Source organism: Agromyces albus, from assembly GCF_004134825.1.
GTDB lineage: Bacteria > Actinomycetota > Actinomycetes > Actinomycetales > Microbacteriaceae > Agromyces > Agromyces albus.
The window spans coordinates 1-57,671 of the sequence record NZ_SDPN01000017.1 but is presented as its reverse complement, the minus strand read 5'-3'; the positions used below and the strand labels follow the sequence as shown (position 1 = coordinate 57,671).

Sequence of the window (57,671 nt, the reverse complement as noted above, 5' to 3'; positions counted from 1 at the left end):
CTCGGCGGCCTTCCGGCGGCGCTGCGCCTCGGCGCGGAACTCGGCGAATCGCGCGCGGCGCGTGCGGACGAACGAGCCGATGCCGAAGCTCGCGGCGAGCGCGAGCGTCACCAGGGCGATGCGGAACGGATGCCACGTCTCACCGAGCACTGCGCCGAGCGAGAGCGCGGCCGCCCACGCGATCACGACCGACACTGCTGCCCAGACGATGGCACCGCGGGCGACGGCGAGGACGATCGCGAACACGAGCGCCACGTAGGGCGGACCGAGGTCGGGCCCGATCAACAGGTCGGCGAGCGCCGCGGCCGCGACGACGGCGACGGTCGGCCCCGGGAAGCGGACCGACGCGAGGAGCGCGATCGGGCCGAGTGCAGCGAGCACGACGTGCAGTGCTCCCGCGAGCCAGCCCGCGTGGGTCCAGGCCGCGATGACGATGGCCGCCGGCACCTGCACGAGGAGGCTGACGATGACGGGCGCGAACAGCACGAAGCCGGGCGGCGGCCGGAATCGCTCGGGGCGTCCGTCCCACTGGGGCACGGGCATTCCTCGATCGTAGCCCGGTGCCCGCTTGCGCGGATCGGCCCGCCGGATGCTCATCCCCTACTCCCTCGGGAGTAACGCATCAGGAGCATCAACAGCACGTCAGAACAGCACGACCGGCTTCACGATGTCGGCGTAGATGAGGAGCGCGCTCATGCCGCCGAGGATCACGACGACCGCGAGCGTGAGCGGCATGAGCTTGGCCATGTCGACGGGCCCGGGATCGGGTCGGCGGAAGAGCTTGGCGAACGAACGACGGATGCCCTCCCACAGGGCGCCGGCGACGTGCCCGCCGTCGAGCGGGAGCAGCGGGATGAGGTTGAAGACGAAGAGCGCGATGTTGAGCGAGCCGAGGATGCCCACGAGGCCGGCGGCCTTCGACGCGAGCGGAATCTCGTCGAGGCTCGCGATCTCGCCGGCGACCCGGCCGACGCCGACGACGCTCATCGGCCCGTTCGGGTCGCGCTCCTCGGGCCCGAACGCCGCATTCGCGACGTCGACCATGCGTTGCGGCAGGTTCAGGATGATGCCGGCGACGCCGGCCACGTTCTCGCCGACGGCCGGGAGCACGGCGGTCACCGGCTGCTGCACGGTCTCGGTCGCCGCCCCGATGCCGACGAAGCCCGCTTGCACGGTGACCGGATCGCCCGCGGCATCCGTCACGACACGGCCCCGCTCATCGGTGGCGTAACGCTCGCTCAGCATCGGTGTGACGGTGAGGGCGACCTCGGAGCCGTCGCGTTCGACGACGAGCTCGATGGGCTCGTCGGGGTGGTCGCGGATGATCGCCGTCGACTGCACCCAACTGTCGATGGGCGTGCCGTCGACCGAGACGATGCGGTCGCCCGGTTCGATGCCGGCGGCGGCACCGGGAGCCGCCGGGTCGCCGGGCTCGCAGGTCTGCCGCTCGCTCGTGGCGGGCAGTGCGCACGCCGACACGGATCCGACGGTGGTCGAGGCCTGGGCGACGCCGAACCCCATGAGCAGCACCGCGAAGAGCAGCACGGCGAGCACGAGGTTCATGAACGGGCCGCCGAGCATGACGATGATGCGCTTCCACACGGGAAGCAGGTAGAAGGCGCGGTGCTCGTCGCCCGCCGTGATCGACTCGGCGCTCGAGTCACGGGCGTCCTGCACGAGGGCGCGGAAGAACCCCGTGCTGCCGGAGCCCGCGCGCTCGCCCTTCGCGGGCGGGAACATGCCGATCATCGCGATGTAGCCGCCGAGCGGGATGGCCTTCACGCCGTACTCGGTCTCGCCCTTGCGCTTGGACCAGAGCGTCGGCCCGAAGCCGATCATGTACTGCGTCACCTTCACGCCGAAGAGCTTCGCGGGTACGAGGTGCCCGATCTCGTGCAGGCCGATCGACACGGCGAGGCCGATCACGATGATGACGACGCCGATCACGAACGCGAGTACGGAATCCACCCAGCCAGCGTAGTGCCGGAGCCTCCGCGTGCGCTGTCCGCCGGCTGTGAACGACGGATGCCGCGCTCAGCGCGTGACGCGGCCGATCCGCTCGTTCGCGACCCGGCGGGCGTGCAGCTCGGCGTCGGCGAGTGAGGCGACCGAGAGCTCCGATCCGGATGCCTCGTGCGACTCGACGACCGCACGCACCGTGTCGACGATGTCGAGGAACCCGATGCGACCGGCGTGGAACGCCGTGACCGCCTCCTCGTTCGCCGCGTTGAACACCGCGGGGTACTCGCCGCCGGCGCGGCCGACCTGCTTGGCGAGCGCCACGGCCGGGAAGGCGTCGACGTCGAGCGGCTCGAACGTCCAGCTCGTCGCGGTCGTCCAGTCGAGCGGCTTGCCGGCGGCCGCGACGCGGTGCGGCCAGTCGAGCCCGAGCGAGATGGGCAGGCGCATGTCAGGCGGCGACGCCTGCGCGATCGTCGACCCGTCGACGAACTCGACCATCGAGTGCACGATCGACTGCGGGTGCACCACGACGTCGATGCGGTCGTACTCGACGTCGAAGAGCAAGTGCGCCTCGATCACCTCGAGTCCCTTGTTCACGAGCGTCGCCGAGTTCGTCGTGACGACGAGGCCCATGTCCCACGTCGGATGGGCGAGCGCCTCGGCAGGCGTCACGTCGGAGAGCTCGGCGCGGGTGCGGCCGCGGAATGGGCCGCCGGAGGCCGTGAGCACGAGCCGGCGCACCTCGTCGTCGGTTCCGGACCGCAGTGCCTGCGCGATCGCGGAGTGCTCGGAGTCGACGGGCACGATCTGCCCCGGCTGCGCGAGTCGGGTCACGAGGTCGCCGCCGACGATGAGCGACTCCTTATTCGCGAGCGCCAGCGTGGCACCCCGCTCGAGGGCCGCGATCGTGGGCGCGAGCCCCACCGACCCCGTGATGCCGTTCAGCACCACGTCGGCGTGCACGTCGCGCACGAGCTGCACGGCTTCGTCGACGCCGACCGCGGTGTGCTCGACGTGGAACTCCGCGGCTTGCGCCTCGAGCAAGGCCCGGTTCGAGCCGACCGCGAGTCCGACGACGTCGAATCGGCGCGGGTTCGCCCTGATGACCTCGAGAGCCTGGGTGCCGATCGAGCCTGACGAGCCGAGGATGATGACGCTGCGCACGCCTCCACTGTAGGCCGGTGGCCGAAGAAGCGTGTCAGCCGAGGGTCGCGACGGATGCCGCGCGGTTGCCGGGCACCGGCACATCGTGGAACCGCACCTCGCGCCATCCCTCGCCGAACTCGGGCACGCTGCGCACGATGCGGCCGACGCCGCCGTCGGCGCCGGGGATCGAGAGCTCGAGCCGCGACGGCTCGATGAACTCGGTGTGGCCGACCGCGCGGAGCAGTGCGGTCTTGCGGGCCCACAGCGCGGCCCGCACGAGCGGCCGGCGCGCGGGATCGAGCTCATCGAGCGCCTCGCGCTCGTTCGCGTGGAATGCCGCCTCGTCGATGACGGCACCGGCGTCGAGCGCCGCCGTCTCGATGCCGACGCCGAGCGGATGCCTGGTCGCCGCCGCTGCGACGACCGCGTCGCCCGCGATCGCGACATCGGCGAACCACTGCGCGCCCGACGGCGTCGCCGGATACGCCACGTGCGGGCGGCCATGCCGCGCCCCGCACTCCACGCACGCGTGCACGAGTTCGACGTCGTCGGCGGGAACACCCGCCGATCTCGCGAGGAGACCGCGAAGCACTCCATCGGCGCCCGGCGTGCGGCGGCCCCCGGCGAGCACGAGTACGTGCGCACCGGAGCCCTCGAGCTCGAGGAGCTCGCCGTCGACCGTGGCATCCATGGTCCCTATCCTCGCGCACTCGCGCATTCGCGGCGCAGAAGTGCTCATGTGAGCAGCACTGGGGCCTACCACCCTACGAGCGCGCGGCGAACGGCATATTCCGTTCGGCGCATCCCTTCGCCCCTAGGGTCGGAAGGTGACTGAGATCGAAGCCGAGGCCGTCCCCGCCGCGCCCGCGGTCCAGCAGGGACCGCTCTATCGCGTCGTTCGCGGAGTGCTCCGGCCCGTCGTCCGCACCGTCTACCGGCCCACGATCACCGGGGCCGAGCACGTGCCGATGCACGGGCCCGTCATCCTCGCGAGCAACCACCTCTCGTTCGTCGACAGCATCGTGATCCCGCTGGCATCGCCCCGGCCGGTGCAGTTCCTCGCGAAGTCGCACTACTTCACCGGCACCGGGGTGAAGGGAGCGATCTCGCGCACCTTCTTCGGGGCCATCGGCGCCGTGAGCGTCGAGCGCGGCGCCGGCGCCCAGGCACAGGAGGCGCTCGACCAGGGGCGGCGCATCCTCGACGCCGGCAACGCGTTCGCCATCTACCCGGAAGGCACTCGCTCGCTCGACGGCCGTCTCTACAGGGGTCGCACGGGCGTGGCCTGGCTCGCGCTCACGACCGGCGCGATCGTCGTGCCTGTCGGCCTCGTGGGCACCGAGGAGATCCAGCCCGTCGGGTCCAAGCTTCCGCGAGTGCGTCCCGTCACAGTGCGCTTCGGTGAACCGCTCGACCTGAGCCGGCACGGCACCGCGACCTCCGGTCGTGCCCGCCGCGCCGCCACCGACGAGGTCATGGCCGCGATCCACGCCCTCAGCGGGCAGGAGCTCGCCGGACGCTACAACGAGACGCCGCCGCAGGGGACGTTCGCGAAGATCGCCGATCGCGTGGTGCCGCGCGAGCGCATCTGACGTGATTCCCAGCCTCGACTCGAAGTGGGCGGGTATCGTCGCTTCGATGAGCATCGCGAAGGCCGCAGCCCGCGTCGCCGCCGCATCGCTCGTGGTGGTCGCGCTGGCTGCGTGCACCTCGCCGGCAGAGGCACCACGGGTCGCGACCTCGTCGCCGAGCGCAAGCGTGGTCGACCTGCCGGTGCCGCCGGCATCGCGGTTCGACCCCGGGTACATCGTGAGCGACGACGCGTTCTACGACAGCGGCGCGCTGAGTGAACGCGAGATCCAGTCGTTCCTCGAGGGGGTCTCATGCCGGCCGGAGCCCGGGGTGAAATGCCTCGCCGACTTCTCGCAGAGCACGGAGACGAAGCCGCCCGCCGGACCCGGGCACTGCACCGAGTACCGCGGCGGCATCCGTGAGCGCGCGAGCCGCATCATCTCGAAGGTCGCCGAAGCGTGCGGCGTGAGCCCGCGCATGCTGCTCGTGCTGCTGCAGAAGGAGCAGTCGCTGCTCACCCGGCCGACAGCCTCGGGATATCTGCGGGCCACGGGGTACGGCTGCCCCGACACCGCCGATTGCGATGCGAAGTACTTCGGCTTCTTCAACCAGGTGTACAACGCGGCGTGGCAGTTCCGGCAGTACACGGAGGAGCCCGACCGCAAGTTCCACGTCGGCACGGTCGACGTGCAGTTCCATCCCGATGCCGGGTGCGGCGCATCATCGGTGACCATCCGCAACCAGGCCACCGCGAACCTCTACAACTACACGCCGTATCAGCCCAACGACGCGACGATCGACGACCCGCGAGCCGGCGACGCGTGCTCGGCGTTCGGCAACCTCAACTTCTGGCGCATCTGGCATCGGTGGTTCGGCGATCCCGAGTCCGAGCGCTTCCCGGCGTTCTTCCCGCCCTGCACGAGGCTCGTGGGCGGCCACGCGTGTCCTGGGCCGGTGCCCACGCTGCCGGCGGTCGACAGCAGGCCTGCAGTCGAGCGCCGCTGACTCGCCTGCTCAGGCGATCACCGGCGTGACGACCGCAACTGGCTCGTGGTGCACCGGGAACGCCACGGAAGCCGCGATGAAGCACTTCTCGGCGGCCTCGGCGTGAATCCGCTGGGCCGTCTCGACCATCGATTCGTCGGCCACGATGACGCGCGGGTGCAGGGTCACCTCGGTGAACATCCCGCCACCGAGCCCGTCTTCGACCATCGTGCCGCTCGCGGCATCCGTGTACCCGTGCACGATCACGCCGTGCTGGGTCGCGACGTGGAGGTACGAGAGCATGTGGCACTGGCTGAGCGCCGCGATCAGCAGTTCCTCGGGATTCCAGCGCTCCCGGTCGCCGTGGAACACCCGGTCGCTCGATCCGTCGATGTCGTGGGACTTTCCAGCCGCCCGTACGAGGTGCTGGCGGCCATAGGCGCGGTATCCCGAGGTTCCCTCGCCGCGATCGCCCTGCCATTCGACCTCGATCGAGTAGTGGTGTTCGCCGAGCATGTGGCCTCCGATCGATGGCGAGTGAGCTGCATCCGATTCTGCCCCCTTGGACGGCCGCGGCGCAGCACGAGCGGCAGCGATAGGGTGGGAGAACCATGACTGACACCCAGATTTCCGCGCAGACCGAGCCCGCGCCGGTGAATTCCGTGCCGCAGGAGCGCAAGGTCGTGACCGCGATTCCCGGTCCCAAGTCCGAGCAGCTGCACGCGAGGCGCGCGAAGGTCGTCTCGGCCGGCGTCTCCTCTGCCCTGCCCGTCTACATCGAGCGCGCGAACGGCTCGATCCTCGTCGATGTCGACGGCAACCGGTTCGTCGACTTCGGCGCCGGCATCGGCGTGACGACCGTCGGACACACCGAGCAACGTGTCGTGGCGGCGGCGGCGAGCCAGCTCCAAGACGTGATCCACACCCTCTTCACGATCACCCCCTACGAGGAGTACGTGCGCGTCGCCGAACTCCTCGCCGAGCACACGCCCGGCACGTGGGAGAAGAAGTCGGTGCTCGTCAACTCCGGCGCCGAGGCGGTCGAGAACGGCGTGAAGATCGCCCGCAAGTTCACCGGACGGCGAGCCGTCGCCGTGCTCGACCACGCGTACCACGGTCGCACGAACCTCACGATGGCGATGAACTACAAGGCGCACCCGTATGCGACCGGGTACGGCCCGCTCGCCGGCGACGTGTATCACGCTCCGAGTTCCTATCCCTATCGCGACGGATTGAGCGGTGCGGATGCCGCGGCGCACACGATCGCCTACCTCGAGAAGGTCGTCGGCGCGGCCGACCTCGCCTGCCTCGTGGTCGAGCCGATCCAGGGCGAGGGCGGCTTCATGGTGCCGGCCGAGGGCTACCTTCCGATCCTGCAGCGGTGGTGCACCGAGCACGGCGTCGTGATGATCGCCGATGAGATCCAGAGCGGCATGGCCCGCACCGGTCACTACTACGCGAGCGAGCACTTCGGCTGGGAGCCCGACCTCGTGCTCTCCGCGAAGGGCATCGCCGGCGGCCTCCCGCTCGCGGCGGTCACCGGCCGCGCCGAGATCATGGACGCCTCCCAGCCCGGCGGGCTCGGCGGCACCTTCGGCGGCAACCCCGTCGCATGCGCCGCGGCGATCGCCGTGTTCGAGGCGATCCAGGAGAACCACCTCCTCGAGGCCGCGACGCGCATCGAAGCCCGCTTGAAGGCCGGACTCGAGCGACTGCAGCAGCGCTACGACATCATCGGCGACATCCGTGGCAAGGGCGCGATGGTCGCCATCGAGCTCGTGCAGCCCGGCACCGCCGCGACCACGAAGACGCCGAACCCCGAAGCCGTCACCGCCCTCGTCGCCTATGCGGCGCAGCACGGCGTGCTGTTCCTGAACGCGGGCACGTGGGGCAATGTGCTGCGCTTCCTGCCGAGCCTCGCCGTGAGCGATGCCCTGATCGAAGACGGGCTCAGCGTGCTCGACGACGCCCTCGCCTCGCTCGGGTAGCGCGGTGACAGGCACGTTCAGCATCACTGACGCCGTCGAACTCGCCGTAGTCGAACGAGGTGGTTTCATCGAGTCCCGTCATGCCGGCTCGGCCGTCGTGCTCTCCCCCGACGGCGAGGTCGTGCGCGCGCTCGGCGACGTGCAGTCGCCGATCTTCCCACGTTCCTGCCTGAAGCCGTTCCAGGCCGTGGCCGTGATGACCTCCGGCGTCAACCTCCGGGGTGAAGACGCGGCCATCTCGACGGCGAGCCACTCGGGAACGGCGGCACATGTCGCCCTCGTGCGCGGGCTCCTCGACCGCGCATCGCTGCCCGTCTCGGCGCTCGGCTGCCCGCCGGCGGCGCCGTCCGACCAGGCCGCTCGCGACCAGCTCGTGCGTTCGGGCGGCGCACGCGAGCGCGTCTACATGAACTGCTCGGGCAAGCACGCCGCCATGCTCCTCGCGTGCGTCGCGAACGAGTGGCCGCTCGAGGGCTACCTCGACTCCGGGCATCCGCTCCAGAAGCGCGTCCTCGACGTTATCGAACGGTTCACGGGCGAGCGGCCCGCCGCCACCGCGGTCGACGGTTGCGGCGCACCAGTGCACGCCATCAGCCTGAACGCGCTGGCACGCGGCATCCAGAAGATCACCACCGCCGCGACGGCATCCCCGTTCGCGCTCTACCGCGAGGCGGCCGCGCTCACCGAGGCGGCTCGGGCCAATCCGTGGGCGGTCGGCGGCCCCGGTCAGCCCGACACCATCGCGATGGAACGTCTCGGCGTGTTCGCGAAGGTCGGGGCCGAAGGCATCATGGTCATGACGGCGCCGAACGGCACGACCACGGCGCTCAAGGTGCTCGACGGCTCGTCACGGGCTTCGACGATCATCGCGCTCCGTCTCCTCGCCGACGCCGGCGCGGTCGAGCATGACGCGGTCGACGCGGTGCAGACCGAGCTCGACCTGTGGGTCATGGGTGGCGAGCGCCGGGTCGGACAGATCCGGGCCAACTTCTGACACCGACTCGCGGATGCCGCCGCCCACTTGGGCGCGGCGGCATCCGTCGGGTCAACCGAGCTGTGCGAGCCGTTTCGCGCGAGCCGTGCGCGAGACCTGCGCCACGACCACGAGCGCGAGGGCGAACAGGAACACCGCCGACGCGATGACGTTGGCCTCGGCGGGGATGCCCCGCGACGCCGAGATGTACACGTACTTCGGGAACGTCGACACCGATCCGGAGTTGAAGTTCGTGATGATGAAGTCGTCGAAGCTCAACGCGAACGAGAGCAGCGCCGCGGCGAGGATGCCGGGGGTGAGGAGCGGGAACGTGACCCGCCAGAACACCTGCGCCGGCGAGCCGTAGAGGTCGCGACCCGCTTCCTCGAGCGCCGGGTCGAGACTCGAGATGCGCGCCTTGACCGTGACCACGACGAAGCTGATGCAGAACATCGTGTGCGCCAGGATGATCGTCGTCATGTCCTTCGGCACGCCGACGGCGAGGAACTGCGCGGCGAGCCCGGCGCCCAGCACGACCTCGGGCGTCGCCATCGGGAGGAACAGCAGCAGGCTGATCGCCGACCGCGCGCGGAAGCGATAGCGGACGAGCGCGAGGGCGATCATCGTGCCGAGCGTGGTCGCGATGACCGTCGCGGCGATGCCGATCACGATGCTGTTGCCGAACGCCTGGCAGACCGCGCCGCCCTCGACGTTGCAGACGTTCAGCCACTTGTCGAAGGTGAACCCTCGCCAGGAGATGTTGGACTTGAGCGAGTCGTTGAACGAGAACACGAACGTGTACACGATCGGGATCAGCAGGAACACGAACGCGATGATCGTGTAGGCCGGAAGCAGCCAGTCGCCGAGTCCGATGCGCCGCCGGCGCGGGGGGCGGCTCCCGGGGTCGCGGGCCTCGCTCCCGGCCAGATCACCGAGGACCGCCGCCGCCTGGACTTCGCCGCTCACAGGAGCTCCTCCGTTCCGGATCGCTTCACGTACACCCCGACGAGCACGAGGATCACCGCCATGAGGATGATCGAGAGCGCCGCGGCCGCCGGATAGTTCAGCAGCACGAGGAAGTTCGCCTCGATCACATTGCCCATCATCTGCGTCTCGGTGCCGCCGAGGAAGTCGCGGCTCGCATTGATGTAGTCGCCGGCGGCAGGGATGAAGGTGAGCAGGGTGCCGGCGACGATGCCGGGCATCGACAACGGGATCGTCACCTTGCGGAAGACCGTGAACGGACTCGCGTAGAGGTCGCTGCCGGCCTCGAGGTAGCGCGTGTCGAGCCGCTCGAGCGTCGTGTACAGCGGGAGCGTCATGAAGGGGATGAAGTTGTAGGTCAGGCCGAAGATGACGGCGAACGGGGTGCCCGTGAAGTGCGCGTCGGGCGCCATGAGCGACAGTGCCTTCAGCGAGGTGATCACGAACGACTCATCCGACAGGAGCTGCTTCCACGCAAGGGTGCGCAGCAGGAAGCTGATGAAGAACGGGGCGATCACGAGCACGAGCATGAGCCCCTGGAGCATCGGCCAGCGTCTCGCCTTCACGCCGATGAAGTACGCGAGCGGATAGCTGATGACGAGCGCGAGCAGCGTGGCCGCGAGGGCGTACCCGAAGGAACGCAGGATGTGCGGCAGGTAGCTCTCGACGACGGCCGTGTAGTTCTGCCAGTTGAACGCGTAGTCGAACTGGCCGATGTCGCCGAACTCTCGCGGCGCCTGCAGCGAGGTCAGCAGCAGCGAGATGAGCGGGGCGAGGAAGAAGAGCACGAGGTAGGCGATGCCGGGCAGGAGCAGGAAGAGCGCGATGCGGCTCTTCCGCTTCGGGGCCTGCGTCTGTGCCTCCGCGGTCGCGAATGCTGCGAAGGCCATGGTCAGTGCTCCTCGAGCTCCGCGACGAGCGCCTCACGACGGTGCACGGCGATCGACTCGGTGTCGTCGTCGGCAGCGAATCGCGGCGCCGAGTCGGCGTCGTCGTCGAGGCCGAATCCGTGCGCGACATCCCAGCTCACCCACACCTCGGCGCCCTCGGCCGCGACGGGACCCGAGCCGATGTTCTGGGCGAACACCGTGAGCGTGCCGACGCCCGGGACGGTCACGAGGTATTGCGTGCTCACCCCGGAGAACGAGACGTCGATCACATGACCGGGGCCGAGCACGTTGCGCTCGGCGGACTCGACAGGCGCCTCACGATGCAGGGCGACCTTCTCGGGTCGGACGCCGATCGTGACGCTGCCCTGGTGACGCCTCGCACGCGCGGTCGGCACCACGAGGCGTGCTCCGGCCGCATCGACCGTGATCGCCGTGCCCGTGGAGTCGACGACGTCGCCGGAGAACAGGTTGGACTGGCCGAGGAAGTTCGCCACGAACACCGTGCGCGGCGACTCGTAGAGCTCTGCCGGCGGGCCCATCTGCTCGATCGCGCCCTTGTTCATGACCGCGACGGTGTCGGCCATGGTCATGGCCTCCTCCTGGTCGTGGGTCACGTGCAGGAAGGTGAGGCCCACCTCTTCTTGAATCGTCTTCAGCTCGAGCTGCATCTGGCGGCGCAGCTTCAGGTCGAGCGCGCCGAGCGGCTCGTCGAGGAGCAGGAGAGCCGGGCGGTTCACGATCGCGCGAGCGAGCGCGACGCGCTGCTGCTGGCCGCCCGACAGTTGCTGGGGCCGGCGCTGCGCGAGGTGGTCGAGTTCGACGAGCCGGAGTGCCTCGTGGGCCCGCCCGGCGGCATCCGCGATGCGTCGCCGCTTGAGCCCGAACGAGACGTTCTCGATGATCGACATGTGCGGGAAGAGCGCATAGCTCTGGAACACGGTGTTGACGGGTCGCTCGTGCGCCTTCGTGTCGGTGACGTCGACACCGCCGATGAGGATCCGGCCTCGGGTGGGCTCCTCGAGGCCGGCGACGAGCCGGAGCGTCGTCGTCTTGCCGCAGCCGGATGGTCCGAGCAACGCGAAGAACGATCCGGCGGGGATCGTGAGGTCGAGCTCGTCGATCGCCGTGAAGCCCGGGAACCGCTTCTGGATGCCCACGAGCTCGAGGTCGGCGCCCCGTTCGGCGAACGCTCCTGCCGGCATGCTCACGAACCCAGCAGGATGCTCTGGAACTCGGCCTGGTACTTCTGCTCCTCTGCGCCGTCGAGCGCGCGGAACACGTAGGCGTTCGAGAGCGTCTCCTCGTTCGGGAAGATGAGCTGGTTCTCGGCCAGTTCGGGATCGATCGCGGCTGCGGCCTCCTGGGCGCCGACGACCGGCGTGATGAAGTTCACCCACGCGGCGACCTCGGCGGCGACCTCGGGCTCGTAGTAGTAGTTGATCAGCGCCTCGGCGTTGGCCTTGCGCGGCGAGCCGATCGGCACGAGGAAGTTGTCGTTCCAGAGCGTGCCGCCCGCGGTGGGGATGGCGAATTCCCACTTGTCGCCCGCCTCGGCGTTGATGACGGTGATGTCACCCGACCAGCAGATCGCCGCGAGGGTGTCTTCGCTCTTCAGGTCTTCCAGGTAGGAGTTGCCCTTGATGTTGCGGACCTGGCCGTCGGCGACCTGCTGGCGCAGGAGTTCGATCGCCTCGGAGTACTCATCGTCGCCCCACGAGCCCGAGATGTCGACGCCGTTCTCGAGCATGAGGAGCCCCATGGTGTCGCGCATCTCGGAGAGCACGCCGACGCGCCCCTTGAGGTCGGCGTGCCACAGGTCGGACACCGAGGCGAGACCGCCGGGCACGGCCTCCTTGTTCCAGCAGATGCCGGCGAAGCCGCCCTGCCACGGGAGCGACATCGTGCGGCCCGGATCGAAGTCGACGTCGCGAAGCGAAGGCGTGAGGTTCGCGACGTTCGGGATGTTGCCGTGGTCGAGCTCCTGGGCGTAGCCGAACCGGATCCACCGGGCGATCATCCAGTCGGTGAGGCAGACCAGGTCGGCGCCGATGTCCTGGCCGAGCGCGAGCTGGTCTTTGACCTTGCCGTAGTAGGTGTTGTTGTCATCGACGGCGACCTCGTAGTTGACCGCGATGCCGGTCTCCTCCTGGAAGGCCTCGAGCGTGGGGTAGTTGCCGTCGTCATCTTCGTCGATGTATGCGGCCCAGTTCGCCCAGTTGAGGGACTTGTCGGAGGCCGATTCGTCGGCCGCGGGCGTGGGCTTGGCCTGTGGGCCGCTCGTCGAGCACGCTGCGAGCGCGAGCGCCGACGCACCGGCACCAGCGCCGGTGAGGAGCGTGCGACGATTCAGTTGCGCCTGGCGCGCCTGGGTGATGATGGCGCGGATCATCGGGTCTTGGGGAAAGGGCCGTGTGGTCACGGAGACTCCTATCGGGTCGCAAGCTCATGCATGGTGGGAAGATACTGCCACACTGCACGACCAGTTACATCGGATCATGTCCGAATCGTTAAGAATTTCGAACATCCGGCACGGAATCAGTGCTCGAAGTAGGGTTTGAGCGTCGGTTTCAGTTGCCGAGCGCAACAGGCCACGTCGCCCTGACCGCAGGGCCTGCCGCGCCCGCCGGGCCCGCCGCGCTCGCCGCGCCGACGACCCAGCACTGCGGTGCGCCATCGTCGAGCAGCGGCGGCAGGGTGCGGTCACGCACGAGCGCGCGGTACTCGGCGGAACCGCCCTGTGCGACGATGACGGCCTCCTCGCGGATCGCCGACGCGAGGCTCCAGTTCATCGCCCACGCGTCGGCGTCGCCGATGAACACGGGTCGCCCGCCGTGAGGCGCGGCCGCGAGTGCGGCGTGGATCGCCGCTTCGCCACCCGGAGCCAGCACGATCACCGTGCTCGCGTGTGCGGCGAGCACCTCGGCAGCGGCCCGAGGTGTCGGCGTCACAACGGCATGCACGCGGGCCGGGTCGATCGTCAGCGGAGGAACGGGCTGCGGCACGGCCGGAGGCAGCCCGACGTCGTCGACGAGTTGCACGCGCCGGCCACGCCATTGGCCCGCGCCGGGCGGGTCGCCGGCGCGCCAGAGCTCCCCGGCTCCTCCGGCCTGCACGAGGTCGGAACGGCTCGGGTACCGGAGCCGAACCACTTCGCCGAAGCTCTCACGCACACCGGGACCGAGCGAATGCGGCTGCGCAGCGCTCGCGACGACCGCAAGTCCTCGCGAACGGCCCTCGCGGAGCACCGCGGCGACGGCTTCCGATGCCGCCTGCCGGTACTCGTCGGGCCACCCGCGGAATCGGGAGTCGAGATCGTCGATGACGAGGAGCCGGGGAGGCTCACCGCCGCGTCGCACGGCGACGAGCACCGCTTGGATCGTGTCCCACACGGCGCTGCGCGGACCCTCGAGTCTCACCACCGCCGCCGGGCCGTGCCGCTCGGTGATCGCCCGTGCCACGAGCGACAGCGCCGTGCTGCGCCCGCTTCCCGGCGCGCCGAGCACGAGGAGGTGGCCGTCGTCATCGGGCGTCCAGCTCGCGATGGCGCGTCGCTGGAGCTCGGGTTCGTCGACGAGGCCGAGCGCGACACAGCCCGACGAGCCACCGTGCGGCTCGCCGTGCGGCCTGCCGAGCATCTGATCCTGCGTCGACGCAGGTACGGGCTGCGAGAGCGTCACGAGCCGATCGAGCTCATCCGGTGCGATGCGGTGCGGCAGCGGATCGAGCCACGGTCGTCGAGCGCGCGGCATGGTTGCGGTCATGGCGCGAGTGGCCGCGAGCAGCGCGGGTTCGGCGACGGCAGAATGGAACGGCACGGGGCATCCGTCGCCCGGATCGATCACGCCGCGGCCCGGAGCATCGGGCGGGATCGAAGCGGCCGCGTCGGTGCCGACGACCGCGACGCTGTCGGAACGCTGCATGACGCGAAGTGAGACGCGGATCGCACAGTTCGCCGTCACCTGCTCACGGACCACGCCGTTCGGTCGCTGGGAGGCGAGCACGAGGTGCACGCCGAGCGAGCGGCCGCGAGCGGCGATGTCGCCGATCACCGCGCCGAGGCCGGGGAACCGCTCGATCATCGCCTGGAACTCGTCGACCACGATCACGAGGCGCGCGAGGGACACCTCGGGAGCGAGGTCGGCGATGTCGCGTGCACCTACCGCGGCGAGTACCGACTCGCGGTGCCGGAGCTCGGCGCGGAGGCTCAGCACGGCGCGTTCGGCTTCGGCTTCATCGAGATCGGTGACGATGCCCGCGACGTGCGGAAGGCTGCGAATCGGTTCGAATGCGGCGCCGCCCTTGAAGTCGACGAGGAGGAACGACACGCGGTCGGGCCGGTGGGCTCGCGCCAACGCCGTGAGCCATGCGAGCAGGAACTCGCTCTTGCCGCTCCCCGTCGTCCCGGCGACGAGCGCGTGGGGTCCGCCGCGCACGAGGTCGAGCTCGAGCGTTCCGAAGGACGTGACGCCGACCGCGACGGCGAGCGTGGCACGGTTGCCGGCCGGGGCTACCGGTGGCTCGAGGCTGTCGAGCGGCACGCGCCTCGGCAGCCCGTGCGCACCGCCGACCCCCGCCCGCTTCGCCGCTGTCGCGAGATCGCCGGCCCACGCGAGCGCCTCGGAGCTGCCGATGAGGCCGGGCACGATCGAGCGATCGGCGGCTGCGCCCGTGCGCCGGCGCACGATCGCGAGTCCCGGCCCCTCGATCGCGACGACCGTCTCGATGCCGGGAGGCAGGCTCGCGGCATCGGCACCCACGGCGATGATCGACACGGGAACGGATGCGCCCACGCCGACGCGCTCGGCCGTGACGTGTCGCGCATGCGGCGACGCCGCGTCGACGACCCGGACCCGCCACTGGCTCCCGCCGCCGTGGTGCGGGAGTCGCCGCGCCCAGGCCCAGTGCTCGCCGGCGGGCACCTCGATCGCGAGCGCGCCGGGCACACCGTGATGGGCGACCTGGAGGAGCGCCGCCCGGGCCGCTGCGCTGGCCAGGTGCAGTGTGCCGACGAACCCGATGCCCGCCTCGGGGTCGGCCGTCACGGGCGCATCGGCGAGGAGTGCCGCGTGCTCGAGGACGGCACGATCGACGTCGTCTGCCGGCGACCCGTCGATGCGCAGCGTGCTCGAGGCGCTCCCCCGCCCCAGCACCACCGGCCCGGGCCTGCCGTCGTTCCAGCTCGGCGCCGCGTCTCCGTCGACGAGGTGTCGCGGGGGCGGCGACCGCCGCCACGCCGCGTGGCGCTCGTACTCGTGCCGCTCGTCGATCGCAGCATGGAGCGCGTCGAGACGACGGGTGCGCTCCAACTCGGCTCGCCGCCGCTGTCGCCGTGCCTGTCGACGGGAGTCGAAGAGCGAGGCGATCGCGACGACCGGGCCGAGGGCGGCGAAGACGAGTGCGAACATCGATCCGGTGACGGCCCACAGCCCGAGTGCCCCGACGACGGGCGCGAGCGTGGCGAGGAGCGGGAACCCGGCTCGAGTCGCCTCTGGCGGCACGGGCGGGAGCGCGAGCGGAAGGTCGATCGGATGCGGCGAGGCGAGGTCGAGACGGTCCACTCAGCCATCCGAGCACCACCGGCGCCGCGCGGACGGGACGCCCGCGCAGACGCCCGTCATCCACGCGCCCGCCCGCCTGTCGAGGACGAGTCGATGCACGTGGCCGGGCACAGCGCGCCAGCCGGACACGCCCCGGCGCCCCGGCGCCGCGGCGACCCGATCAGTCGACCACGAAGAAGTGCTCGGCGAGCTCGACGCGGCTCCCGCGCGGCACGAGATAACGACGCCCGGGCTCGCAGCGCAGCGCCCCGTCATCTGGGCGTCGCACGATCGTGCCGTTGCCCGAGAAGCGATCGGCGATCCAGAGCACGCCGTCGTGCTCGCCGAATTCGAGGTGGGTCTTGGAGACCGAGAGGCCGGGGTCGGTGATCTGCACGAGGTGGTCGAACACCTCGCCCGGTTGCGGCAGCGGGCGCCGCCCGATGAGCCCGGTGCCGAACACCGTGCGGGTCTCACCGGTGCTGAACCGCAAGACGAACCGCGTGGCCGCCGGCGGCGCCACGGGGGCCGAGACGGGCGCCTCCACGAACGACGGGATCGCCGTTGCTGCACGGAAGCCCTCGAGCGGGATGCTGATCACTCCGCTGTTGCGGCGTGCCGGTCGCTCGATCGCCGTCGTGTCGCCCGGGCGCGGGTCGGGCTTTCGCCTCGACTCGGGTGTCGCGCTCGTCGAGCTGCCGCACTCGCCGCAGAACATCGCCCCTGGGGGAAGTTCGGCCCCGCAGATCCGACAGGTCACGACCGCGCTCCTCTCCGGGTGACAGCGTACCCGCCGAGGGAGGTGAGCGAGACCGCGGCCCTCCAGCGCTCGCGGCGAGTGCGCGGGGCCCCGAGGCGCTCCTGGAGCTCGTCGACCGACTCCCAGACCCGCCGGTCGTCGTCGTCGGACGGTCCGTCGGGAGCGAACACTGCGCGGTCCACCACGGATGCGAGCACGAGCGGCGCGAGTCCGCCCACCGTCGCGGCTTGCTCCGCACGGGTCGCGTTCGGGCGGATCGGGTAGCCGAAGTCGGATGCGGAGTCGGCGAACTCCTGCCACCCTCCCTCGATCCGCTCGACCACCGTCGCTGCACCGCGGCGCAGCCGGCGCCGTCTGAGCTTCGCCGCGATGATCGCGATGAACGGGCTCGCGATGAGCGCGAGCACGACGACCACGATGCCGGTCACCCCGAGCACGCCCAGCAGCACCTGCAACCAGGCGGCGGCGTCGTCGTCCTGATCGTCGGGCGAGAGGTCGGGATCTGGGTCGAGATCGTCGACCGGTGTGCGCTCCGCGGGCGGCGGCAACGCCGATTGCGGCCTCGACACGACCGTCGGCTGGTCGGGATGACGCTCAGGGATCTCGCGCACGTCGGGGTTCGGATCGATCGAAAGCCAGTCGCCTTCGGCCGTCTGCACCTCGATCCACGCCTGCAGGTCGGCGCTCTCGAACACCGTGACGTCGGATTCCGCCGGAGGCGTGGCATCCGTCTCGGACGGCTCTGCACCAGGCAGGTAGCCCACGACGACCCGCGCCGGGAAGCCGATCCGCCGCGCCATCAGGGCCGCTGCGACGGCGTACTGCTCGCCGTCGCCGACCATCGGGCTCTCGGTGGCGAGTTCGGCGAGCCGGTCGAGCGAATGCCCCGATCGACTCCGTCGCTCCTCGACCAGGCCGTGACTGACATACCCCTCGTCGTGGAAGCCCTTGATGAGCTGGGCGAGTCGTCGGCCGGGGTCACCGGTTGCCGGCGCCCATTCGTCGAGCAGTTGCGCGAGCTCGGCCGGCAGGTCGGGCGATGGCGGAAGCACGCTCGTTCCCGGGCGCAACCCCACGAGAGACCCCGGATCGGCCGGGGTCACCGAGAACGCGGTGTAGGAGTCGCCCGAGTCGAGCCCCTCCTGCACGGCGCCCGTGCCCGTCACGTCGTTGTAGACGAATCCCTCGGCGAGCTGCTCCGCACGCGGACCTCCGAACGCGATGCGCTCGAGGCGACCGACGCCGGGCACCCACACGTCGGCGTATCCGAGCACCGAGACCTCGATGCGCACGTCGACCGCACCCGATTGGTCGAGCCGGTACGGCAAGCGCGTGAACCGGCCCGAGAGCGCCGTGCCGTCGATGCCCCCGACCGAGTAGATGATGCCGTCGTACGTGTCGAGCGTCGCGATCCGGATGCCGGCGCCTTCCGGCAGGCCGCGAACGCCGAGCATGGCCCGCTCACTCGAGTCGGGGTCGAACGCCGCCCGGAACCCTGCGAGCGGGCTCTCGTGCTCGCGAGGCTCGAACGGGGGCTGCAGCTCCGCGCGCAGCACGTTGCGCTGCGGCACGGGCAGGGCCAGGGATGCCGCGGTGGCGCCGACGAGCGCGATCGCCACGAGCGCCGACGCACCGAATACGCGGCGCGCATCGGCGAGCGCGGTCTCGACGGGTCGACCGCTCGTGATCGCCCGTCGCTTCGAGATCGCGACCCGCACGAGCCAGGCCACTGCGGCGACGAGGAAGGCGAGGCCCGCCTCGACCGCGAAGGCGGTGTGGACGACGCCGAACGTGATGCCGCCGACGAGGAGGAGGGCAGGAGGCACCACCGCTGCTGCGGGCCGACGGCTCCGCAGCGCAATCGTCACCGCAGTGGTCGCCGCGACGAGCGCCGAGAGGAAGGGAGGCACGAGCAGCGCCTGGTACGAGCCGACCGGCACCGCGATCGTGACGAGCTGCTTCCACGACAGCGCAGCCGCGGCGAGCAGGTCGGCGACCCCGACAGGAGTCGGCACGATCCCGGCCAGTGCCCGCCCGGGCACCGCGGCTGGCACGCCGAGCACGAGGTACGCGGCGAACACGGCGACGACGACCATCCACGCGGGCCAGCGTCGGCGTGCGCCGGCGACGCCGATGCCGGCACCTGCGACGATCGCGACGGCACCCGCGACGATGAACGCGGTGCTCTCGTAGATCGGCCACCACGGAATCAGGGCCGCGGCGAGCATCGCGGCGATGAGCAGTGTGCTGACCGCGGTCGCCCAGAACCGGTCGGCACCTGCTTGCGAGCGGGTCTGCGTCATGCCACGGACGCCGATCTCGCGAGCATCGCGCGCAAGTCCTCGAGATACCCGATCCGAAACACCGTGAGTCCCGCGATGGAGCGCACCGACGGCTCCCCCTCGGGTGCGCACTGCACCGCGACGGCCTCGACCCCGACGGGAAACCGGGTCGCCGCGGACCGCAGCGGGGCGATTCCCCGCGCCGTGCCGGTGACGAGGAAGGCGAGGGAGATTCCCGTGAGCGCCTCGGCGGCGGCGTGTGCGACGTCGGGGAGCATCGCTGCCCGCTCCTCGGTCTCCACGACGCAGAGGGCGTCGAGCAGCCGATCGCGGGAGACGGTCGGCAGCTCCCGCGTCGAGCCGCGAGCGGCGCCGTTGCCCCCGGCCGGCCCCGACACGACGAACGACACGGTGCGGGCGTCGCGGATGGCTCGAGCGCCCACGGACGCCGCCGCGCTGACGGCGAGCTCGAACTCCGCGGCATCCGTGTAGGCGGCCGCGTCGAGGTCGAGCACGATCATGAGCCGGCTGCGCCTGGTCTCCTCGAACTGGCGCACCATGAAGGTGCCGGTCTTCGCGGAGCTGCGCCAGTGGATGTGCCGCCGATCGTCGCCCGGGACGTATTCGCGCAGGGCGTGGAAGGCGATGTCGCTCGCGGTGAGATCGCGGGTCGGCGCCCCTTCGAGGTCGCGGATGAATCCCGTGCTGAGCGCGGTGATCGGCACGGTGCGCGGATGCACGTGCAGGTCGACGACCTGCGACCACACGATCTCGCGGCGCATGAGGCCGATCGGGTCGGCGCGAACCGTGCGCGCGGGCCCGACGGGCACGACCCCACGTCGCTCGGTCGGAATCGGGAACTGCTCGTCGAAGGCGCCGCCGCGAGGCAGCCCGGGCAGCACGCGCTCGACGACGCGTCCGCCGACGGGCACCTCGAGCTGCACGCCGCCGAATCGCCGGCGACCGGGGTTGGCCGCGATGAGCCGCGCCTCGGCCGCCTCGCCCACGACGACGCGCGGCATCGGGAGCACGAGTTCGATCGTCGAGGCGCCGCGACCGATGAGCCACACGGATGCCGCGGCCACGAGCACCCCGAACCCCCACCCGAGCACGATGACCTCGAGCCATCCCCACGCGTAGCCCGCCACGAGGGCCGCGATCGCCGCGACGATCACGGCCCAGCCGATCGACGTGACGACGCCGCGTACGGTGCCTGCCCATTCGGCGACGACGGCGCCGGCAGCGGCCCCGATTCCCACGGCACGCCCGATGACGACGGCGAGCAGGCCGGTCTTCTTGGCCTCCTCGGGAATCGTCGAGCGAGTCTGGACGAGGGTCACACGGCCTGCCTGGAGGATGGCGGCGGGGTCTCGATGAGCACCTGGGCGATGATGTTCGACGCGGTGGCGCCGTCGAACTCCGCCTCGGGATCGAGGATCAGCCGGTGCGCGAGCACGGGATCGGCGAGCGCCTTCACGTCGTCGGGCACGACGTAGTGCCGGCCGCGCCCGGCGGCGTGGGTCTTCGCAGCGCGGATGAGCGCGAGGGCTCCGCGCACGCTCACGCCCAGCCGCACCTCGCGCGCGGTGCGTGTGGCGTCGACGAGCCGTGAGACGTAGTCGTGGATGGTCGGGTCGACGTACACCGTGCGCGCGAGCGCGGCGAGCTCGACGACCTCGTCGGCGCGGAGCTGCGGCTCGATGCGATGACCGTGGGCGCGCTGGTCGGCGCCCTCGAGGATGCGAATGGTCGACGCGTGGTCGGGGTAGCCGATCGAGGTGCGCATGAGGAACCGGTCGAGCTGCGCCTCGGGCAGGCGGTAGGTGCCGGCCTGCTCGACGGGGTTCTGGGTGGCGATGACCATGAACGGATGTCCCACGGCGTGAGTCACCCCGTCGACGGTGATCTGTCCCTCCTCCATGACCTCGAGGAGCGCCGATTGCGTCTTGGGGCTCGCCCGGTTGATCTCGTCGGCGAGCACGATGTTCGCGAAGACCGGCCCGGGATGGAACTCGAACAGCCCTGAGCGCTGGTCGTAGACGGTGACTCCCGTGATGTCGCCCGGAAGCAGGTCGGGCGTGAACTGCACGCGGTTGCTCGTGCCCGCCACCGATTGCGCCATGGCACGCGCGAGGGAGGTCTTGCCCGTGCCCGGAACGTCGTCGAGCAGCAGGTGCCCTTCGCTGAGGAGCGCGGTGAACGCCAGTCGCACGACCCGATTCTTGCCGAGCAGCACCTCCTCGACCGCGCCGACGAGTCGGTCGAGGTTCGCGGAGAACCGCGTGGCCTCCTCGGGGGTCATGGTCATCGTGGCTCCTTCGACTAGAAGTTCTGGTAGCGGGCCGTCACGCCGGCGACTTCAACATCCAACCAGACGCGATCCGTTGCTTTCGCGTCGGGGATCTGGCAGGTCGTCTCGGTCTGCGCCGGGTGTCCGTTGCGGTCGCCATCGACGCCGCAACTGAAGGTCGCGGGCAGGCCGGCGTTCTCGGGTGCGGCGGTCCACGACCACGTCGCCGTCGTGCCGTTCCACGTGCGACTGGGCAGGGCGAACGTGAGCGAGGGCAGGGCGTCGGCCGGCTGGGTCTGCGACCACGGCCCGCAACTTCCCCACAGGGTGCAGGCCCGCACCTGGAATCGCGCGACCTCGCCGAACGGGCGGTTGAGGAGCGAGCGGAGCCATCCGGTTCCGTTGAAGTCCCTCACCGTTCCCGCGATGTGGGCGCCGTTGGAGTCCACCGCGACGATCTCGTATCGCCAGGCGTTCCCCTCGACCTTCTCGATGTAGCGGTCCCAGGTCTCGACGTTCATCCAGGCCATCGAGCTCCGCACCGGCCCCGCGCTGCCCGGCGCGGGGCGCACGACGGTGCTCGCGACCTCGGTGTTGACGCATCCGGCGCGATTGTAGCCCCACACGAGGAACGAGTACTTGGCCGCCTCGGTGGCCGTTCCGGCGAACTGCAGGCTCGTGGCCTCGGGCCCGACCTGGACGACCTCTGCCACGGTCCCGCCGGTCACGGGCGCGATGACCGTTCCCGGAGCCGGGCTCGTCACCCCGCACGCCTGCGGCCCCGTCGGCACACTCGACTCGCCCTCGACGAGTCGTTGCACGAAGTACCCGCCGATCGCGTCGCCGTTGCCCGAGAAGGACGACCACGAGACCGTCACGGTGCCGGCGAACGCGTCTCCGGTCACCGCGACGGCTCCCGCGACGGGCGCACCGAACGGCGTGCCCGAACCGCCTGCCTCGTTCCATGCGGTGAGCGCGGGATAGGCCTGGTTCCGCGCACTCACGGTGAACGGCACCTGGCTGCCGTTCTCAAGCGACTGCGACTCCATGCCGCAGACGGTCGCCGTGCAGGCGCTCGCCGCCGACACCTCGGTCGAGACGCCGGCGACGGTCACGACGTAAGAGCCGACGCTGCTGCCCGCCCCAGTCGACACGGGCGTCCACTCGATGCGGAGTCGGCCGTCGAGCGGCAATGCGCGGAGGTCGGTTGGCGGCGGCGGCACGACGTCCGACCAGATCGGGCCGGGTGCTTCGACGGGGTCGGAGAGTCCGATGCCGTTGCGTGCCTGGATCTGCACGATGACGGCGTTCGCCTCGCCGTTGCCGGGCGTCGCGATCGTGCAGGTCGTGGCCGCGCACGTCGACGTCTGCACGACGTCGCGCCCGCCCGGGAGGAGCAGCGCGATCTCGTATCCGCTGATCGGTGAGTTGTTGAACCCGCCGGCGCCGAACGTCACGTCGAGGGTGCCATCGCCGAATCCGGTCACCTGCGGGCCCGTGACGGGATCGGGCCGGTCCTGCACCGAGATCGTGACCGTTCCCCACGCGTACCGGCTGGGGTCGTCGGTGGCGTCGGCGACCTGGTACTGCAGGGTCGTGTTCACGGGCGCGGCCGACGGGTCGACCGACACCGCGAGGGTGGAGCTGTCGGAGCTGGGTTCGATCGAGACCCCCGCGGGGAGGCTCCCGTCGTCGAGGCCGCGCACGCCGACCACTCGCAGCGGGGTCTGCGGGAACGGGTTCGTGGCGCGATCGTTCGCGAGTACGTCGATCGACGTCGTCTGTCCACGAGCTGCGATCGCGCTGTCGTCCGCCGGTTGTGCGAGCGGCCGGGTCGACGGCACGACACGCAGGTCGATCCGCCCGGCCCGCCCGGCGCCTGCCGGATCGGTGACGCCGACCGCCACCGACGCGCTCGTTCCCTTCTCCGTCGATTCCGAGGCCTCGATCGTGAGCTCGTCGCCCGCCAATGAGACGTCGAAGCCCTCGGCGAACGGCGGAAGCACCTCGAACTCGAGCTGATCGACCTCGTCGGGATAGGGGTAGTTCGTGAGCTTCACGAGCTCGATCGTCTTCGACTGGCCCGGCTCGAAGTCGATGACTCCGCCGGTGAACACCGGAGGCTGGTTCTCGGTCGGCAGGACCTTGATCGGGATCACGATCGTGCCGGTGCGGCCCGTGGGGTCCGCGGCGGACTCGCCGTCGGTCACGGTGAACGAGAGCGATGCCGGGCCGAAGTAGCCGTTCTCGCTCTGGTAGCGGAGCGAGTCGTGGTCGATCACGAGCTCGGTGCCGTCGTCATGCGAGGCGCGAACGCTCGCGGCATCCGTCAGCCGAACCGGACGCCCGGATGCCGCGATCACGAACTCCTCGAGCTCGATCCGCACCTCTTCGCCGCTCACGACCTGCACTCGAGGCGCATCGCGGCGCAACTGCGGCAGGGCGTCGTCTCGGCCGGGCACCCAGATGAAGGCGTACGCCGTGATGCCGGGGTCTTCGGGGTGACTGACCGAGAAGGGGATGATGCGCCGGCGATCCTGGATCTCGACGCGGATGCTGCCGTCTCGGCGCACCTCGACACCGCGCGCATAGCCGTCGACGAGGCCCACAATGAGGTCGGCGGCGGCGGCATCGGCAAGGAAGACGTTGCGGAGCACCGGGACGTCGATCCGCTCCTTGTCGAGGATGTCGCTGAGGGTCAGCACGGTGTCGGACGCCTCGGGTCGTGCAAGCGGGGCGTCGGGCCGAGCCTCGACGGTGAGGTAGCTCGACGCCGCGCCGAGATGCTCGTTCTCGACGGTGTAGATGAATCCGTGCAGCCGCTCGCCGTCGGGCACGGTGACCTCGATGTGGTCGCCGTCGACGACAGCAGTGGCTCCCCCGGTGATGGGCTCGACCGAGCGGAGGGTGAGCGCTCCGCCGTCGGGATCCGAGTCGTTCTCGAGCACTCGCACGGAGATGGTCCGCCCGGGGCGCACGGTGACCTTGTCCTCGACGGCGATCGGGGCACGGGCACCATCGAGCCTCGCCGCGATACCGACGCGCACGGTGCCGGTGGCGCGAGCGCCGAGTGCATCGACGACGGCGTACTGGAACGTGTCGGTTCCAGCCGAGTACTCGCCCGCCTGGTACTCGAGCCAGTCGCCGCCCCTGTCGATCACCGTGCCGAGATCGGGATTCGACTCCTGGCCGAGCAGCTGCACCGAGTCGCCGTCGGGGTCGGCACCGCCGAGCGGGATGGGGATGCGCACCGTATCGCCGGCGAGCACCCGTGCGGTGACCGTCGCCGGCACGGGCGGGGTGTTCGTCTCGGGGTCGGCGGCCCGCACCGAGATCGCCACGCTCGCGGTGGCGTATTGCCCGTCTGGCGCGAACACCCGGTAGACGGCCTCGAACTCGCCCGGCTCCTCGGGCGCGAAGTATCGGAGGTGGTCGCCGTCGACGAACAGCAGGCCGGCGGCGGGCTTCTGGTCGAGATCGGCGGCCAGCGTGAGGGGGAGCGCGTCGGGATGCTCATCGTTGTCGAGCACGGCGATGTCGATGACATCGCCGGTGCGCGACGAGATCGTGTCGGCGGCGGCGACGGGCGGTTGGGTTCGGTCGGGTTCCGGGACCCCGACGAGCGTCACCTCGCCCTCGGCGTCGGCGAGCCCGTTGCTGACTCGGTAGCCGAACGTGGTCGATCCGGTATCGAGGGGTCGCGAGAGTGTGACGCGGAGGATGCGGTGATCGATGACCTCGACTCGCACGCCCTCGTCTTCGGCGGTGTCGGTGAGGCCCGTCACGATGAGCACACCGCCCGTCGGGTCGATGTCGGTCGCGATCACGTCGACGTCGACGGGCTGGTTCGCGCGGAGGTATGCGGTGTGCGGCACGGTGATCGGCGTCGTGTCGCGCTCGGGCGGCGCTGAGACCTCGACGCGCACGAGACCGGTCGCCGTCTGGGAGCCGTCGGTCACCGTGTACTCGAGATAGTGGGTACCCTCCACGGCGCTCGTGAAGCGGAAGGTGCCCCCGTCGAAGTCGGGCGTGAGCTGCACATCGGGCTTCGCGGGCACCGCGCTCAGCCGCACCTGGCCCGAGCCGCCGCGAACGTAACGCAGCGGTTCGACGCGAATCTCCTGCCCGGCGGTCGCGAGCGCCACGAAGGGGTCGGCGACGAGCTCGACGTCGCCTGGTGCCCGCACCGAGATCTCGAGAGTGCCGCCGGTGTCCTGACGGCCGTCGGACACGACGAGCGAGACCGTGCGCTTCGCAGCGGGAGCGCCCTTCTCGTCGAACACGACGATGCCGTCGGCCGTCGACGAGATCGCGTCGGGCGCCTCCGCATCTACGCGACGCAGGAAGAACGGATCACCGTCTGGGTCGACCCAGTCGCCGAGCACCGGCGTGGTCACCCGCCCCTGCGACTCGACCGAGGCGCGCGACTGGCGCTTCTGCTCGGGCGGTGCGTTCTCATCGGGCTCGCGCACGGCGACCTGCACGGTGGCGTGCGCGGCGCCGCCCCGGCCGTCGCCGACGGTGTAGCCGAAGGCGAGGGCGCCGGATGCCGCGTCGTCGAGCGTGAGCTGCAGCTGCTGGTTGTTCGCGATGAGATCGAGCCGGGCGCCCGGCGGCAGCTCGCCGTCGATCGAGTCGACGACGAGCACGTCGCCGTTCGCGTCGTAGTCGTTCAGGAGCACGGGCAGGACGGTCGATCGGCCCGGTCGTGCTCCGAACTCGTCGGCCTCCGCCACGGGAGAAACCTGGCTCTTCTCGATCGTGGGCTTCTTGTCGGGGTCGTTCTGCTCGACAGTCTCCTCGTCGCGTTCCGCAGCGAGCAGCACGTCCCAGTTGTCGATGAGGCCGTAGTCGGCCGACGCGGCCCACGTCATGCCGGAGTCCCGGTCGTTCAGCACGAGCGCGCCCCCGTTGGCGAGGTAGGAGAGCTCGGCGCCGGCACGGGCGTCGAGCTCGATGAGCCGCTCGTTGCCCGTAGCGCACGATCGCCATGCCGAGCCGACCGCCCAGGCCGCGTGCAGGCATCCCTCGTGGACGAAAGGCGCGGCCGGCGTGCCCGAGCGTCCGCCGACGAGCTCGCGCGGCTCCGAGCCGTCGAGCCCCACGGCGATGAGGCCGCGGCGGGACGCGATCGCCACGTCGTCGCCCGTGAGCGACGGCGTTTGCAGCTTGGGGCCCTCGTTGGGTGAGAGCATCCCGGACAGATCGACCGGGGAGCGGCCTTCGAGGTGCAGCGTGCGCCCGCCGACATCGAGTACCGCCCATCGTCCTCCGACGGAGGTGATCTGCACCTCGGGGCTTCCGGACAGCGGCTCCAGTTGCCAGCGCGTGGCCACCGTCTCGGCCTCGGCTGCGTCGACGCGGGCGACGACGCCCGTCGACGGCGTGTATGCGAAGAGCGTTCCCGCCTCGTCGACCGAGGTGACGGATCCGGCGCCGAAGGTGAGCACGGGCTCGGCGTCGCTGTCGAACTCGGCGAGCTCGGACACGGGCACCGACCAGACGTCGCCGGCGGCAGCGATCACGACGCGTGAGCCGGCCAAGGCGAGCGACGTCTCGCCGGGCGGCACCGCGACGGTGTCGATCATCGTCGAGGTCGTGGGGTCGACGATGCCGACGCTCACCCGCTCGTGGTCGAGCACGAGGACCGTCGAGCCCGCCTGCACGACCTCGAGATCCGAACCGCCCGCGTCGACGATCGAATTGAGCTCGAGCACCGCGGTGTTCGCCCGGCCGACCGACTGCAGGTCCTCGCTCGCGACCCAGACCGACGCGTCACCCAGGTCGACGCGCTGCGCAGCGTATCCCCCGGATGCCACCGCCACTCCGGCGACGAGCGCGACGATCGCCGTCACGGCACCGGCCGTCGCGAGTGCGGACCGGTGGGGGCTGAGACGGGGCAGGCGCATCAACCCGCCGCCCCGTCGAGATCGATGCAGCGTTCGGCGCTCGGCTGACCGGATTTGCCGTCGCGAGTGACCGTGACGCTCGCGCAGACCCGATTCCGGCCGTCGATCTCGACGGGGAAGCGGGGTTCCCGTTGCATCGGCGAGGCCTCGCCGTCGACCGTGACGATGTACGCGTCACCTCGCTCGATCCCCGGGTCGTCCCATGAGAAGACGACCGCGGCATCCTCGACGACCGCCTGCACGTCGCTGACGACGGGGATCGATCGCGTGCCCTGCACGATGGCGAGCACGCCGGCACTCACGATCGCGACGAGCAACGCCGCGACGATCGAGACGCCCCAGGCGAGGCGCCTCGTGCTGGGGGGCGTCGTGCGACGGCTTCGACCGGAACTGGATTCGGGAGAGCGGGACTCGAGGCCGTGCACCGTGCCCGAGACCCGGGCAGCGCGTCGGCGTTTGCGGCGGGATTCCACGGCTCCGGCGGCGTTCCCACCCGTGATCCTCGTACGGTCGTCGAGGTCGACGGCGGTTGCGAGCGCCCAGTCGTCCATTGCGACCTCGAGCGGAGTCTGGCGAAGGCCGAGTTCCTCCTCCACCGCTTGGAGATCGCGGATGAACTCGAGTGCGCTCGCCTGCCGCATCGCTGGACGTCGCGACATCGAGCGGGCGAGCACTGCCTCGAGCGTCTTCGGCACGTCCACTCGGCCGGTCGGGGATGGCTTCGCCTCGTCGATGCGTGCCATCAGCGCGCTCGACCCATTGTCGCCGCCAGGGACCTCGAAGGGACTCCGCCCCGAGAGCAACGAGTACACCGTGGCACCGAGCGACCAGACCTCGCTCGCGACGGAGCCGGAGACCTCATCGTGCAGCACCTCGGGTGCCGACCACGGGATGGAGAGGCCGATCGCCTCGACCGACTCGGCCTCGCCGAGGGTCGCGGCGATGCCGAAGTCGGACAGCACCGGATGCCCGTATGCCGTCGTCAGGATGTTGGAGGGCTTGATGTCGCGATGCAGCACCCCCTGCCGATGTGCCGTCTCGACCGCGCTCGCGATGCGCACGCCGATCGAGAGCACTTCGGCGATCGGCAGCTGCACCGCGCGGTAGCGCTGGCCGAGCGTCGCCGAGCAGTACTCCATCACGAGGTAGGGGCGCCCGTCGGCGGCGACGCTCGCCTGGTACACGGTGAGGATCGACGGGTGCGAGCTCAGCTGGGCCATGAGATTGGCCTCGGCCTGGAACATCTGGCGGAGCCCGTCGTTCACGACCTCCGCGAGGAGCACCTTGACGGCCACGAGGCGCCTCGGCATGTTCTGCTCATACAGGAACACGTCGGCGAAGCCGCCGGAGCCGAGCACGCGGATGAATGCGAAGCCGGGCAGGCTCGGCGGAGTGGACGGCAGTCGCCTCGACAACAGTCCTCCCAGTGGTCTTCGGGCCGATCCACGTCGACCGGAGCCGGCGGCGCCGGGTGTCCCTCATTGTAGATGCGCGACACTCGGCGTCGCGAAACTCCCGAGGCGGTCGCGTCAGCTCTGCGCGGCCTCCGGGCGAACGACTCGCAGCACGTCGACGACGATGACGGTCACGTTGTCGCGTCCGCCGTTGCCGAGTGCTGCATCGAGCAACTGCCGACCTGCCTTCTCCGCTTTCGCGTTGGCGACGAGGAAGTGCCGGATGCCATAGGAGGTGAGCTCCTTCGTGAGCCCGTCGGAGCAGATGAGGAGCCGCATCCCCTCTTCGACCGCGATCGCGCGGTAGTCGGGAATCGGCGCCTCGTGGAAGCCGACGGCGCGCGTGATGACGTTCGAGTGCGGGTGCGTGTCGGCCTCTTCGCGCGTGATCTGGCCGGCGTCGACGAGCTCTTGCACGATGGAGTGGTCGACCGTCAACTGCTCGAGCGTTCCGCTCACAAGCCGGTACACACGCGAGTCGCCGATGTTGAAGACGATCCAGGCGGGCTCGTCGGCGATCGCCCCCAGCGCCGCTCCCGTGACCGTCGTGCCGCTGCCCTCGTCGGTGACGCCTGCGCCGCGGCCCATGTCCTGCACGGCGAGACGCAGCGCTGCGTCGACCTCTGGAGTTCCGATCAGGATCTTGCCGCCGTGCTCGGCGAGTCTCGTGACGACGGCCGCACTCGCGAAGTCGCCGGCGGCGTGGCCGCCCATTCCATCGGCGACGGCGAAGATCGGAGCCTGGGCGATGTAGCTGTCTTCGTTGACCTCACGACGAAGGCCGGTGTCGGTCATCGCCGCCCACGCGAGGGTGATCTCGGTGCCGTCTGGCAGGGTGACCCGATGGCGGGCGTTGCCATTGCCTATCTGCGTCACCGGTGCGGCCTGCTGTCTGTTCGGTTCACTGGGGGAACGGAGCTCCGTGGGCGGGGAGGATCTCGACGATCGTATCGTCTCCGAGGTCGAGGGTGGTGCCGGGTGTCACGACGATGGACTCGCCGGCCCGCATCCGACGCGATCCTCGCGCCGTTCGGACGATCGTGCCGTTCGTCGAGCGAAGGTCGGTCGCCACGAGGCGCTCCCCTTCGAGCCGCAGTTCGAGGTGGGTTCCGGAGACGGTTGCGGTGGGCGAGTCGACCGCCACGAGCTCGGGAGCTGCGCCGGCTCTGCCGACCGGTGGCGGAAGGGGGCGCCGCCCGATGAGCACCGGTCCCGTGATGGTGCGCGGCAGCTCACCCGCGATGCGAAATCGCGGGCCGGTCGGCACTGGATCCGTTTCCTTCAGCGGAGCGGACGGAGCGGATGGCCCGGATGGCGCGGATGGCGCGGCATCCGCCGGCTGGCGTGACGGCACCGGGTGCGCCGTGGGCGCCCTCGGCACGGCGGGTCGGAGACCGTCGAGCTGAACATCGATCGGCACCGTCGGGGTGGGTGTCGGCTCGGGCTTCGCGGCCGGTCTCGGCGTGAGCGCGGTGTCGGCGTCGATCGTGGACGGGCGAGGGCGCAGCACCGTGTCGGCGGCGAACTCATCGAAGGCGTCGGGTTTCACGGCGGGCGGCACGACAGCGCTCGCGACATCCGTGGCAGGTCTCCTCCTCGGCACCGACGACCACTCGACGGCGGAGGCGCGGAGGCTCGCTCGCGCGTGCTCGACGTCGTGCGGCGCCTCGCCGAGCGGCCCGAGCGGCGTGTCCGAGCCGGTGAGCCGCAACGCCACGACGTCACGGAAGTCGGCGAGGTGCCAGGGCCGGATTCCTCGTGAGTCGAAGCGCCGGCTTCCGCCCGGCGAGTCGAGGTCGACGACCGCTTCACCGCGCACGACCGCGGTGACCGTCGTCACGTCGTCGTCGTCCCACCAGACGAGCGCGAACGACTCGACGGCAGGCTCGCGACCGATCGGGATGAGCCCCACGAGCGCTTCGATGCTCGGCGACGGGTCGCTCGCCCGCTCCGCGAGCGCTGAGAGCGTCGCATCGGGCGCGGGCGCGGCGAGTGCCGCGATGAAGCGGTCGCCCACGATCACGTCCCACGCGGGCGCGCCGGTCGTCGCGGAACTGGAGAACGTGCCGGCGACCATGTCGTCCAGTCTGGCACCTTCCGATCGCGTCATGAGGGGCGCAGCTGCTTCACGGCGAGACCATGGAATCAGTTGCTCAAGCGTTCGAAATCGACGGAATCGCTTGCCTGCGGCATCCGTCACTGTCACAATCGACCCATGACGAACCCGGCTCGCCCTACAGCGCATCGCCCGGTGCAGCTCGACGAGGTGTCGAAGGCGATCATCGAGCAGCTCCAGGCCGACGGTCGGCGCTCGTATGCCGACATCGGCAAGGCGGTCGGCCTGTCGGAGGCCGCCGTGCGCCAGCGCGTGCAGCGGCTCACCGAATCGGGCGTGATGCAGATCGTCGCCGTGACCGACCCGATGCAACTCGGGTTCACCAGGCAGGCCATGATCGGCATCCGCGTCGCGGGCGACACCCGGGTGGTCGCCGAGCAGCTCGCCGAGATCCCCGAGATCGACTACGTCGTGCTCACCGCGGGCAGCTTCGACCTGCTCGCCGAGGTCGTGTGCGAGAACGACGAGGAGCTCATCTCGCTGCTCAATTCGCGCATCCGCATCCTCGAGGGCGTGCAGACGACCGAGACGTTCGTGTACTTGAAGCTCCAGAAGCAGTTCTACAACTGGGGCACTCGCTGAGAAGGGAACACCATGACCGACACGGTCGCTGACACCGCCGCGCGCACCGACACGGGCTACGACAACGCCGCGCTGCAGCAGAAGGCGAAAGACCACCTCTGGATGCACTTCGCGCGGCAATCGACCATGGAGACGTCGGGCGTGCCGATCATCACCCGCGGCGAGGGCCACCACATCTTCGACATCGAGGGGCGCAAGTACTTCGACGGCCTGTCCGGCCTCTTCGTCGTCAACGCCGGCCACGGCCGCGCTCGCCTCGCCGAGGTCGCCGCGAAGCAAGCGGAGCAGCTCGCGTTCTTCCCGATCTGGTCGTACGCGCATCCCGCTGCCATCGAGCTCGCCGACCGACTCGCCGGCTATGCGCCAGGCGACCTCAACCGGGTGTTCTTCTCCACCGGCGGAGGCGAGGCCGTCGAGACGGCCTTCAAGCTCGCGAAGCACTACTGGAAGCTGAAGGGTCGTCCGACCAAGCACAAGGTCATCTCGCGCTCGGTCGCCTATCACGGCACGCCGCAGGGTGCGCTCGCGATCACGGGCATCCCCGCAATGAAGGAGATGTTCGAGCCGATCACGCCGGGCGGGTTCCGGGTGCCGAACACCAACTTCTATCGCGCGGCCGAGGTCGGAGCGCCCACCGACGACCTCGAGGCGTTCGGGCTCTGGGCCGCGAACCGCATCGAGGAGATGATCCTCTTCGAAGGACCCGAGACGGTGGCCGCGGTCTTCCTCGAGCCGGTGCAGAACTCGGGCGGATGCTTCCCGCCGCCGCCCGGCTACTTCACACGTGTTCGCGAGATCTGCGACCAGTACGACGTGCTGCTCGTCTCCGACGAGGTCATCTGCGCCTTCGGCCGTATCGGACACATGTTCGCGTGCGACGCCTACGGCTATGTTCCCGACATGATCACGTGCGCGAAGGCGATGACGTCGGGCTACTCCCCCATCGGCGCGACGATCGTCTCCGAGAAGCTCTACGAGCCGTTCTCGAAGGGCACGACGTCGTTCTACCACGGGTACACGTTCGGCGGCCATCCGGTCTCGGCCGCGGTCGCACTCGAGAACCTCGACATCTTCGAGGAGGAGGGCCTCAACGAACGAGTGCGCGAGAACTCGCCGCTCTTCCGCGCCGAGCTCGAGAAGCTGCTCGACCTGCCCATCGTCGGCGACGTTCGCGGCGACGGCTACTTCTTCGGCATCGAGCTCGTGAAGGACACCGCCACCCGCGAGACCTTCGACGACGACGAGTCCGAGCGCCTGCTGCGCGGGTTCCTGTCGAAGGCGCTCTTCGACGCCGGCCTGTACTGCCGCGCCGACGATCGCGGCGACCCCGTCATCCAGCTCGCGCCTCCGCTCACGATCGGCGTGCCCGAATTCCAGGAGATCGAGCAGATCCTCCGCAACGTGCTCACCGAAGCCTCGAACCGGCTCTGATGCACCGGCCGGGCGGTGCGGTGTCGGATGCCTCACCCGACGCCTACCGTCAGGTGAGCTTCTGGCTCGACGATCTCGCCGCCTCGGGCATCGACGACCTGCGTCCGCGCGCGCCGCTCACGGCAAGCGCGCGATTCGACGTCTGCCTCATCGGCGGCGGTCTCACGGCGCTCTGGACCGCGTATTCGCTCGCGAAGGCCGACCCCGACCTGCGGATCGCCGTGCTCGAGCGCGACATCGCCGGATTCGGGGCATCCGGCCGCAACGGTGGGTGGTGCTCGGCGCTCTTCCCGCGATCGGCTTCCTCGCTCGAACGCGAGCACGGCTACGACGCCGCGATCGCCATGCGCCGGGCGATGATCGACACGGTCGGCGAGGTCGGCCGCGTGACCGAGCTCGAGGGGATCGAGTGCGACTTCGCGCAGGGCGGCACGCTCGTGTTCGCGCGCAGTGACGCCCAGCGCGTACTCGCTCGGGCGGAGGTCGACGAGGGCAGGCGCTTCGGCGTCGACCGGCTCGAGTACTGGGACGAGCGCACGATCGGGTCGCGCTTCGGCGTGCCGGGATCCGGCGATCACGGCACGTCGGCGATGTTCGACCCCTCGTGTGCGCGAGTGCATCCGGGCAAGCTCGTGCGCGGGCTCGCCCGGGTCGTGGAGTCGCTCGGTGTGGCGGTCTTCGAGCGCACCGAGGTCATCGACTGGTCCGCAGGGCGAGTGCGCTTCCGCGCGCTCCACGGCGGCAGTGAGGGCACGGTCTCGGCGCGGCACGTCATCGTGGCCACGGAAGGTTATGGCGCCCGATTGCCACGTGTGCGGCGGCGCATCCTCCCCCTCTATTCGCTCATGATCGCGACCGAGCCACTTCCCGAGGCGACGTGGGACGAGATCGGTCTCGAACACGGCCAGACGTTCAGCGACTACCGGCACCTCCTCGTCTACGGGCAGCGCACCGCCGACAACCGGTTCGCGTTCGGGGGCCGCGGCGCCCGCTACCACTGGGGCAGCGCGGTCGATCCAGCGTTCGAGCGGGTCGAGGAGGTGTTCGGTCACTTGCACGAGACACTCCGGGAGTTCTTCCCGGCGATGGGTGACGCTCGTGTCACCCATCGCTGGGGAGGACCGCTCGGCGTCGCCCGCGACTGGCACCCGACCGCGAGCTACAACCCGAAGACCGGCGTCGGCCTCGCGGGCGGGTACGTCGGCGACGGGCTCTCCACCACGAACCTGGCCGGCCGCACGCTCGCCGACCTCGTGCTCGGGCGCGACACGGAGCTCACCCGCCTGCCATGGGCGAACCACCGCTCTCCGCTCTGGGAGCCCGAGCCGTTGCGTTTCGTCGGTGCCAACCTCGGGATCCTCGGCATGCGGCTCGCGGACGCCGAGGAGCGCTACACCGGCCGGCCGTCGCTTACGGCACGGATGCTCGCGCCGCTCACGGGTCACTGAGCCTGCCGGCGTGCAGATCCGCCACGGCGGTCCGCCTTGCCATCCGAGCGATCGGGGGCGCTGAAGGCCCACTCGGGCAGCGCACCGCTGCCGATGAAGGAATGGAGCAGGCTCGCCATCGAGTGCTCGGGCTCCGCCTCGAGCGCGAGGTCGATGAACGCGCCCGCCGCCGATCCGCGACCGAGCGACCAGGCGAGCCACGCGGCGATGCACAACGGGCCCGTGCGCAGCTCCGGCGGCGCATTCGCGATCAGGGAACGGAGCAGCGCGAGTGCCCGCTCGACCCGGCGACGATCGGGGCGGAGCGTCGATTGCCCGAGCATGAGCCGTATCAGCAACTCGGCGACCTCGTCGGTCTCGCCCTCGGCTATCTCGCGTCGAACGAGCTCGTCCATGGTCTCACCGCTCCGATCGGCACGCTCGACGCTCGACATCGCGTCGTCGTATGCCGCCTCACCCACCACGACGCCGAACGCGAACTGCAGCATCATGACGTCGCGCAGGGGTGGCCGCGACGCCAGGTGGAGGAACCACGCGAGTCGGAGCGCCGGGTGCTTCACCCCGGCGCGCGCGACGAGCGACTCGACGAGTTCGACGGGATCGGCGTTGCGCCCGAGCCGTGCGATCGCCGCCTCGGCGCGCTCGTCCGCCTCGAACGCCGAGATCGCCGCCGCGATCGCCGCCGCCATCTCGGGGTCGGCTTCCGGCAGGTCACCGGCCGCTCCGGGGGAAGCCAGCACCTCGACCTCGTGCGGCGCCAGTCGGGTGACCGGACTCTCGTCGATGAGCGCGAGCGGATGCCCCGCCGCGGGAGCATTCGGATCGAGGATCGACGCCCACGCGTCGGCCGCTCGGCACAGCGCATCCCGCACGAGGAATCCGGCCTCCTCGGCCCGCTTCACGAGGAGACCGAGGAGCGCGCGTTCTGGAACGCCGCGAGAACGCTCGAACGTCGCCTCGGTGTAGACGATCGGGACGACCGCATCGACGCGCGGCATTCTGCAGAGCGTGCCGACGATCGCGGACACGAGGGCCGAACGGTCGCGGGCCCGCCTCGGCAGGTCATGGCGAAGCACGCCGACCGTCCGATTGCCGTGGAAGGCCACGCAGACGATCGAGCGCTCAGGGCGGAAGCCCGCGAGCGTGGGAACGAGGGCCAGGAAGTCGTGCGCCGCCTCGGCGCGGATGATCGTCGTCATGGCCACAGCGTGGCGGTGCGGCATCCGCTCGGTGCCGACGTTCCGTTCAGACGGTGACGGATGCCGCGGCGGCCGGCTTGTCGAGGAAGAGTCAGCGAACCGCGAAGAGCTCCGAGACCTCGGTGACGTCGTGCTCGCTCGGCTGCCATGCCCCGCCGGCCGCCGCGTTCTGCCGCACCTGTTCCGGTGAGGTCGCGCCGGCGATCACGCTCGAGAGCGCGGGCTGGGCGAGCAGCCAGCCGAAGGTCGCCTCGAGCATGCTGATCCCTCGCTCGTCGGCGAAGGCGCGGTAGCGGTCGAGCACGTCCCACGGCGCCCGCTCGACGAGGTGCGGCCGCTGGCGCATGATGCGCGTGTCGGCGGGCCGGTCGTCTCGGCGGAACTTGCCGGTGAGCAATCCGTTCTGCAGCGGGAAGTACGGGAGGAACCCGACGCCGAACCGTTCGGAGGCCGGCAGGATCTCGGCCTCCGCGCCTCGGGAGAGGAGGTTGTACTCGTTCTGCGCCGAGACGAAACGCGTGGCGCCGAGCTCGCGCGCCACGAACTCGGCCTCGGCCAGCTGCCAAGCGGCGAGGTTCGAGTGGCCGATGTGGCGCACCTTGCCGTCGCGCACGAGGTCGTCGAGCGCTGCGAGCGTCTCGTCGATCGGCGTCAGCGGGTCGGGAGTGTGCAATTGGTAGAGGTCGATCCAGTCCGTGCCGAGTCGGCGCAGCGAGCCCTCGATCGCGAGGCGCACGTACCGCCGTGACCCACGCGCGCCCCATGAGGGCAGCGGCGACCCGATCGAGGAGTGCCCGAACTTCGTCGCGATCACGACCTCGTCGCGGCGCCCGCGCAGGGCATTGCCGAGGAGCGTCTCGCTGAGCCCGTACTCCTTGCCGTAGACATCCGCGGTGTCGATGAAGTTCACGCCCGCGCCGAGCGCCGCGTGCACGACGGCATCGGTGCCGCGCTGCGATTCGGTCGCCGTGCCTATGCGACCGAAGTTGTTGCCGCCGAGCCCCACGGCCGAGACGCGGAGGCCGGAACGGCCGAGGGAACGGTAGGCGAGGTCGGTCATCCCTCCACACTAGGCCGCGAGAGCCGCGCGTTCCCGTCGCGGAACCCTGGCCGGGCACTCGACTCGTCCTCCCCAACCGGGCCTTCACGGCGGCTCTCGCGATGTCTGATTTCCGCGAGCCGGTGTCGGATGCCGCAGCTACGCTCGAATCATGAACAACGTGTTCCTCATCCGCCTCGACAGCCCGATCGGCCGCATCGAGCTCGTCGCCGACGCCGACACCGTGATCGGGCTCACGATCGAACGCGCCGGCGTGCTCCCCCACGACGACGAACCCGAACGCTCCAACGCCGTGCTCGAGTCCGCCCGTTCCCAGCTGCAGGAATACTTCGCCGGCCAACGCACCGACTTCGACATCCCGGTCCGCCTCAGCGGCACACCGTTCCAAGAGGCCGTCTGGGCCGAGCTCGAGCGGCTCGGCTGGGGCGAAGCGATCTCCTACGGCGCGCTCGCGGCCGCGGTCGGCAAGCCCGGCGCCGCGCGCGCCATCGGCGGCGCGGTCGGCGCGAATCCCGTGCCGATCATCGTCGGCTGCCACCGCGTGCTCGCCTCCGACGGCCGCATCACCGGCTACTCGGGCGGCAACGGCGTCCCCACCAAGCTCTGGCTGCTCGGGCATGAGCGCATCGGCTTCGCGGCGTGAGCGTCATTCCACGCCCTGAGCTCGTGCTCGGCGACGACGGCCTCACCCGATGCGGCTGGGGTGCGTTCGACTCCGAGTACCGCAGGTATCACGACGAGGAGTGGGGCACACCGCAGCACGACGACGTGCGGCTCTTCGAGAAGGTGTGCCTCGAGGGCTTCCAGGCCGGTCTCTCCTGGATCACGATCCTTCGCCGGCGCCCGGCCTTCCGCGAGGTGTTCCACGACTTCGATGTCGAACGCATCGCCGCGATGGACGAATCCGATGTCGAACGGCTCCTCGGCGACGCCCGCATCATCCGCCACCGCGGAAAGATCGAAGCCACGATCCAGAATGCGCGAGCCACCATCGCCCTCGACCAGCCGCTCGACGAGTTGCTCTGGAGCTTCGCGCCTCCCCCGCGTGCCACGCCGCCCACGACGTTCGCCGAGGTGCCGGCAATCACACCCGAGTCCGCGGCGCTCAGCAAAGAGCTCCGCAAGCGCGGCTATCGGTTCGTCGGCCCCACCACGATGTATGCGCTCATGCAGGCCACCGGAATCGTCGACGACCATCTCGGCGGCTGCTTCCGCGCGTCGGTGCCGCTCGTCGTCGCGCGGTGAGCCAAGTCCGGTCGGTAAGGCTCGCCGCCCGCGACAGCGCTGGTCAGGCGACGAGCTCGAGCTCGAGCGGCGCCCCGAGCCGGTCCGACCCGAGTTCGAGCCGGAACCCCGCGCGACGGGCCCATTCGAGCAGTCCGTCGACCGAGCGCAGCCGAGGACGGTGCTCGAGATAGGCCCTCGTGAAGCGGCCCTTGGCGTGCTTGTTGAAATGGTTGAGGGCACGGCGTCGCCCTCCGTCATCGACCGAGACGACGCGCACGTACACGCTGCCGGAGCGCACCGGCGCGGGCCCGAGCTCGGTGTATCCCTCGGAGCGAAGGTCGACGATGAGTCCCGGCCTCGCGGCCAGCACCTCGCCGAGGCGCTCGCTCCACACGTGCTTCAACCGGATGCCGGGCAGTCGGGAATCGTGCGAGAGACGATACGCCGGAATCCGGTCGAGGGCACCCACGAGGCCGAACATCGCCGAATGCACCGCGAGGTGCGACGCGGCGAACCTGCGCGCCCGAGCGTCGAGGCTGGCAGCGTCGAGCGCGTCGAAGAGCACCCCGGTGTAGCGGTCGATCGCCGGCATCGTCGGCGCCGACCACAGCGCTCGATTCCGATCGACCTCCGCCGCCTGGCGTGGCCCGAGCTTGAGAGCACGCATCGTCGCCTCGGCGTCGGACGCGAGAGCGACTGCGGCGTCGACAACGTGAGCGCGCGCGGGCGCAAGCTCAGCGAACGACAGCGCCGCCAGGTCGAGCGGCCGAACGGTGCCACCGTCGCGTTTGGACTCCGACGGAGGGAGGATCAGGAGCACTACGACCCGATGAAGGCGAGTGCGGCGTCGACGTTCGATCCGAGCGATTCGATGCTGTCGATCGTGACGCGCGGCAGGGCCGATGACGGTCCGGTCCATGCCGCGTAGCCCTCGAGGCTCTGCTCGACGGCTCGCCAAGTGGTCTCTTCGAGGTGCGGCAGACCACGTTCCCGCTTCTCGAGTCGCGCGCGATGCAGCGACTCGTCGGAGCACACCACTTCGATGACGCGCAACCGCACTTCGGCACGTTCGGCCAGGTCGCGCCACTGCAGGCGTGCCGCCTCGGCGGCGTTGACCGCGTCGACGATGACCGTGCGGCCCGAGTCGAGCTCCTTCTCGGCGATCTCCTCGGCCACGAGGTAGGCAGCGAGCCCGGTCGGCTGGTCGGCGTCGATGCCAGCTCGCAGGATGGCCGACTCGATCGGGTCGACGGAGACGACCGTGGCGCCGAGGCGGGCTCCGACGATCTCAGCGATCGTCGACTTCCCGGCGCCCGGCAACCCGGCCATGACGATGAGTTGGGTGACGCTCAGGTCACCGAACTGGCGGTCGATCGGCTGCTCCCCCGGCATCCGTCACCTCTCAGGCGAGCTCGGCGCGCGATGCGACCACTTGCACGGCATTCGAATGCACCGAGAGGAAGCCGTCTTCGGCGTTCGCGGTGATCTTCTCGCCTCCGGGCAGGGTGACCCGCACCTCGCCGCCGGCGAGGATCGCGAGCATCGGCTCGTGACCCGGCAGAATGCCGATCTCACCTTCGACGGTACGTGCCACCACCATGGTCGCCTCGCCCGACCAGACTTCCTGGTCAGCCGAGACGACACTCACGTTGAGGGCGGCCATGTTCAGCCGTTCTCCTTCTGGATCGTCGCCCACTTCTCTTCGACGTCGGAGATCGATCCGACGTTGAAGAAGGCCTGCTCGGCGACGTGGTCGTACTCACCCTTGGAAATCGCGTCGAACGACTCGATCGTGTCTTTCAGCGGCACGGTCGAACCCTCGACACCGGTGAACTTCTTCGCCATGTAGGTGTTCTGCGACAGGAACTGCTGGATGCGGCGCGCACGCGACACCGTGATCTTGTCTTCCTCGGAGAGCTCGTCGACACCGAGGATGGCGATGATCTCCTGCAGTTCCTTGTTCTTCTGGAGGATCTGCTTGACCGTCGTCGCGACGCGGTAGTGGTCTTCACCCAGGTAACGGGGGTCGAGGATTCGCGACGTGGAGGTCAGCGGGTCGACGGCCGGGTAGAGGCCCTTCGACGCGATCTCACGGGAGAGCTCGGTCGTGGCGTCGAGGTGGGCGAACGTGGTCGCCGGTGCCGGGTCGGTGTAGTCGTCGGCCGGCACGTAGATCGCCTGCAGCGAGGTGATCGAGTGACCGCGCGTGGAGGTGATGCGCTCCTGGAGCACACCCATCTCGTCGGCGAGGTTCGGCTGGTAGCCCACCGCGGAGGGCATGCGGCCGAGGAGCGTCGACACCTCGGAGCCCGCCTGCGTGAAGCGGAAGATGTTGTCGATGAAGAGCAGCACGTCCTGCTTCTGCACGTCGCGGAAGTACTCCGCCATCGTGAGCGCGGAGAGTGCGACGCGAAGACGCGTTCCCGGCGGCTCGTCCATCTGGCCGAAGACGAGGGCGGTCTTGTCGAAGACGCCCGCCTCTTCCATCTCGTGGATGAGGTCGTTGCCCTCACGGGTGCGCTCGCCGACACCGGCGAACACCGACACACCACCGTGGTCCTGCGCGACGCGCTGGATCATCTCCTGGATGAGCACGGTCTTGCCGACGCCGGCACCACCGAAGAGGCCGATCTTGCCACCCTGCACGTACGGCGTGAGCAGGTCGATGACCTTGATGCCGGTCTCGAAGAGCTGCGTCTTCGATTCGAGCTGGTCGAAGCGCGGGGGCTTGCGGTGGATCGGCCAGCGCTCGGTGATCTCGATGGTCTCGCCGGGCTCGGCGTTGAGCACCTCGCCGATGACGTTGAAGACCTTGCCCTTGGTGACATCGCCGACGGGCACGGAGATGGCTTCGCCGGTGTCGGTGACCTCCTGGCCGCGGACGAGGCCGTCGGTCGGCTTCAATGCGATGGCGCGCACGAGGTCGTCACCGAGGTGCTGCGCGACCTCGAGCGTGATCTCGTTGCTCTGGTCGCCGATCGTGATCGTCGTCTTCAGCGCGTTGTAGATCTCGGGGATCGAGTCGTGCGGGAACTCGATGTCGACGACGGGGCCCGTGACCCGGGCGACGCGGCCGACGGCGCCGGCCACGGGCGTTGCCGCGGCCGGGGCGGTAGCGGTGTCAGTCATGTGTTCTCTCTCTTCTGAATGGCTACTTGGCGGACGACAGTGCGTCGGCGCCGCCCACGATCTCGGAAATCTGCTGGGTGATCTCGGACTGGCGCGCGTTGTTGGCAAGGCGCGTGTAGTCGGTGATGAGCTTGTCGGCGTTGTCGCTGGCCGACTTCATGGCCTTCTGCGTCGCGGCGTGCTTCGCCGCGGACGACTGGAGCATGGCGTTGTAGATGCGGCTCTCGATATAGACCGGGAGCAGTCCGTCGAGGACGGTCTCGGCGTCGGGCTCGAACTCGTAGAGCGGGAACACCTCCTGCTTGTCGCTCGGCGCCTCGTCGCTCTCGACGACCTCGAGCGGGAGCAGTCGCGTGACGACCGGCACCTGGGTCATGCGGCTCACCATGCGGTTGTAGACGATGTGGATCTCGTCGACTCCGCCGTCTGCTGCATCGCGGAGGAACGCTTCGAGCACCGCGTCGCTGATCTCCTTGGCGGTCTCGAAGACGGGGCTGTCGGTGCCGCCGATCCAGCTGCGCTCATAATCACGACGACGGAACGAGAAGTACCCGACCGACTTGCGTCCGACCAGGAAGTAGTCGACCGACTTGCCCTGGCTCTTCAGCAGCTCGGTGAGCTCCTCGGCTTCGCGAAGCACCTGCGAGTTGAACGCGCCGGCGAGGCCGCGGTCGGAGGTGAAGATCACGATCGCTGCACGGTCGACGCGCTCGGGCTCGGTGGTGAGCACGTGCGCGACATTCGAGTAGCTCGCGACGGCCGAGACCGCTCGGGTGATCGCGTTGGAGTACGGCGTCGATGCGGCGACCCGCGCCTGCGCCCTCTGGATCCGCGACGCGGAGATCAGCTCCATGGCTCGGGTGATCTTCTTGGTCGTCTGGGCAGTCTTGATCTTCTGCCGGTAGACCCGAAGTTGCGCTCCCATGTTTCTCCTGTGTCCTGTGTTCCGGTACCTGAGGTTCTCGAGTCGACCCCGAGGGGTTCGTTCCCGAGAACCCCAGGGAACGAGGCATCCGACTAGCGGCGGCCCTTCACGATCTTCTCCTGGACGACCTCTTCTTCAGCGATCGCTTCGAACTGCTCCGACCCGACGGAGGCGAGGGGCTTGCCCTCACCCGTCTGGAACTCGAGCTTGAACTTGTCGATCTCCGCCTCGAGGGTCGCGGCGGTCTCGTCGCTCAGCACGTTGGTGTCGCGCAGCGTCGAGAGCACCTCGGTGTTGCGGCCGAGGTAGTCGAGCAGCTCGCGCTCGAAGCGGAGGATGTCTTCGACCGGCACCTCGTCGAGCTTGCCGTTCGTGCCGGCCCAGATCGAGACGACCTGCTCCTCGACGGGGTACGGCGAGTACTGCGGCTGCTTGAGCAGCTCGGTGAGGCGCGCTCCGCGGGCGAGCTGGCGACGGCTCGCGGCGTCGAGGTCGCTCGCGAACATCGCGAACGCCTCGAGCGAGCGGTACTGCGCGAGCTCGAGCTTCAGCGTGCCCGAGACCTTCTTGATCGACTTGACCTGCGCGTCGCCGCCGACTCGCGACACCGAGATGCCGACGTCGACCGCAGGACGCTGGTTCGAGTTGAAGAGGTCGGACTGGAGGAAGATCTGGCCGTCGGTGATCGAGATCACGTTGGTCGGGATGTACGCCGAGACGTCGTTCGCCTTGGTCTCGATGATCGGCAGGCCGGTCATCGAGCCGGCGCCGAGCTCGTCGGAGAGCTTCGCGCAACGCTCGAGCAGACGCGAGTGCAGGTAGAAGACGTCGCCCGGGTAGGCTTCGCGTCCCGGCGGGCGACGCAGGAGGAGCGACACCGCACGGTAGGCCTCGGCCTGCTTCGACAGGTCGTCGAAGATGATGAGCACGTGCTTGGAGTCGTACATCCAGTGCTGGCCGATGGCCGAGCCCGTGTAGGGCGCGAGGTACTTGAAGCCGGCGGGGTCGGAAGCGGGGGCCGCGACGATCGTCGTGTACTCCATGGCGCCGGCGTCTTCGAGCGCGCCCTTCACGCCCGCGATCGTCGAGCCCTTCTGACCGATCGCGACGTAGATGCAGCGAACCTGCTTCGACGGGTCGCCGGACTGCCAGTTGGCCTTCTGGTTGATGATCGTGTCGATCGCGATGGCCGTCTTGCCGGTCTGGCGGTCGCCGATGATGAGCTGGCGCTGGCCGCGGCCGACGGGGATCATCGCGTCGATCGCCTTGATGCCGGTCTGCAACGGCTCGTGCACCGACTTGCGCTGCATGACGCCCGGAGCCTGGAGCTCGAGCGCACGGCGGCCGTCGGTCGCGATGTCGCCGAGGCCGTCGATCGGGTTGCCGAGCGGGTCGACGACGCGGCCGAGGTAGCCCTCACCGACGGGAACCGAGAGGACCTCGCCCGTGCGGGTCACCTCCATGCCCTCTTCGATGCCGGTGAACTCGCCGAGCACGACGACGCCGATCTCGTCTTCGTCGAGGTTCAGCGCGAGGCCGAGCGTGCCGTCGGCGAATCGCACGAGCTCATTCGCCATGACCGAGGGCAGGCCCTCGACGTGCGCGATGCCGTCACCGGCGTCGGTGACGTGTCCGACCTCGGTCTTCTGCGCCTGGCCCGGCTCGTACGACGAGACGAACTCCGAGAGAGCCGAACGGATCTCGTCGGGGCTGATGGTGAGTTCTGCCATTGTCTTTCCCTTTTCTGTACCGGTTGTACAGCTACTGGTCTGTCACGGCGCGGACGCCGGTCGTTTCTCCGGCGTCAGCCGGCAAGCTTCTGCCTCAGCGAGCTGAGGCGTGCGGCGACACTGCCGTCGATGACGTCGTCGCCGATCTGCACGCGAACCCCGCCGAGGACGGCCGGGTCGACGATGGTGTCGAACCGCACCCGACGGCCGGCGCGGGCTGTGAGGCCCTGCTCGAGTCGCGAGAGCTGCGCGGGCGTGAGCGGTACGGCGGTCGTGACGGTCGCGATGTCGAATCCGCGCTGGTCGGCGACGATGGATGCCGCGTGCCGCAGCAGTTCGCCGATGCGCCGGCCGCGGGGCTGCTGCACGAGGTGGCGCACGATCACGACGGTCTGCGGGGTCGCCTTGCCGGCGAGCAGCCGGTCGACGATCTTCGTCTTCTCGTCGCGCGGGCTCAGCTTGCTGCCGAGCGCGAGTTCGAGCTCGTCGTCGGAGGTGACCGCGCGTTCGAACGTGAAGAGCTCAGCCGCGAGGTCGACGTCGTCGGAAGCGGAATCCGCCGCGACGCGGATGCCGATCTCTTCGATGCCGGCCAGGAAGTCGTCTCCTGACGACCACGGGCGAGCCGCGGCACTCAGCAGGAGCGAGACGGCGCCGGCGGAGAGGCGAGAACCGAAGACCGCCTCGACGAGCGCACGCCGCTGTGCGGCATCCGCTTCGATGTCGGTGAGCGCCGAGCGCAACTGCGACGACGAGCCGATGACCCGACCCGCGGAGAGCAGGTCTTCGGCGACCGACAGGTCGGCCCGGCCGAGTTCGGCGAGCGCGGCTCGCGAATCGGCCAGGGCACCTCTGGTAGCGCTACCCATGGGCTAGCTCTTCCCTCCGGCGGCGGCCTGCTCGGACGCCTCGAGTTCGGCGAGGAAGCGGTCGACGACGCTCTGCGCCTTCGCGTCGTCGGTGAGACTCTCACCGATGACGCCCGACGCGAGGTCGATCGCGAGGGTGCCGACATCGGAGCGAAGCGATACGAGCGCCGCCTGGCGCTCGGCCTCGATCTGCGCCTGTGCACTCGAGGCGATGCGTGCGGCTTCGCTGAGAGCCTGCTCGCGCGCCTCGGCGACGATCGTCTTGCTGTCGTCACGCGCGGATTCGCGGATGCGGCCGGCCTCGGTGCGCGCGTCGGCGAGCTGGGCGGTGTACTGCTCGAGCGCCGCCTCGGCCTTGCGCTGCGCCTCGTCGGCCTTCGCGATGTTGCCCTCGATCGCCTCGCCGCGCTCATCGAGCAGCTTCTGGACGCGCGGAAGCACGTACTTCCAGAAGAAGACGAGGATGATGACGAAGCAGACGGACGACCAGATGATGTCGTACCACTCGGGGATGACCGGGCTCGGGCTCGCTTCGCCACCCTCGGTTGCAGCGCTCAGTACTGCATGAAGCACGTTGGCCTCCTCAGTTGGGGCGGGCGGATCAGACGAAGATGAAGTACGTGGCGATGCCGATGAAGGCGAGCGCCTCGGTGAAGGCGATGCCGATCCACATCAGCACCTGCAGGCGACCGGCGAGCTCGGGCTGGCGGGCGACACCCTCGATGGTCTTGCCGACGACGATGCCCACGCCGATGGCCGGGCCGATCGCTGCGAGGCCGTAACCGACCGTCGCGATGTTGCCGTTGATCTCAGCGAGAACGGTAGTTGCGTCCACGTTTGGGTTTTCCTTTCCTAGGGATGTGCTGGGCGGGTGCCCGAGCTCAGTGCTCTTCTGCGACCGCGAGCTGGATGTAGACCGCGGTGAGGAGGGCGAAGACGTAGGCCTGCAGGACTGCGACGAGGATCTCGAAGAGCGTGAAGACGAAGCCGAAGGCCAGCGTCCCGACGCCGAGGAGGGTCCACCCGCCGCTGAGCTGGATGACGAAGAACTGCGTCGCCGCGAAGAAGAGCACGAGCAGGAGGTGCCCGACGATCATGTTCATCATGAGTCGGAGCGTGAGCGTGATCGGCCGGATGATGAACGTCGAGATGAGCTCGATCGGCGTGACGATGATGTAGACCGGCCACGGCACCCCTGAGGGGAAGAGCGAGTTCTTGAAGAAGTTCTTGGGGTTCTTCCTGATGCCCGCGTAGATGAACGTGACGTAGGCGACGATCGCGAGTACGAGCGGCACGCCGATGACCGAGGTGCCGGCGATGTTCAGGAACGGGATGACGCCCGTGAGGTTCATGAACAGCACCATGAAGAAGATCGTGGTGAGGATCGGCAGGAACCGCTTGCCGTCTCGCTTGCCGAGCAGGTCGTCGGCGATGTTGACGCGAACGAGGTCGAGCCCCATCTCGACGAGGCTCTGGAATCGGCCGGGCACCACGGTCATGCGGCGCGTGCCGAGCCAGAACACGAGGAGGAGCGCTGCGACCGCGACGAAGCGGACGAGCATGATGCGGTTGATCTCGAAGTCGGTGCCCTCGAAGAGCAGAGCTCCAGGGAAGAACTCGTCGATCGAGGGCCCGTGGAAGCCACCATCGTCGGTTGACATCGGAACCAGCAGGTCCAGAGCGTTAGCTAGCAGCGCTATCTCCTGTTTCGGGGCGTGGAGCTCGGCTCTCGCGACGACGAACATCGGAACGGAATTCCGCACATGCCGAAGCCGTGTGGAAACCGTGGGGGATCGTCAATACTCTAGCAATACTTCCGGCAGCGGACGAATCGCCGCAGCCCATTCAGTCGTCGACCGGAGGCTTCGGGAGCTGCACGTCGCTCACGTACGGGATGCGCGACTTCGCGACGACGAGCACGTCGACGACGAGCGAGGCGATGACCCCCGCGACGAGGCTCAGGAAGAGCACCGTGGGATTGAGCCAGGCGGCGTCGCGCAGCAGCACGACGAGCACGATGAAGGCGATGAACTTCAGGAGCCAGCCGCCCAGCACGATGCCGAAGAACGCGCCGACGAACACGTCGCTGCCGGCGAACCGGTTGGCGACGAGGATGCTCGCGGCCGTGATGCCCATGAAGACCACTGCCATGAGCGTGCCGATGAGGCCACTCACGAGGCCCGACGTTCCGTCGAAGACGAATCCGAGCGAGGCGCTCACGATCGCGATGACGCCGGCGAGCACGCCGCCCCACGTGAGCGCCTTGCGGAGCACCGGGTTCGAGGTGGGCGTGCGGTCGGCGGGTTCAGGACGCGGGTCGGTCATCATGCTCCAGTTCGGGACTGCCGGATGCCGCCGGCCGGATGTGCGTGACAGATGCGTCGGGCGTCGTGGCCGGACCTTCCGGCTCATCGGGCGCCGACGGCGGCCCCTCGAGCTCGTCGAGCGCCGGCGACGGCCCCTCGAGCTCGTCGAGCGCCGCGGCCGGCCCCTCGGGCCCATCCGCCTCGGCGGCGACCGTGAGGCGCTTGCGGCGGCCGAGCGGCGCGAGCGTGAAGGCGGCGCAGACGATGAATCCGATGCCGAGGAGGAGGAACGCCCAGATCGACGAGATGCCGTAGTAGACCGGGAATACGAAGCTCAGGAGGCATCCGATCGACGCGACCGCCGTCCAGGCGTAGAAGATGAGCACGGCGTGAAGGTGCGAATGGCCCATGTCGAGGAGGCGGTGGTGCAGGTGCTTGCGATCCGCAGCGAAGGGCGACTTGCCGGCCCTGAGGCGCCGGATCACCGCGAGCCCGAAGTCGAGGAGCGGGATGAGCAGCACCGCGAACGGCAGGATGATCGGGATGAACGCCGGGAAGAGCTCGCCGCCGCCGATCGAGAACGGGTCGATCTGGCCCGTGACGGCGATCGCCGAGGTGGCCATCAGGAGGCCGATGAGGAGCGCCCCTGCATCGCCCATGAAGAGCTTCGCGGGGTGCCAGTTGAGCGGCAGGAACCCGATGCAGGCTCCGACGAGCACGACCGCGAGCAGTGACGCGATGTTGAAGTAGTTCTGCGGCGATGTCTTCTGCACGAGGAGGTACGTGTAGAGGAAGAAGGTGCCGCTCGCGATGAGCGCGACGCCGGCGACGAGCCCGTCGAGCCCGTCGATGAAGTTGATCGCGTTCATGACGAGCACGATCGCGAACACCGTGATCGCCGCGCTCATCCACGACGATCCCACCGTGATGCCGCCGATCGGGAGCGACACGATCGTCACGCCCTGCCAGGCGATGAGGCCCGCGGCGATGAACTGGCCGGCGAGCTTCGTGGTCCAGTCGAGGTCCCAGATGTCGTCGGCGACGCCGATGAGCACGATGAGCAGCGCCGCCCCCAGGATCGCGAGCATCTGGCCCGGATTCTGGAAGACGATCGAGAGGATCGAGAAGCGGGACGAGCCGAGCGATGACAGGAACGCGGCCGCAGCGATCGCGATCACGATGCCGACGAACATCGCGATGCCGCCGAGTCGCGGCGTCGGCCGGGTGTGCACGTCGCGGTCGCGGATCTTCGGGTACAGCCGGTATTTGAGGCTGAGCTTCCAGACGAGGATCGACCCGCCGAAGGTCACGAGCGCGGCCACGAGGGCGAGCGCGAGGTAGAGGGTCATGAGATGGCGGCATCCGCTCCGTCGTCGCCGGGGGCAGGGGTAGGCGATTCGGATGCCGCGTCATCGGCACGCGGCCCGCCGGGGGCGGGGGCGAGCAGCTCCTCGCCGACGACCGCGGCGATCTGCTCACGTGAGATCACGCCGGCGCGCACGATGCGGAGGGTTCCGCCCTCTTCGGCGAGGCCGGTCGCGTCGATGATGGTCGACGAGGTGTCGCCCGGCCGCTCGCCGATCGGCGCATAGGCCTCGCCCGCCGCTCCCCCGTCGAGGTAGACGGTGACCGAGTCGCCGAGCATCTCGGCGGCGGCCGCTGCCGTCGTGGCCGACGGCATGCCCGACAGGTTGGCGGACGAGACGGCGAGCGGCCCCGTCTCGGAGAGGAGCTCGAGGGCGATCGGGTTCGCCGGCATGCGCAGCGCCACGGTGCCGCGCGTCTCGCCGAGGTCCCACTGCAGGGACGGCTGCGCGTGCAGGATCACCGTGAGACCGCCGGGCCAGAACTCGGCTACGAGGTCGCGCACCGGGCCGGGCACCTCGCTCGCGAGCGCATCGAGCGTGGGGATCCCGGGGATCAGCACGGGCGGCGGCGACGTGCGGTCGCGGCCCTTCGCATCGAGGAGCCTCGCGACCGCTTCGGCGTTGAAGGCGTCGGCGGCGACGCCGTAGACGGTGTCGGTGGGGATCACGACGAGTTCGCCCCTCCCGATGGCGCCGCGCGCGAGTCGCATTCCGGCGAGCAGCTGGGAATCGACCGAACAGTCGTAGGTGGCAGTCATGACCGCTCGATTCTAGACCAGCGCCCGATGAGGCCGAGGGCAGCAGAAAGCGCGACGGATGCCGCGACGCATGCGCGCCGCGGCATCCGCCGGTCTCACCCCGCCGTCAGCGGCGCCCGGCCTTGCGCCGGAACAACCACGCCCCCCACACGACCGACACGGCGATGATGCCGAGGCACCAGACGACGGCCAGCCACGCCGAGTCGCCGATCGGGGTGTGCATGAGGAGCCCGCGGATCGTCTCGATGACCGGGGTGATCGGCTGGTTCTCGGCGATCCACTGCAGCCACCCGGGCATCGTCTCGACGGGCACGAACGCGCTCGAGATGTACGGCAGGAAGAGCAGGATGAAGCCGTAGCCGCTCGCCGCGTCGGGGGTCGAGGCGGCGAGGCCGATGGCCGCGAACAGGTACGTGATCGCGAGGATGTAGAGCCCCACGATGGCGAACACACCGAGCCACTCGAGTGGCGACGCCACCGGGCGGAATCCGACGAGCAGCGCGACCGCGATCACGACGCCAGTCGCGAAGAGGTTGCGCGCGAGGCTCGCGACGACGTGTCCCGTGAGCACGGCCCCGCTCCGCAACGGCATCGTGCGGAAGCGGTCGATGATGCCCGTCGTCATGTCGCGTGAGACCGAGATCGCCGTCGACGACGCCCCGAAGCCCGCGCAGAGCAGGATGATGCCGGGCACGACGTAGTCGACGTAGCCTCCCGAGGGGTCGATCGCGTTTCCGAAGATGAAGGTGAACATCAGCATGAGCATCACGGGCAGCACGACGGCCATCAGGAGCGCTTCGACGTCGCGCACGGAGTGGAGGAAGCTGCGGTTGATGAAGGTCGCCTCGGCGGTGAAGGGGCTGAGGCGAGGGCGGGTCTGGACGAGGGTCGTCATGGTCGTCACTTCGATTCGATGAGTTCGGGGCGGGCGAGCCCGTCGGCGGAGGGAGTGGCCGGCGATCCGCCGGCCGTGATCGCAAGGAACACGTCGTCGAGGCTCGGGCGACGGATCGTGACGCTGACACCCGGTGCGCCGGATGCCGCGCGCCGATCGAGCTCGTCGATCGCGGCGCGCAGCCCGTGCACCGTGCCGTCGGTGGGCAGCTCGACGAGGAGTTCCCCGCCGGCGTCGCGGAGCTCGACGACGTCGCCGCCGATCCGCGCCTTGAGCTCGTCGGCGGTGCCCTCGGCGGCGATGCGGCCGTTGTCGAGCACGGCGATCCGGTCGGCGAGCCGATCGGCCTCCTCGAGGTACTGGGTCGTGAGGAAGACCGTCGTGCCTGCGTCGGCGAGCGAGCGGATGACACTCCAGAGCTCCTGGCGGCTGCGGGTGTCGAGCCCCGTGGTCGGCTCGTCGAGGAACACGACCGGCAGGGCGAGGATCAGGCTCAGCGCGAGGTCGAGTCGGCGGCGCATGCCGCCGGAGTACGTGCCGACGCGGCGGGTTGCGGCATCCGTGAGCCCGAAGCGCTCGAGCAGTTCGGCCGCTCGCGTGCGCGCCTCTGTGCGGCCGAGGCCGGAGAGGCGGCCCATCATCACGAGATTCTCGGTGCCGGTGAGCACCTCGTCGACGGCGGCCGACTGGCCGGTGAGGCTGATCCGCCGCTTGACCTCCTCGGGCTCCGCGGCGACGTCGAAGCCGGCCACGTGGGCGGTGCCCGCGTCGGCCTGGACGAGGGTCGTGAGGATGTTGATGGTCGTCGTCTTGCCCGCGCCGTTCGGCCCGAGCAGGGCGAAGACGGTGCCGGCCGGCACGGCGAGGTCGAGGCCCGCAAGCACGTCGGTGCGCCCGAATCGCTTGCGGAGGCCTCGCGCGTCGATGGCGAGAGTCATGTCCCGGTCCTTTCGAGGTGAATCGTCTGCGTACGCCGCAAACTGTTTATATGGTGCACTGTTGTTTAAGTAATACACAGTTCTAGACTGTGGGTCAACAGGAAATCGAGAACGGGAGCCGATGTGAGCCGAGTGCGACCCGACCCCGAGCTCCCCCGCGGTGTCGCGCTCGCGTGGGGGGTTGCGACGCATCCGCAACGCGGCCCGAAACGCGAGCTCTCCATCGAACGCATCGTCGACGCCGCGATCGAGATCGCCGACGCCGAGGGGCTCTCGGCGGTGTCGATGAGCCGGGTCGCCGCGTCGCTCGGCTTCACGACGATGTCGCTCTACCGCTATGTCACGAGCAAGGACGACCTGATCCTGCTCATGCAGGAGGGCGCGATCGACGTGTCGGTGCCCGACGACGCGCTCGAGCGCACGTGGCGCGACGGGGTGACGGCGTGGGTGCTCGCGATCCGGGAGGCGTACCGGGCGCACCCCTGGATCGTCGACATCCCGATCTCAGGTGCCCCGATCACCCCGAAGAACCTCATGTTCGTCGACTGGTTCCTGCGTGAGGTGCGGTCTCTCCCCCTGAGCGACGGCGAGAAGATGTCGGCGCTCCTCCTGGTGACGAGCTACGCACGCGCGACGAGCGCGCAGGAACGCGACCTCGTCGCCGCCGCGGCCGCTGCGCGCGACGCCGGTGACGTCACGGGCGAGAACTTCCTCGAGGCGCTCATCGAGCTCGTGACCCCAGAGCGATTCCCCTACCTGAGCCCGTTGATGACGACGGGCGGATACATCGCGGGCGCCGAAGCGGCCGACGACGAGGCCGACGCGGACTTCTCGTTCGGCCTCGAGCGCATCCTCGACGGCATCGAATACCACGTCGGCCGACTCGAATCGGGCGCGCCCACGACGGCGAGGGGCCCCGAGCCCGAGCCGGCGCTGCTCCTCCCCCGCGACAAGGCCGTGCGCGAGGCGACGAAGGCTCGCCGCGAGGCGGAGAAGGCTCTGCGCGAGGCGCAGAAGCGCGAACGCGAGGCCGTCAAGCACGCACTCGAGCGCGAGAAGCACGAACGGGAGAAGACCGAACGACGAGAGCGGGAGCAGCTCGAGCGCAACCGCCGACCGTGAGTCAGCGCAGCGCGGTCGTCGCCCGGTCGCGAGTGGTCAGGTCGCGGTGATGGGCGATGGCCCGCCAGCCGTCGGATGCCAGCAGCGCGGCGATGCCCGCCGACTGCCGCTCCCCGTGCTCGATCACGAGCACGCCGCCAGGCCGGAGCAGCCCCAGCGCGCGCCTCGAGAGCGCCCGCACGACGTCGAGCCCGTCGGCGCCGCCGTAGAGCGCGTGCTCGGGATCGTAGAGTCGCACCTCGGGGTCGCGTGGTATCTCGGCGAGCGGCACGTACGGCGGATTCGACACGACCACGGCGACGCGCCCGTCGAGCTCGGGCAGCGCGAGCGCAAGATCGCCGAACACGAGGTCGAGGTTCGACGCGGCGATCGCCTCGACGTTGCGGCGCGTCCACGGGAACGCCTCTGGCGAGTTCTCGACCGCCCAGACGTGCGCGTGCGGCACCTCGGTCGCGAGGGCGAGCGCGATCGCACCCGTGCCCGAACCGAGATCGACCGCGATCGGCTCGGGCTCGGCCGCCGCCCGCAGGGCATCGATCGCGAGCTGGGCGACCTCCTCGGTCTCGGGACGCGGCACGAAGACTCCCGGACCCACGAAGAGCTCGAGCGAACGGAAGGCGGCACGGCCGGTGAGGTGCTGCAGGGGCTCGCGGCGGACACGACGCGCGACGAGCGCGTCGAGCGACGCGGCATCCGACTCCCCCAGCTCGCCGTCCATGACGAGCTTCGCCTGCACTCCGCCGCGCGAGAGGCCGAGCACGTGGCCGATGAGCAGCTCGGCGTCGACCTCGGGATCGGGCACGCCCGCGGCGGCCAGCCGGGCGACGACGCCGTCGCGAATCGCCCGAAGAGGGTGCGCGCCGGGCCCCGGCATCCGTTGATCCACGCAATGGAATGTAACGCACGAGCCGGTGAGGGCACCCCGACCATAGGCTGAGCGCGGCACACGCCGTCACGAGAGGGATGATCATGGCACAGGTCTTCGACAACATCACCGAGGTATTCGGGCGCACCCCGCTCGTGCGTCTCAACCGAGTGACCGACGGCGCAGACGCCACGGTGCTCGCAAAGCTCGAGTTCTACAACCCGTCGGCGAGCGTGAAAGACCGCCTCGGCGTCGCGATCGTCGACGCCGCAGAGGCCTCGGGCGAGCTCGCACCCGGCGGCACGATCGTCGAGGGCACGAGCGGCAACACCGGCATCGCGCTCGCGATGGTCGGCGCAGCACGCGGCTACCGCGTGATCATCGCGATGCCCGAGACGATGAGCAAGGAGCGCCGTGGCCTCCTCCGGGCCTACGGCGCTGAGCTCGTGCTGACTCCCGGCAGCGAGGGCATGAAGGGCGCCGTCGCCCGCGCCGAGCAGCTCGTCGCCGAGACCCCCGGAGCAGTGCTCGCGAAGCAGTTCGAGAACGAGGCGAACGTCGAGATCCACCGCCGCACGACGGCCGAGGAAGTCTGGAACGACACCGACGGCGAAGTCGACATCTTCGTGTCGGGCATCGGCACCGGCGGCACGATCTCGGGCGTCGGCCAGGTGCTCAAGGAGCGCAAGCCCGAGGTGAAGATCGTGGGCGTCGAGCCCGCCGAGTCGCCGATCCTCAACGGCGGCGCGCCCGGCCCCCACAAGATCCAGGGCATCGGGGCGAACTTCGTGCCGGCGATCCTCGACCGCGACATCTACGACGAGATCATCGACGTGAACATCGACCAGGCCATCGCCACCGCTCGCCGCCTCGGCGTCGAGGAGGGCATCCTCGGCGGCATCTCCTCGGGCGCGACGATCTACGCAGCAGCGCAGCTCGCGCAGCGACCTGAGAACGCCGGCAAGACCATCGTCGTGATCGCGGCGAGCTACGGCGAGCGGTACCTGTCGACGGTGCTGTACGAAGGTCTGCTTGACTGAGCGGGTGGGACTCCTCGCCAGGCTTCGTGAAGACATCTCGACCGCACGCGCCCACGATCCCGCCTCACGCGGATCGCTCGAGGTGTTCCTCGCCTACTCGGGGTTGCATGCGATCTGGGGTCACCGCGTCGCGCACCGGCTCTGGGGGAGCAGACTCTTCCTGCCCGCTCGGATCCTGTCGCAACTGGTGCGCTTCCTCACGGGCGTCGAGATCCACCCGGGCGCGACCATCGGCCGGCGCTTCTTCATCGACCACGGCATGGGCGTCGTGATCGGCGAGACGGCCGTGCTCGGCGACGACGTCATGCTCTACCACGGGGTCACCCTTGGCGGAAAGGCGCGGCGCGGCGCCGGGCGCGGGGCCAAGCGGCATCCGACGCTCGAAGACGGCGTCACCGTCGGGGCGGGCGCGAAGGTGCTCGGCCCCGTCACGATCGGAGCCTGGAGTGCGATCGGCGCGAACGCCGTCGTGACGAAGGACGCACCCTCGCACTCGCTCATCGTCGGCATCCCCGCGACGGTCAAGCCGCTCTCGCACGAGACGGCCGACGCCGCCCGCGGCGTGCACGACTGGCACATCTAGGCGCGCGCTCTCGCAGGACCGGAGCGAGCGGATGCCGCGGCATCCGCTCGCTCAGAGGGCGAGGAACATGACGTGCAGGCCGACTCGGCCGAAGCGCGGGGAACGGAAGGCGTTCGGCACGGTGCCGACGATCTCGAAGCCGAGCGACGTCCAGAGATGCACCGCCGCCGCATTCGACGCCACGACCGCGTTGAATTGGATCCCTTCGAATCCTCGGCGCCGGTGCCAGTCGATCACGTAGGCGCCCAGCCGCCGGCCGACGCCCGCACCACGTGCCGTGGCATCGACCATGAAGGACGCGGTGCCGATGTGGTCGCCATGGCCCGGTCGGTTCGGCCCCATCTTCGCCGTGCCGACGATCTTGCCGTCGATCTCCGCGACCACGGTGAGCCCTGGGGGCTGCTCCATCCAGAGGTCGCGCGCGTCATCAGATGTCAGCGACATCGGGTACGCGTAGGTCTCGCCCTCACGCACGACCTGCTCGAAGATCGAGTGGATCGCATCCCAGTCGAGCGCCGTAGCGGGCCGGATCGTGAGACCCTCTGTCACTCGTCGCCGATGCTCGCGAGCTGCGCCTCTTCGTCGGCCTGGATGGCCGACTCGACGATCGGGTCGAGCGCGCCGTTCATGACGGCGTCGAGGTTGTAGGCCTTGTAGCCGGTGCGGTGGTCTGCAACGCGATTCTCGGGGAAGTTGTAGGTGCGGATGCGCTCGGAACGGTCCATCGAGCGGATCTGCGACTTGCGGGCATCGGATGCCGCAGCCGCGAGCTCCTCCTGCTGGCGGGCGAGGATGCGGGCACGAAGCACTCGCATCGCCGCCTCGCGGTTCTGCAGCTGAGACTTCTCGTTCTGCATCGACACGACGATGCCGGTCGGGAGGTGGGTGATGCGCACCGCGGAGTCGGTGGTGTTCACCGACTGGCCGCCGGGACCCGACGAACGATAGACGTCGATCTTCAGGTCGTTCTGGCTGATCGCGACCTCTTCGGGCTCGTCGACCTCGGGGAAGACGAGCACGCCCGTCGTGGAGGTGTGGATGCGGCCCTGCGTCTCGGTGACGGGCACGCGCTGCACGCGGTGCACGCCGCCCTCGTACTTGAGGTGCGCCCACACGCCCTGCGACGGGTCGGTCGCGTTCGACTTGATCGCGACCTGCACGTCTTTGTAGCCGCCGAGGTCGGACTCGTTCTGGTCGAGGAGCTCGACCTTCCAGCCCTTGGCCTGGGCGTACTGCATGTACATGCGCAGGAGATCGCCCGCGAAGAGGGCGCTCTCCGCGCCCCCCTCGCCGCCCTTGATCTCCATGATCACGTCGCGTCCGTCGTCGGGGTCGCGCGGAATGAGCAGCCGCCGCAGTCGCTCCTGTGCCGTGGCGAGCGCCTCTTCGAGAGCGGGCACCTCCTCGGCGAAGGCGGTGTCGTCTTTCGCGAGCTCACGCGCGGCGGCGAGGTCGTCTTGCGCCTCGAGCCACGTCGTGTGCGCGTGGACGATCCGGCTCAGCTCGGCATAGCGCCGATTGACCTTCTTCGCGCGCGCTGCGTCGGCGTGGAGCGCAGGGTCGGCGAGCTCCTCCTGGAGCTGCGCATGCTCGGCGAGGAGGTTGCTGACGGACTCGAACACAGCCTTACCGGTGGTCGATCTCGTGCCCGTGCGAGGCCGCCGTGCCGCCCGCGACGGGCATCGACTTCTGCATGAGCATCAGGAACTCGACGTTCGACTGGGTCTCCTTCAGGCGACCCAGCACGGCCTCGAGCGCCGGCTGCGGGTCGAGGCCCGCGAGGGCGCGCCGGAGCTTCCAGGTGATCTTGACCTCGTCGGGCGAGAGCAGCATCTCCTCACGACGCGTCGACGAGGCGTTCACGTCGACGGCCGGGAAGATTCGCTTGTCGGCGAGCTGGCGCGAGAGCCGGAGCTCGGAGTTGCCGGTGCCCTTGAACTCCTCGAAGATCACCTCGTCCATCTTCGAACCGGTCTCGACGAGCGCGGTGGCGAGGATGGTGAGCGATCCGCCGTTCTCGATGTTGCGCGCCGCGCCGAAGAACCGCTTCGGCGGGTAGAGCGCCGAGGCGTCGACGCCGCCGGAGAGGATGCGACCGGATGCCGGTGCGGCGAGGTTGTACGCGCGCCCGAGCCGGGTGATCGAGTCGAGCAGCACGACGACGTCGTGACCGAGCTCGACGAGCCGCTTCGCGCGCTCGATGGCGAGCTCGGCGACCGTCGTGTGGTCTTCGGCGGGACGGTCGAAGGTCGAGGCGATGACCTCGCCCTTCACCGTGCGCTGCATGTCGGTGACCTCTTCGGGGCGCTCGTCGACGAGCACGACCATGAGGTGCACCTCGGGGTTGTTCGTCGAGATGGCGTTGGCGATCTGCTGCAGCACGATCGTCTTGCCGGCCTTGGGCGGCGCGACGATGAGGCCGCGCTGGCCCTTGCCGATCGGGGCGACGAGGTCGATGATGCGCTGCGTGAGCTTCGTGGGCTCGGTCTCGAGCCGCAGGCGCTCCTGCGGGTAGAGCGGCGTGAGCTTCTGGAAGTCGACGCGCGCCGCCGACTCCTCGGGCGTCTGCCCGTTCACGGAGTCGACCTTGACGAGGGCGTTGTACTTCTGGCGGCTGTTGGACTCGCCGTCACGCGGCTGCTTGATGGAGCCGACGACCGCGTCGCCCTTGCGCAGGTTGTACTTCTTCACCTGGCCGAGCGAGACGTAGACGTCGCTCGGGCCCGGGAGGTAGCCGGTCGTGCGCACGAACGCGTAGTTGTCGAGCACATCGAGGATGCCGGCGATCGGGATCAGCACGTCGTCGTCGAGGATCTCGGGCTCGAGCTCGTCGCCGGCGCCCTGGCCGCGACGCTTGCGGTCGCGGTAGCGATTGCGACGGCCGCCCTCGCCCTCCTGCAGCTGCTCCTGCTGGCCGCGCTCGCGCTCCTGCTGGCCGCGCTCCTGCTGGCCGCGCTCCTGCTGGCCACGGCCCTGCTGGCCGCGTGCGCCGTCGTTCTGCTGCTTGCCGTTGTCGACGTCGACCTGGCGGGCCGCGTCGGCCTTGGCACCCTCGTCGACCTTGCGGCCCTGCTCGGCCTGGCCTGCGTTCTGGCGGTCGCCACGGTCGCCGTTCTGGCGCTCGCCGCGCTCGGCACGGTCGCCGTTCTGGCGGGGCTGGCGGCCCTCGGTCTTCTGTGCGTCCTCGCCGCGCTCGGTGCGCTCAGCACGCTCGCCGCCTCGGCGGCCACGGTTGCGGTTGCGGCCCTGACGCGGCTCTTCGGCGGATGCCGCCTCGTCGTCGCCCTCGGCGGGCTGCGGGCTGCGTGCGCCCTCGCCGGTTGCCGCGGCGAGCTCCTCGCGAACGGCCG

General features: G+C 69.8%; 51 protein-coding genes (1 of these 51 running past the window's edge). 12 read left to right on the top strand and 39 right to left on the bottom strand.

The genetic code is table 11. The annotated features are described in order from the left end of the window. The 4 genes from ESP51_RS10770 to ESP51_RS10755 form a co-directional block, all read right to left on the bottom strand. On the bottom strand, positions 1 to 543 hold the beginning of the coding sequence (locus ESP51_RS10770; RefSeq protein ID WP_164990490.1) for a sensor histidine kinase. Its footprint begins 600 nt before the window's first position; only the first 543 of its 1,143 coding nucleotides appear in the window; the start codon lies at positions 541 to 543; its stop codon lies off the left edge, out of view. 99 nt (positions 544 to 642) lie between these two features. Continuing rightward, complete coding sequence (locus tag ESP51_RS10765; protein WP_129520897.1) at positions 643 to 1,968, bottom strand: M50 family metallopeptidase; 1,326 nt, start codon at positions 1,966 to 1,968, stop codon at positions 643 to 645. A 66-nt stretch (positions 1,969 to 2,034) separates the two neighbouring features. Beyond that, positions 2,035 to 3,126 (bottom strand): 1-deoxy-D-xylulose-5-phosphate reductoisomerase, encoded by a 1,092-nt coding sequence (gene dxr, locus ESP51_RS10760; protein ID WP_129520896.1) that lies wholly within the window; start codon positions 3,124 to 3,126, stop codon positions 2,035 to 2,037. A 34-nt stretch (positions 3,127 to 3,160) separates the two neighbouring features. After that, a complete protein-coding gene (locus ESP51_RS10755) occupies positions 3,161 to 3,799 on the bottom strand; it encodes a 4-phosphopantetheinyl transferase family protein (RefSeq protein ID WP_129520895.1) in 639 nt (212 codons plus the stop codon). A gap of 136 nt (positions 3,800 to 3,935) precedes the next feature. Here ESP51_RS10755 and ESP51_RS10750 point away from each other — a divergent pair, with 136 nt between their 5' ends. After that, positions 3,936 to 4,700: a lysophospholipid acyltransferase family protein gene (locus ESP51_RS10750; protein WP_206737285.1), complete on the top strand. Its 765-nt coding sequence runs from the start codon at positions 3,936 to 3,938 to the stop codon at positions 4,698 to 4,700. 46 nt (positions 4,701 to 4,746) lie between these two features. Further along, positions 4,747 to 5,685, top strand: a complete 939-nt coding sequence (locus ESP51_RS10745; RefSeq protein ID WP_129520894.1) for a hypothetical protein — start codon at positions 4,747 to 4,749, stop codon at positions 5,683 to 5,685. Between the two features lie 9 nt (positions 5,686 to 5,694). Here ESP51_RS10745 and ESP51_RS10740 read toward each other — a convergent pair whose 3' ends face one another. Continuing rightward, positions 5,695 to 6,180, bottom strand: coding sequence for an OsmC family protein (locus ESP51_RS10740; RefSeq protein ID WP_129520893.1), 486 nt, complete (start codon positions 6,178 to 6,180; stop codon positions 5,695 to 5,697). Between the two features lie 95 nt (positions 6,181 to 6,275). Between ESP51_RS10740 and gabT the strand changes: the two genes are divergently transcribed. Both gabT and ESP51_RS10730 read left to right on the top strand, forming a co-directional pair. Then, positions 6,276 to 7,652 carry a 4-aminobutyrate--2-oxoglutarate transaminase gene (gabT, locus tag ESP51_RS10735; RefSeq protein WP_129520892.1) on the top strand — a complete coding sequence of 459 codons (1,377 nt, stop codon included), beginning with the start codon at positions 6,276 to 6,278 and terminating at the stop codon, positions 7,650 to 7,652. Positions 7,653 to 7,656: 4 nt separating this feature from the next. Next, positions 7,657 to 8,646: an asparaginase gene (locus ESP51_RS10730; RefSeq protein ID WP_129520891.1), complete on the top strand. Its 990-nt coding sequence runs from the start codon at positions 7,657 to 7,659 to the stop codon at positions 8,644 to 8,646. Between the two features lie 51 nt (positions 8,647 to 8,697). Here ESP51_RS10730 and ESP51_RS10725 read toward each other — a convergent pair whose 3' ends face one another. The 13 genes from ESP51_RS10725 to ESP51_RS10665 all read right to left on the bottom strand — a co-directional run bounded on the left by ESP51_RS10725 (position 8,698) and on the right by ESP51_RS10665 (position 30,808). Beyond that, entirely contained in the window at positions 8,698 to 9,498 is an 801-nt protein-coding gene (locus tag ESP51_RS10725) for an ABC transporter permease (protein WP_241843119.1), read from the bottom strand. 89 nt (positions 9,499 to 9,587) lie between these two features. Further along, entirely contained in the window at positions 9,588 to 10,499 is a 912-nt protein-coding gene (locus ESP51_RS10720) for an ABC transporter permease (RefSeq protein ID WP_129520890.1), read from the bottom strand. Between the two features lie 2 nt (positions 10,500 to 10,501). Continuing rightward, positions 10,502 to 11,701 carry an ABC transporter ATP-binding protein gene (locus ESP51_RS10715; RefSeq protein ID WP_129520889.1) on the bottom strand — a complete coding sequence of 400 codons (1,200 nt, stop codon included), beginning with the start codon at positions 11,699 to 11,701 and terminating at the stop codon, positions 10,502 to 10,504. A gap of 2 nt (positions 11,702 to 11,703) precedes the next feature. After that, positions 11,704 to 12,918 carry an ABC transporter substrate-binding protein gene (locus tag ESP51_RS10710; RefSeq protein WP_241843117.1) on the bottom strand — a complete coding sequence of 405 codons (1,215 nt, stop codon included), beginning with the start codon at positions 12,916 to 12,918 and terminating at the stop codon, positions 11,704 to 11,706. A gap of 148 nt (positions 12,919 to 13,066) precedes the next feature. Beyond that, positions 13,067 to 16,057 carry an FtsK/SpoIIIE domain-containing protein gene (locus tag ESP51_RS10705; RefSeq protein WP_129520888.1) on the bottom strand — a complete coding sequence of 997 codons (2,991 nt, stop codon included), beginning with the start codon at positions 16,055 to 16,057 and terminating at the stop codon, positions 13,067 to 13,069. Between the two features lie 160 nt (positions 16,058 to 16,217). Continuing rightward, entirely contained in the window at positions 16,218 to 16,796 is a 579-nt protein-coding gene (locus tag ESP51_RS10700; protein WP_241843116.1) for a zinc-ribbon domain-containing protein, read from the bottom strand. Continuing rightward, a complete protein-coding gene (locus ESP51_RS10695) occupies positions 16,793 to 19,099 on the bottom strand; it encodes a transglutaminase TgpA family protein (protein ID WP_129520887.1) in 2,307 nt (768 codons plus the stop codon). Before ESP51_RS10695 ends, ESP51_RS10700 begins: the two co-directional genes overlap by 4 nt. After that, a complete protein-coding gene (locus ESP51_RS10690; protein WP_241843115.1) occupies positions 19,096 to 20,418 on the bottom strand; it encodes a DUF58 domain-containing protein in 1,323 nt (440 codons plus the stop codon). The genes ESP51_RS10695 and ESP51_RS10690 overlap by 4 nt, the downstream gene beginning before the upstream one ends. After that, positions 20,415 to 21,386 carry an AAA family ATPase gene (locus ESP51_RS10685; protein WP_129520886.1) on the bottom strand — a complete coding sequence of 324 codons (972 nt, stop codon included), beginning with the start codon at positions 21,384 to 21,386 and terminating at the stop codon, positions 20,415 to 20,417. The genes ESP51_RS10690 and ESP51_RS10685 overlap by 4 nt, the downstream gene beginning before the upstream one ends. A gap of 14 nt (positions 21,387 to 21,400) precedes the next feature. Next, entirely contained in the window at positions 21,401 to 27,277 is a 5,877-nt protein-coding gene (locus ESP51_RS10680) for an Ig-like domain-containing protein (protein WP_129520885.1), read from the bottom strand. Beyond that, positions 27,277 to 28,692: a serine/threonine-protein kinase gene (locus ESP51_RS10675; RefSeq protein ID WP_206737284.1), complete on the bottom strand. Its 1,416-nt coding sequence runs from the start codon at positions 28,690 to 28,692 to the stop codon at positions 27,277 to 27,279. The genes ESP51_RS10680 and ESP51_RS10675 overlap by 1 nt, the downstream gene beginning before the upstream one ends. Before the next feature lie 114 nt (positions 28,693 to 28,806). Beyond that, positions 28,807 to 29,607: a PP2C family protein-serine/threonine phosphatase gene (locus ESP51_RS10670; protein ID WP_129520883.1), complete on the bottom strand. Its 801-nt coding sequence runs from the start codon at positions 29,605 to 29,607 to the stop codon at positions 28,807 to 28,809. Between the two features lie 25 nt (positions 29,608 to 29,632). Continuing rightward, on the bottom strand, positions 29,633 to 30,808 hold the full coding sequence (locus tag ESP51_RS10665; protein WP_164990489.1) for an FHA domain-containing protein: 1,176 nt from the start codon (positions 30,806 to 30,808) through the stop codon (positions 29,633 to 29,635). A 138-nt stretch (positions 30,809 to 30,946) separates the two neighbouring features. On the opposite strand from ESP51_RS10665, the gene ESP51_RS10660 reads away from it, so the two are divergent. Genes ESP51_RS10660 through ESP51_RS10650 form a run of 3 tightly spaced genes read left to right on the top strand, consistent with a single transcriptional unit; the run spans position 30,947 to position 34,308 of the window. Beyond that, a complete protein-coding gene (locus tag ESP51_RS10660) occupies positions 30,947 to 31,429 on the top strand; it encodes an Lrp/AsnC family transcriptional regulator (protein WP_129520881.1) in 483 nt (160 codons plus the stop codon). 12 nt (positions 31,430 to 31,441) lie between these two features. After that, positions 31,442 to 32,860 carry an aspartate aminotransferase family protein gene (locus ESP51_RS10655; protein ID WP_129520880.1) on the top strand — a complete coding sequence of 473 codons (1,419 nt, stop codon included), beginning with the start codon at positions 31,442 to 31,444 and terminating at the stop codon, positions 32,858 to 32,860. Further along, complete coding sequence (locus ESP51_RS10650) at positions 32,860 to 34,308, top strand: NAD(P)/FAD-dependent oxidoreductase (protein WP_129520879.1); 1,449 nt, start codon at positions 32,860 to 32,862, stop codon at positions 34,306 to 34,308. The genes ESP51_RS10655 and ESP51_RS10650 overlap by 1 nt, the downstream gene beginning before the upstream one ends. On the opposite strand, the gene ESP51_RS10645 is transcribed toward ESP51_RS10650, so the two are convergent. Together ESP51_RS10645 and ESP51_RS10640 are read right to left on the bottom strand one after the other, a co-directional pair. Then, a complete protein-coding gene (locus ESP51_RS10645) occupies positions 34,302 to 35,507 on the bottom strand; it encodes a DUF4192 family protein (RefSeq protein WP_164990488.1) in 1,206 nt (401 codons plus the stop codon). The genes ESP51_RS10650 and ESP51_RS10645 overlap by 7 nt on opposite strands. Before the next feature lie 91 nt (positions 35,508 to 35,598). Further along, positions 35,599 to 36,567, bottom strand: coding sequence for an aldo/keto reductase (locus ESP51_RS10640; RefSeq protein ID WP_129520877.1), 969 nt, complete (start codon positions 36,565 to 36,567; stop codon positions 35,599 to 35,601). A gap of 151 nt (positions 36,568 to 36,718) precedes the next feature. Between ESP51_RS10640 and ESP51_RS10635 the strand changes: the two genes are divergently transcribed. Together ESP51_RS10635 and ESP51_RS10630 are read left to right on the top strand one after the other, a co-directional pair. After that, on the top strand, positions 36,719 to 37,210 hold the full coding sequence (locus tag ESP51_RS10635) for a methylated-DNA--[protein]-cysteine S-methyltransferase (RefSeq protein WP_129520876.1): 492 nt from the start codon (positions 36,719 to 36,721) through the stop codon (positions 37,208 to 37,210). A 5-nt stretch (positions 37,211 to 37,215) separates the two neighbouring features. Then, positions 37,216 to 37,812: a DNA-3-methyladenine glycosylase I gene (locus ESP51_RS10630; protein ID WP_129520917.1), complete on the top strand. Its 597-nt coding sequence runs from the start codon at positions 37,216 to 37,218 to the stop codon at positions 37,810 to 37,812. Positions 37,813 to 37,855: 43 nt separating this feature from the next. Here the strand turns inward: ESP51_RS10630 and ESP51_RS10625 are convergent, their stop codons facing one another. The 15 genes from ESP51_RS10625 to ESP51_RS10555 all read right to left on the bottom strand — a co-directional run bounded on the left by ESP51_RS10625 (position 37,856) and on the right by ESP51_RS10555 (position 50,711). Then, positions 37,856 to 38,614, bottom strand: a complete 759-nt coding sequence (locus ESP51_RS10625; protein WP_129520875.1) for a YaaA family protein — start codon at positions 38,612 to 38,614, stop codon at positions 37,856 to 37,858. Then, positions 38,614 to 39,186: a P-loop nucleotide/nucleoside kinase family protein gene (locus tag ESP51_RS10620; RefSeq protein WP_129520874.1), complete on the bottom strand. Its 573-nt coding sequence runs from the start codon at positions 39,184 to 39,186 to the stop codon at positions 38,614 to 38,616. Before ESP51_RS10620 ends, ESP51_RS10625 begins: the two co-directional genes overlap by 1 nt. Before the next feature lie 10 nt (positions 39,187 to 39,196). Beyond that, positions 39,197 to 39,457 (bottom strand): F0F1 ATP synthase subunit epsilon, encoded by a 261-nt coding sequence (locus ESP51_RS10615; RefSeq protein ID WP_129520873.1) that lies wholly within the window; start codon positions 39,455 to 39,457, stop codon positions 39,197 to 39,199. A 2-nt stretch (positions 39,458 to 39,459) separates the two neighbouring features. Then, a complete protein-coding gene (atpD, locus tag ESP51_RS10610; protein WP_129520872.1) occupies positions 39,460 to 40,923 on the bottom strand; it encodes a F0F1 ATP synthase subunit beta in 1,464 nt (487 codons plus the stop codon). A 22-nt stretch (positions 40,924 to 40,945) separates the two neighbouring features. Continuing rightward, positions 40,946 to 41,848 carry a F0F1 ATP synthase subunit gamma gene (locus ESP51_RS10605; protein ID WP_129520871.1) on the bottom strand — a complete coding sequence of 301 codons (903 nt, stop codon included), beginning with the start codon at positions 41,846 to 41,848 and terminating at the stop codon, positions 40,946 to 40,948. A 92-nt stretch (positions 41,849 to 41,940) separates the two neighbouring features. Beyond that, positions 41,941 to 43,578: a F0F1 ATP synthase subunit alpha gene (atpA, locus tag ESP51_RS10600; RefSeq protein ID WP_129520870.1), complete on the bottom strand. Its 1,638-nt coding sequence runs from the start codon at positions 43,576 to 43,578 to the stop codon at positions 41,941 to 41,943. A 74-nt stretch (positions 43,579 to 43,652) separates the two neighbouring features. Then, entirely contained in the window at positions 43,653 to 44,447 is a 795-nt protein-coding gene (locus tag ESP51_RS10595) for a F0F1 ATP synthase subunit delta (protein ID WP_129520869.1), read from the bottom strand. Between the two features lie 3 nt (positions 44,448 to 44,450). After that, complete coding sequence (locus ESP51_RS10590) at positions 44,451 to 45,020, bottom strand: F0F1 ATP synthase subunit B (RefSeq protein WP_129520868.1); 570 nt, start codon at positions 45,018 to 45,020, stop codon at positions 44,451 to 44,453. 28 nt (positions 45,021 to 45,048) lie between these two features. Then, a complete protein-coding gene (atpE, locus tag ESP51_RS10585; RefSeq protein WP_022888426.1) occupies positions 45,049 to 45,282 on the bottom strand; it encodes an ATP synthase F0 subunit C in 234 nt (77 codons plus the stop codon). Between the two features lie 46 nt (positions 45,283 to 45,328). Next, complete coding sequence (gene atpB / locus ESP51_RS10580) at positions 45,329 to 46,108, bottom strand: F0F1 ATP synthase subunit A (protein ID WP_241843114.1); 780 nt, start codon at positions 46,106 to 46,108, stop codon at positions 45,329 to 45,331. 184 nt (positions 46,109 to 46,292) lie between these two features. Beyond that, positions 46,293 to 46,772 carry a Cg1360 family ATP-synthase-associated protein gene (locus ESP51_RS10575; protein WP_241843113.1) on the bottom strand — a complete coding sequence of 160 codons (480 nt, stop codon included), beginning with the start codon at positions 46,770 to 46,772 and terminating at the stop codon, positions 46,293 to 46,295. Continuing rightward, positions 46,753 to 48,102 (bottom strand): MraY family glycosyltransferase, encoded by a 1,350-nt coding sequence (locus ESP51_RS10570; protein ID WP_206737283.1) that lies wholly within the window; start codon positions 48,100 to 48,102, stop codon positions 46,753 to 46,755. The genes ESP51_RS10575 and ESP51_RS10570 overlap by 20 nt, the downstream gene beginning before the upstream one ends. Continuing rightward, positions 48,099 to 48,878: an L-threonylcarbamoyladenylate synthase gene (locus tag ESP51_RS10565; RefSeq protein WP_129520866.1), complete on the bottom strand. Its 780-nt coding sequence runs from the start codon at positions 48,876 to 48,878 to the stop codon at positions 48,099 to 48,101. The genes ESP51_RS10570 and ESP51_RS10565 overlap by 4 nt, the downstream gene beginning before the upstream one ends. Before the next feature lie 106 nt (positions 48,879 to 48,984). Further along, positions 48,985 to 49,773 carry an ABC transporter permease gene (locus tag ESP51_RS10560; protein WP_206737282.1) on the bottom strand — a complete coding sequence of 263 codons (789 nt, stop codon included), beginning with the start codon at positions 49,771 to 49,773 and terminating at the stop codon, positions 48,985 to 48,987. Positions 49,774 to 49,778: 5 nt separating this feature from the next. Beyond that, positions 49,779 to 50,711, bottom strand: coding sequence for an ATP-binding cassette domain-containing protein (locus ESP51_RS10555; protein WP_129520864.1), 933 nt, complete (start codon positions 50,709 to 50,711; stop codon positions 49,779 to 49,781). A gap of 123 nt (positions 50,712 to 50,834) precedes the next feature. Between ESP51_RS10555 and ESP51_RS10550 the strand changes: the two genes are divergently transcribed. Next, positions 50,835 to 51,833: a TetR/AcrR family transcriptional regulator gene (locus ESP51_RS10550; RefSeq protein ID WP_241843112.1), complete on the top strand. Its 999-nt coding sequence runs from the start codon at positions 50,835 to 50,837 to the stop codon at positions 51,831 to 51,833. A gap of 1 nt (position 51,834) precedes the next feature. Here the strand turns inward: ESP51_RS10550 and prmC are convergent, their stop codons facing one another. Continuing rightward, entirely contained in the window at positions 51,835 to 52,707 is an 873-nt protein-coding gene (prmC, locus tag ESP51_RS10545; protein ID WP_129520914.1) for a peptide chain release factor N(5)-glutamine methyltransferase, read from the bottom strand. A gap of 89 nt (positions 52,708 to 52,796) precedes the next feature. Between prmC and cysK the strand changes: the two genes are divergently transcribed. Further along, positions 52,797 to 53,738, top strand: a complete 942-nt coding sequence (gene cysK / locus ESP51_RS10540; RefSeq protein ID WP_422386841.1) for a cysteine synthase A — start codon at positions 52,797 to 52,799, stop codon at positions 53,736 to 53,738. Between the two features lie 4 nt (positions 53,739 to 53,742). After that, positions 53,743 to 54,321, top strand: coding sequence for a serine O-acetyltransferase EpsC (epsC, locus tag ESP51_RS10535; protein WP_129520913.1), 579 nt, complete (start codon positions 53,743 to 53,745; stop codon positions 54,319 to 54,321). A gap of 51 nt (positions 54,322 to 54,372) precedes the next feature. On the opposite strand, the gene ESP51_RS10530 is transcribed toward epsC, so the two are convergent. From ESP51_RS10530 to rho, 3 genes are all read right to left on the bottom strand, one after another. Then, positions 54,373 to 54,870 (bottom strand): GNAT family N-acetyltransferase, encoded by a 498-nt coding sequence (locus ESP51_RS10530; protein ID WP_241843111.1) that lies wholly within the window; start codon positions 54,868 to 54,870, stop codon positions 54,373 to 54,375. After that, positions 54,867 to 55,943, bottom strand: coding sequence for a peptide chain release factor 1 (gene prfA, locus ESP51_RS10525; RefSeq protein ID WP_129520862.1), 1,077 nt, complete (start codon positions 55,941 to 55,943; stop codon positions 54,867 to 54,869). The genes ESP51_RS10530 and prfA overlap by 4 nt, the downstream gene beginning before the upstream one ends. Before the next feature lie 4 nt (positions 55,944 to 55,947). Continuing rightward, on the bottom strand, positions 55,948 to 57,671 hold a 1,724-nt coding region (gene rho / locus ESP51_RS10520; RefSeq protein WP_129520861.1), incomplete at its 5' end, for a transcription termination factor Rho.

Excerpts from the sequence above, each read along its gene's own strand:
- ESP51_RS10755 (WP_129520895.1), bottom strand. The coding sequence starts at position 3,799 with ATGGATGCCACGGTCGACGGCGAGCTCCTCGAGCTCGAGGGCTCCGGT.
- ESP51_RS10745 (WP_129520894.1), top strand. The coding sequence starts at position 4,747 with ATGAGCATCGCGAAGGCCGCAGCCCGCGTCGCCGCCGCATCGCTCGTG.
- ESP51_RS10740 (WP_129520893.1), bottom strand. The coding sequence starts at position 6,180 with ATGCTCGGCGAACACCACTACTCGATCGAGGTCGAATGGCAGGGCGAT.
- gabT (WP_129520892.1), top strand. The coding sequence starts at position 6,276 with ATGACTGACACCCAGATTTCCGCGCAGACCGAGCCCGCGCCGGTGAAT.
- ESP51_RS10720 (WP_129520890.1), bottom strand. The coding sequence starts at position 10,499 with ATGGCCTTCGCAGCATTCGCGACCGCGGAGGCACAGACGCAGGCCCCG.
- ESP51_RS10715 (WP_129520889.1), bottom strand. The coding sequence starts at position 11,701 with ATGCCGGCAGGAGCGTTCGCCGAACGGGGCGCCGACCTCGAGCTCGTG.
- ESP51_RS10695 (WP_129520887.1), bottom strand. The coding sequence starts at position 19,099 with ATGACGCAGACCCGCTCGCAAGCAGGTGCCGACCGGTTCTGGGCGACC.
- ESP51_RS10685 (WP_129520886.1), bottom strand. The coding sequence starts at position 21,386 with ATGACCATGACCCCCGAGGAGGCCACGCGGTTCTCCGCGAACCTCGAC.
- ESP51_RS10680 (WP_129520885.1), bottom strand. The coding sequence starts at position 27,277 with ATGCGCCTGCCCCGTCTCAGCCCCCACCGGTCCGCACTCGCGACGGCC.
- ESP51_RS10665 (WP_164990489.1), bottom strand. The coding sequence starts at position 30,808 with ATGGTCGCCGGCACGTTCTCCAGTTCCGCGACGACCGGCGCGCCCGCG.
- ESP51_RS10660 (WP_129520881.1), top strand. The coding sequence starts at position 30,947 with ATGACGAACCCGGCTCGCCCTACAGCGCATCGCCCGGTGCAGCTCGAC.
- ESP51_RS10655 (WP_129520880.1), top strand. The coding sequence starts at position 31,442 with ATGACCGACACGGTCGCTGACACCGCCGCGCGCACCGACACGGGCTAC.
- ESP51_RS10650 (WP_129520879.1), top strand. The coding sequence starts at position 32,860 with ATGCACCGGCCGGGCGGTGCGGTGTCGGATGCCTCACCCGACGCCTAC.
- ESP51_RS10645 (WP_164990488.1), bottom strand. The coding sequence starts at position 35,507 with ATGACGACGATCATCCGCGCCGAGGCGGCGCACGACTTCCTGGCCCTC.
- ESP51_RS10640 (WP_129520877.1), bottom strand. The coding sequence starts at position 36,567 with ATGACCGACCTCGCCTACCGTTCCCTCGGCCGTTCCGGCCTCCGCGTC.
- ESP51_RS10635 (WP_129520876.1), top strand. The coding sequence starts at position 36,719 with ATGAACAACGTGTTCCTCATCCGCCTCGACAGCCCGATCGGCCGCATC.
- ESP51_RS10620 (WP_129520874.1), bottom strand. The coding sequence starts at position 39,186 with ATGCCGGGGGAGCAGCCGATCGACCGCCAGTTCGGTGACCTGAGCGTC.
- ESP51_RS10615 (WP_129520873.1), bottom strand. The coding sequence starts at position 39,457 with ATGGCCGCCCTCAACGTGAGTGTCGTCTCGGCTGACCAGGAAGTCTGG.
- atpD (WP_129520872.1), bottom strand. The coding sequence starts at position 40,923 with ATGACTGACACCGCTACCGCCCCGGCCGCGGCAACGCCCGTGGCCGGC.
- ESP51_RS10605 (WP_129520871.1), bottom strand. The coding sequence starts at position 41,848 with ATGGGAGCGCAACTTCGGGTCTACCGGCAGAAGATCAAGACTGCCCAG.
- atpA (WP_129520870.1), bottom strand. The coding sequence starts at position 43,578 with ATGGCAGAACTCACCATCAGCCCCGACGAGATCCGTTCGGCTCTCTCG.
- ESP51_RS10595 (WP_129520869.1), bottom strand. The coding sequence starts at position 44,447 with ATGGGTAGCGCTACCAGAGGTGCCCTGGCCGATTCGCGAGCCGCGCTC.
- atpB (WP_241843114.1), bottom strand. The coding sequence starts at position 46,108 with ATGTCAACCGACGATGGTGGCTTCCACGGGCCCTCGATCGACGAGTTC.
- ESP51_RS10575 (WP_241843113.1), bottom strand. The coding sequence starts at position 46,772 with ATGACCGACCCGCGTCCTGAACCCGCCGACCGCACGCCCACCTCGAAC.
- ESP51_RS10570 (WP_206737283.1), bottom strand. The coding sequence starts at position 48,102 with ATGACCCTCTACCTCGCGCTCGCCCTCGTGGCCGCGCTCGTGACCTTC.
- ESP51_RS10565 (WP_129520866.1), bottom strand. The coding sequence starts at position 48,878 with ATGACTGCCACCTACGACTGTTCGGTCGATTCCCAGCTGCTCGCCGGA.
- ESP51_RS10560 (WP_206737282.1), bottom strand. The coding sequence starts at position 49,773 with ATGACGACCCTCGTCCAGACCCGCCCTCGCCTCAGCCCCTTCACCGCC.
- ESP51_RS10555 (WP_129520864.1), bottom strand. The coding sequence starts at position 50,711 with ATGACTCTCGCCATCGACGCGCGAGGCCTCCGCAAGCGATTCGGGCGC.
- prmC (WP_129520914.1), bottom strand. The coding sequence starts at position 52,707 with ATGCCGGGGCCCGGCGCGCACCCTCTTCGGGCGATTCGCGACGGCGTC.
- cysK (WP_422386841.1), top strand. The coding sequence starts at position 52,797 with ATGATCATGGCACAGGTCTTCGACAACATCACCGAGGTATTCGGGCGC.